We start from the raw sequence: 57,671 nt of genomic DNA, 5'->3' as shown, positions 1-57,671 counted from the left end.
GTCTGGCCGAGCGGATGCGTGTGCCAAGCGGTGCGGGCGCCGGGCTCGAAGGTCACCTGTGCGCCTTGAACCCGCCCGGCATCGAAGGGATTGAAGAGCGGATCGATCCGCACCGTTCCGGTGAACCAGTCAGGTGGTCCCTTGCCGGAAGGCCTCGTGCCAGCGCGAAGAATGTCCATGGTGATCTCCTTTGTGTCCTCAAGTGCGTTCGATGCGAAGCGGGAACTCGCCGCGAATGTGCAGGGCCTGCTCGCCCTCGTCGAAGCGGCCGAGCCTGATCAGCCCGGGATGGCGATAGTCGGCGTAGAACATGGCCAGGTTACCCCAGGACGTGAAATAGCAGAGGTCGTAGGGCTGCTCGTTGGCGAACGGACCACTTCCCTTCTCTGTCAGCTTGCGCGGCAGATAGGCGATCTTCTCGTTATGCGCGTAGTCCTCGATCTTGAGATCGAGCGGCAGCATGGAAAAGAAATCGCGCGCCGACGGATTGTCGTAGAGCGTGGCGGTCATGATGCGGCCGTTGAAAATCATCCTGATCTTCATGTTGGTTGACTCATGGCTGACTGGGGCTTCGCCTTCTTGGCTGGCGGCTGCTCGAGGCAGGGCCGCCACCGCGAGCGCGGCGCCGAGCAATGTCCGGCGGTTAAGCGGCGCACGCTCGATGATCATGGCAAAGATCTCCGGGCCATATGCGATGCGGCAAGGGCGGCGAGCGCCGATCCGCAGAGCAGCACTGCACCTAGAGTGAACGCTCCCCACCAGCCGACCGTATCGAAGAGCGTGCCGCCGATCGCGGCGCCGCCGGTGATGGCGAGCTGGATGACTGCCACCTGCAGCCCGCCGCCGGCCTCTAAGTCGTTCGGCAACGTCCGGCTGAGCCACGTGCCCCAGCCAACGGGCGCGGCCGTGCCGAAGAAGCCCCAGGCAACGAGCAGCAGCGCTGTGGGAACGGGGAGGGCACCAAGGGCGATGAGCGCAGCGGCCAAGGCCGCCATGACCAGCGGGATGACGATGAGGATGCTGAACAGACGCGTGGACAAAAGCCGGCCGACGCACCATGTGCCGAGCACCCCCGCCAGCCCCATCGCCAGCAGGATCGCCGAGAGAGCAGCGATGTCGAGCCGGGTGACGCCCTCGAGGAAGGGCCGCAGATAGGTGAAGAGCGCGAACTGGCCCATGAACAGCATCATGATCGACGCCATGCCGATGGCGACGGGAAGACGGCCGAGGAGCGCCAGTGGATTGCCTGAACGCTTCCCCCGGCGCGGGGGCAGCGCCGGCAGGCTTGTCCACTGCCAGGCCAGCGCCAGAAGCCCAAACGGCACGACGAGGAAGAAAGCGCCGCGCCAGCCGACATAGGCGCCAAGAAAACTGCCCAGCGGCGCGGCGATGGTGGCCGCAATGGCATTGCCGGCGTTCAGCATGGCGAGACCCTTCGGAACCATGTCTTGCGGCACGAAGCGCATGACGATCGCGGTCGACATCGACCAGAACCCGCCGATCGCGATGCCGAGCAGCGCCCGGCCGACCATGAGGAACGCGTAGTTCGGCGCGAAGGTGACAGCCAAACCGGACACGATGAGGAGGAGGGTGAAGCCGGTCACGACCAGTCGGCGGTCGATATGGCGCGTGAGGCCGGCGACCAGCAGGCTGGTCACGACGGCGAAAACGCCCGAAATCGAGATCGCCTGTCCCGCGCGGCCCTCGGTGATGCCGAGATCGGCCGCTAGCGGCGACAGCAGGCTGACCGGCATGAATTCCGACGCGATGAGCACGAAAACACACAGCGCCATCGCCAAAACCGCGCCCCATGCGGCGCGGTCACCGACAAGCCTTGTGTCGTACGTCGTTTCCATAATTAGCATCCTTGCAGGGCGACCGGGCGGATCAGCCGCCAACGCCGTCGCGATGCCAGAAGATATTGCAGAGGAACCCATTCTATTAGACTAAGTAATTCGCATGGACTTATCTGCTCATGATATAAATATCCGACGGGAGGTACCCTATGCAGCGCGATGGCATGAAGGATCTGCTATGGTTCGTGGCGGTCGCGCGGGAACGGAGCTTCACCAAGGCGGCGGCCAAGCTCGGAACCTCGCAGTCGACCCTGAGTTCGACAATCAAGGAGCTTGAAGCTCGTCTCGGCGTCCGCCTGCTGACACGTACGACGCGGAGCGTCGCACCGACCGAGGCCGGCGAGCGACTTTTCCAATCTCTTGTTCCCCGCTTCGAGGAAATCGAAGCGGACCTCGCAAGCCTGGTGGCCTTTCGCGACAAGCCCTCCGGAACGGTCCGTATCACGCTTTCCGACCATGCGCTCCAGACGACCGTCTGGCCGAAGCTGCAGCCCTTGCTCAGCGACTATCCTGACGTGTGCGTCGAACTCTACAGCGACAACGGCATGAAGAACATTGTGGAGGAGCGCTTCGACGCAGGCGTGCGGCTTGGTGAGAGCATCGACAGGGATATGATCGCAGTGCGCATCGGGCCGGATTGGAGGCTCGTGGCCGTGGCTTCGCCGGAGTACTTTTCCCGCCATCCGGTTCCGACCGCACCGCAGGATCTGGTCGATCATGACTGCATTAATATGCGGCAGGCGACGTTCGGCGGATTATATGCCTGGGAATTCGCCAGGGATGGCCGCGACCTTCGTGTGCGCGTGGAAGGCCAGCTCACCTTCAATTCGTCCATTCCCATGATCGAGGCTGCGATAAGCGGTTTCGGGATCGCCTATGTCCCGGAAAACCTCGTCAGCCACCACATCGCCAAGGGATGCCTTAGGCTCGTGCTTGACGACTGGAGTCCGCCATTTGCGGGCTATCACCTCTACTACCCGAGCAGGCGACAGCTCTCGCCTGCGATGGCGGTGATCATTGAGGCGCTCCGCCATCGCATCTGACTCCCAAGACTGTGCCTATGAATCATGAAGCTGACATTGGTAAATGGTAGGTTCTGATCCAAGCCATTTGACTTCTACGCTGCGGGCGGCTGCTTTCGCCTCAAAGCAGACGTGTAGCTCGCTCGCCTCTATGTCTGTGATTGACACAGAAGCAGTCATCGAAAAGGAGCCAAACTCGCCGGCTGAACTGGCCAAGAATTCTCGTGGATAGCCAAGGTTTTTCTCGAGCCTAGGCCAAGTCTTGGTCGTCGATGGTAGGGACACGGTTGTCCAGTTATCCCCCGGCAAGACGCGGCAGCAGGAATATCTCCGCCCCTTCCGGCAGCTCCTTCGACCAGGTGTCGCGATAGATCGTACCGTCGATAGCGACGGCGATGCCGCGATCGATGTAGGGCTCGAGGCCGGGATACTGCTCAGCCAGCTTCCTGAACAGCTCCCGAATATCCTTCGCCTCGATCTTGACCTTGTTCTTGCCTCCGGCGATCGCGCCGAGCGATCCCCAGAGCGTTACTTCAACCATCAGCCTTCCCGTTCCGCCTCGATCGCCGCCAGGATGCGCGGCGGCGACATCGGTATATGCGCCATGCGCACGCCGACCGCGTTCGAGACTGCATTGGCGATCGCCGCCAGCGGCGGCACGATCGAGGTCTCGCCGACGCCGCGCACCCCGTAGGGATGGTTAGGGTTGGGGATCTCGAGGATCTGTGTGTCGATCATCGGCAGGTCCGAGCAGACCGGGATGCGGTAGTCCAGGAAGCCAGGGTTCTGCAGCCGCCCGTCCTTGCCGTAGATGTACTCTTCGTTGAGCGCCCAGCCGATGCCTTGCGCGGCACCCCCCTGGTACTGCCCCTCGACGTAGGTCGGATGCACCGCCTTGCCGGCGTCCTGAACGACGGTGTAGCGCAGCACCCTGGTGAAGCCGGTCTCCGGATCCACCTCGATATCGCAGATATGGGTGGCGAAGGAGACGCCGGCGCCGTCGGCGACGAGCTCGCTGTGGCCGGCGATCGGTCCGCCCGTCTTTCCGGAAGCGGCCGCGATCTCCTTCAGCGACAGCGCAGCAAGGTTGCCGTACTTCTCGCCCCTAGCGATCGCGTGGCCCTTTTCCCAGACCACGTCGTCGACCGGGATGTCCCACGTCTGCGCGGCGCGATCCCGCAGGATCTTGATGGCGTTGCGAGCGGCGGAGATCGTCGCCATCGAAGACGAGAAGGTGCCGCGGCTGCCGTCCGTCATATCGTTGTAGCCGAGGCTGGAGGTATCGGCGACCACCGCCTTGACCTGCTCATAGGGGATACCGAGCTCCTCTGCCGCCACCAGCGAAAGCGAGGCGCGCGAGCCACCCACGTCAACGGTTCCGACGGCAAGCGAGACCGAACCGTCCATGCCGATGTTGAGGTCGGTGCAGGTCTGGCCACCGAAGTTGAACCAGAAGCCGCAGGCCATGCCGCGGCCCTGGTTCTTGCCGAGCGGCGCCTTCATGTGCGGATGGCTCTTCGCCGCCTCCAGCGTTGGGCCGATGCCGATCGGGCCGTATACCGGGCCGTAGGACGATCTGGTGCCTTCCTGCGCCGCGTTCCTGATCCGGAACTCGACCGGGTCCATGCCGATCTCCTTGGCCAGCTCGTCGACCGCGCTTTCCACCGCAAACGCCGCCATCGGTGCCGACGGCGCGCGATAGGCCGCCGTCTTGGGCCGGTTGACCAGCACTTCGTAGCCGACCGTCCTGACGTTCTCGAGCTTGTAGCAGGCAAAGGCGGTCATGGCGCCGATCTCAGCCCACATGCCGGCATAGGGGCCGCAGGAATAGCGCAGCGTGGCCTCGGCCGCCGTGATCGTGCCGTCCTTACGGGCGCCGATCCTGACGTCGATCGAGGTGGCGCTAGTCGGGCCGGAGGCGCGGAACACCTCGTCGCGCGTCATGACCAGCTTGACCGGCCGGCCGGCTTTGCGCGACAGCGCCAGCGCCACCGGCTCGGCCCAGACATGGGTCTTGCCGCCGAAACCACCGCCGATCTCCGACGAGGTGACGCGCAGCTTCGAGGCCTCCATGCCAAGCAGCTGGGCGCAGTGCTGGCGATAGACGAAATGCCCTTGCGTGCAGACCCAAAGATCGGCGGTGCCGTCGGAGCTGAAATTGGCGACGCAGGCATGCGGCTCGATATAACCCTGGTGCGTCTGCTCGGTCTTGAAGGAGCGTTCGACGACGAAATCGGCCTGGCCGAAACCTTCATGGATGTCGCCATGGCCGTACTGGGTGCGCTTGGTGACGTTGGAAGGCTTGACGGGCTTTTGCTCAAGGCCCTCGGTGAAGATGGCGTCGTTGAGCACGGGTGAGGAGTGCTTCATCGCCTCGTCGACGTCGGTGACATGCGGCAGCACCTCGTAGTCGACCTCGATCAGCTTCAGTGCCTGCCTCGCCGTGCGGGCATCGACCGCAGCGACCGCGGCCACAGCATGGCCGTCGTAGAGCGCTTTCTTGCGCGCCATGCAGTTGTCGAGGATGTCGTACATGGCGGCATCGCCGTCGGTGAGGTCGGGCAGGTCGGCCGCGGTGATCACCGCCTTGACGCCGGCGAGCTTCTCCGCCTTCGACGTGTCGATCTTCCTGATCGTGGCATGCGCATGGGGGCTTCTGAGAACGCGCCCGACTAGTTGCCCGGCCATGTTGAAGTCGGCGCCATAGCGTGCGCGGCCCGTCACCTTGTCGACGCCGTCGGGACGGATGGGGCGCGTGCCGACAGAGGTGAAATTGCGTCCGGAGTAACGTGGATCGAAATTCATCGTCATGCTCCCTTCATCACGCTCGCGGCGTCCTGAACGGCACGCACGATCTTGTCATAGCCGGTGCAGCGGCAGAGGTTCCCGGCGAGGCCGAAGCGGATCTCCTCCTCGGTCGGATCGGGGTTCTTGGCCAACAGGTCCTTGGCCGCCATGAGGAAGCCCGGCGTGCAGATGCCGCATTGAAGCGCGGCGTGTTCCAGGAATTTCTGCTGCAGCGGATGCAGCTTGTCGCCATGCGCCATGCCCTCGATGGTTTCGATGCGCCGCCCTTCAGCCTCCGCGCCGAGCACCAGGCACGAGCACACCAGCCGGTCGTCGAGGATGATGCTGCAGGCGCCGCAGTCGCCGGTGCCGCAGCCTTCCTTGGCGCCCGTCAGCCCCAGGCGATCGCGCAGGACATCGAGCAGCGTCTCGTCCGGCTGGCAAAGGTACTCGACATTGTCGCCATTGATTGTCGTTGATACTGCCACACCAGCCATCATTTGCCTCCTGCACGTGCATAGGCGGTCGTGGCGGCCCGCTTGGCCAGCACACCCGCAACTTTCCGTCTGAATTCGATAGTGCCTCGCTTGTCGTCGATCGGACGACAGGCCCCCGAGCAGACCTTGGCGAGCCTCTCCAGCGTGGCTTCGTCCAGCTTGGAGCCGATGAGAACCTCGGCGGCCTCCTCGACCAGAATCACCGTCGGCGCCACGGCGCCCAGCGCCAGGCGGGCGAATTTGACGCGACCTTGCTCATCGAGCATCAGGTTCACGCCGACGCTTACCACGGCGATGTCCATCTCCGTGCGCGGAATGAAACGCAGATAGGCATCGCCCGAACGCGGCAGACGTTTGTCGAGCAGGATTGCCTCGATGATCTCGCCCTTGGTCAGCGACGTCTTGCCCGGCCCAGTCGGTACCGCTTCCACGGCAATCGTGCGCCTGGCTCCCGGGCCGACGACCACCGCCTTGGCGCCAGCGGCTACCAGCGCCGGCACGCTGTCGGCGGCCGGCGAGGCGTTGCACAGATTGCCGACGATGGTGCAGCGTCCCTGCACCTGCTTCGAGCCGATCAGCTTGGCCGCTTCGACGACGCCGGGCCATGCCTTCTTCAGGGCCTTGCTCTCGCCCAGCATGGCGCACGGGACCGCCGCGCCGATGCTGAAGCCCTCGGCTGTTTCCCTGATCTCGCCAAGCCCATCGATCGCCTTGATGTCGACGATCAAGTCGGGTTCGATAAAGCCGCCTTTCATTCTCACCAAGAGGTCGCTGCCTCCGGCAAGGAGGGCGGCCGTGCCGGCTGAGCCGGCCAACAGGCCGGCGGCGTCTTCAATTGAAAGCGGACGTATGTAACGCATCGTCTCCCCTTAGTGGTCATAATCACATCAACTGATATAAACCGTCTCTCCACAATGGCCATCCCATTCGTACATTCGCGGATTGGGCCAGGCGCCGCAATTTTCATTTGCTCGTCCAACTGGACGCGCCGCCAGCCACTAATGCTCGATCGGTCCCTTCGGCATCACCAGCGCCGTGCCGGCTGTCGTCGGCCGCTCGATCATGCGGCGGACGCGGGGTGGCTCGTTGCCGCTGTGCAGGGCCCTTATACGCTCGCCGATGACCGCGTCGGCGTAGGTGGCGCGCCTGTTGTGGCGGATATATTCGACCCAGGTTGGCGTGTGGTAGTGCTCGATCCATATCGAGGGATTTTCGAGATCGCGCGCCAATGTCCAGTTGCGGGCGCCGTCACGCCGGCGGATGCGGCCCCGTTCGGCCATGGTGGCGAGGAATTCCGGCACGTCCTCGTTGCGGATCACGTATTCGATCATGATGGCGATGGGACCACTGCGCGGCTTGAGATCAAGCGCCAGATGCGGCTCCTGGAAGCGGTTAAGCGGATCGAGGTTGAGCACGGCCTGCTGCGGCAGCGGCAGCAGCAGGCCGATGGCGCCTCCCGCCAGCATCGCGACGCTGGCCGCCATCAGGGCGACTTCGGCGCCATGGGCGTCGGCAACCACGCCCCAGACCCAGCTGCCGAGCGCGATACCGCCGAAGGTTGCGGTCTGGTAGACCGAAAGCACGCGGCCGACCACCCAGCGCGGCGTCGACATCTGCACGGTGACATTGAAGTGCGAAAGCGCTGTCACCCAGCAGGCGCCGCCGACCAGCAAGCCGAGTGACGTCTGCCAGGCATTCTCGCTGACGGCGGCATTGAAGGCGCAGAGCGCGAAACCGGCGAATGCCATGCGCACCATGGTTTCGCTGGACAGCAGCTGCCGCAGCCTGACGCTGGTCAGCGCGCCGCCGACGGCGCCGATGCCGAAGGCGCCGAGCATGATGCCGTAGCTCAAGGCGTCGCCCTTGACGACGTCGCGCGCGACCAGGGGAAGCAGTGCCAGGACCGCGCCGGCGCTGAAGCCGAAGGCCGAGCTCCTGACCAGCACCTTGCCGATATTGGGCGACATCGCGACGTAGCGCAGGCCAGCGCCCATTGCGGCGCCCAGCGTCTCGCGCGGCAAGGTCGATGCCGGCAGTTCCGGCCTCCAGCGGGCCAGCACGACGATGAGGCCGACATAGCTCAGCGTGTTGACGGCAAAGGCCGCGGCGGCGCCTGCGGCGGCAACGATGATGCCGCCGATCGCCGGGCCGACGCTGCGCGTCAGGTTGAAGCCCATCGAGTTGAGCGCGATCGCCGCCGGCACCTTGGGACGAGGCACCATGTCGCCGACCGAAGCCTGCCAGGACGGGCTGTTGAGCGCGGTGCCACTGTCGATCAGGAAGGTGAAGGCGAGCAGCGTCCACGGCGTCATCAGGTCGAGATAGGTGAAGACGGTGAGAAGAGCCGAGACGGCGAGCATGAAGATCTGCGCGATCAGCATGATTTTGCGCCGGTTGAAACTGTCGGCGATGGCGCCGGCCAGCAGCGCGAAGAGCATGATCGGCAAAGTGGTCGAGGCCTGGACCAATGCGACCTGGTAGGACGAGGTAGCGATCGTAGTCATCATCCAGGCGGCACCGACGCCCTGGATGAGGCCGCCGAAATTGGAGACGAGGCTGGCGGACCACACCGCCCGGAAGATGCCGTGCCGGAACGGCGCCAGCGCCGAGGCGCTTTCGCTTTCCGGTGTGTCGTCGTTCATCGATGCTTTCCCGGGCTCAAATGCGTTTGTTCTTGCGATGAATCGGCCCCTCAAGCCATGGATTCAAAAAATAGAACATCACAGCGCAAAGGGCGAACGCATTCTCGAGAAAGTCATGGTCCAACAACAAGATAGCGAGCGCGGAGCCCGTCCGCGCGCGCCATAGCGGGCTCACTGCATGCCGTCCCTGACGATCGCCGCCACTTCGATCAAGCCTTCGAAATTGTCGGTGCGGCCCTGGCGGATGTCTTCGGTTTCGCGCAGCAGCCACAAACCGATCGAGATGAGATTGGCGCGCAGCTCCGTGGGCAGGGCGCTGTCGCCAGAGCGGAGATCTTCGACGAAGGCGGTCCAGACGCGACTGGTGAAATGCAGGGCCTCGGCCGCTTCCAGCGAATCGCGGCCAGCCGCCATCGCCGCCAACAGCATGTGGATCGAACGGCTAAGAAGCTGCCGATGCCTGGCCCCGGCAGCGGTCTGCATTTCGGCTCGGGGGAATTGATACATCGTTGCTGCTCTACCGCTCCGTCGGCGTTGTCAGGTCAGGAAACTCAACAGATCGAGTTGCGAGATTTGATCCAGATGCTGGCATCGCCAGCTGCCGAATACGCATCACTTCACCAGGGACACCACCACGCGACGCCGCGCACAAAATCGCACCTGTTGCAGGGAGCGCGAATCCGGCTCCGGAATGGTTCCGGAACATGAGGTTTTGGTGGTCGCCGCGCCCCCCGAGGAACGGCTGATTCGGCTACAATCTAACCGTAGACGAATCCGACATCAAACGCGATTTGACTGAAACGAATTCCATCGGTCGAGGCGCTCCGACGGTACATTTTCGAAGCGCCCGTGTGCTTTGCGGCGGTCGGATCCAACTGCAAGTGTGCCGTATCGGCAGTTCGTCGATTGCGATAGGCTCCTGCTGTCGGGACGGATGGGGCGTCTGTCTCGGTTTGGGGTAACGCCGGTTGCATGCCACTGCGCGACAGAGCGCGGATTCGTGAAACTGGCTTTGGGGAATTGGGGGAAACAATGGGCGATTCAATTCAGGAAATAACGTCCGTCTCGTGGTTCGGGCGGATCAAGCGCGCGGTCGGCGGGATCGTTTTCGGCTTGCTCTTGATCGTGCTGATGGTGATCGGCCTGTTCTGGAACGAGGGTCGCGCCGTGCAGACGGCGCGTTCGCTGGCCGAGGGGTCGGGCGCGGTGATCTCGGTTGGCGCCGATAGCATCGATGCTGGCAATGACGGTAAGCTTGTCCATGTCACCGGGGCGGTGACGGCGAGCAGCGGCCTTGCCGATCCGGACTTTGGCATTTCGGCGCAAGGATTGCGGCTGTCGCGCAGCGCCGAGATGTACCAGTGGAAAGAAGAACAGAAATCCGAGACGACGAAGAAGCTTGGTGGCGGCGAGGAGACGGTGACGACCTACAGCTATTCGAAAGTGTGGGACGACAGCCAGATCAACTCGTCGGAGTTCAAGAAGCCGGACGGCCATGAGAATCCGCCGATGGAGATCCACAGCACGAGGTTCCAGATCCCGGACGGCAAGCTCGGTGCCTTCACGCTCGACCGGCCGGTGCTGGACCTGATCGGCGGCGACAAGGAGTTTTCACTGTCACCGGACCAGTCGGCTACCATCGATGCCGCCTACACCGGCACCAAGCGGGTCAACATCGTCGACGGAAAGATCTATCTCGGCTTCAACACCACGTCGCCGGCGCTGGGCGACTATCGCATTGGCTACGAGTTGGCGCCGCTCGGCCTGGTCAGCGTCGTCGCGCGCCAGGCAGCGGGCGGGTTCGAACCCTACCAGACAAAGGCCGGCGACCAGTTGCTGATGGTCGACATCGGCAATGTGCCGGCGGAAAAGATGTTCGCCGACGCGGTCAGCCAGAACACGCTTATCACCTGGCTGCTGCGCGCCGCCGGCCTGCTGCTGTTGGCCATCGGCTTTGCCCTGCTGCTCAGCCCGATTGGCGTCGTCCTCGACGTTATTCCTTTGCTCGGCAGCGTGGCGCGGATGGGCACCGGCATCATTGCCTTTTTCCTGGCGATCCTGGTCGGCACGACGACGATGGCGATCGCCTGGTTCTGGTACCGGCCGGTGCTGGCGGCAGGCATCCTGGCCGCCGGCGTCATCGCGGCGGCGGCGGTCTATTATCTTGGCCGCTCGCGCAGGCAGGCCGCACCGCTTGCCACGCCGAGCGCCGCTACATGATTGCAGGCACCGGCGGCACTTCTAGCGGTCCTCGAAGCCGGTCAGCACGCCGACGGCGTTGACGCCGATCTCCTCGACGGCGTAGCCGCCTTCCATGACGAACAGCGTCGGCAGGCCGAGCCTGGCGATGCGGCGGCCGATTCTGGGATAGTTTTCCGTTTTCAGCTTGAACTGGCTGATCGGGTCCTTCTCGAAAGTGTCGACGCCGAGTGAAACCACGACGACGTCAGGAGCATAAGCCGAAAGCCTCGTGCAGGCCTCCTCGAGTGAGGCGTTCCACACGTCCCAGCCGGTGCCGAAGGGCATCGGATAATTGTCGTTGAAGCCTTCGCCGTCGCCCTCGCCGCGTTCGTCGGCATGGCCGAGAAAGAACGGATATTCGGTCATCGGATCGCCATGCAGGTTCAGCACCTGCACGTCGCCGCGGCGATAGAATATCTCCTGGGTGCCGTTGCCGTGGTGATAGTCGATGTCGAGGATCGAAACGCGCCCGGCGCCATGGTCGCGAAACCTTTGCGCGACGACGGCGGCGTTGTTGATGAAGCAATAGCCGCCCATGAAGGCCGCCCCTGCATGGTGCCCCGGCGGGCGGCACAGCGCGAAGGCGGAAGGCTCACCGGCCTTGACCAGCGCGGCGGCTGTCAGCGCGACATCATAGGACGACTTGATAGCGTCCCATGTGCCTTTGACAAAAGTCGCGCCGCCGTCGAAGGAGTAGAAGCCGAGCAACGCATCGATGCCTTTCGGGCGCACGTCGCCGCGCAGGCCGCGCGTCGGCCAGGTGAAGGGAATGGCCGAACCGGTGCGGCCCGACGCTTCCCAGAGCGGCCACACGGTCGGCAGGAAATCGATGTAGTCGCTGGCATGAACCTTCTTGGCGGCGGCGAGGTCGTGACTTTCCGGTGACAGGATCGGACCGAGCTTTTCGCTCTCCACCCGCGCCCTGATGAACTCGGCGCGCGAGGGCTTTTCAAAAGCCGGCACGATGGCGCCGGCGATCAGTTCGACATTGCCGGAATGGCCGGCATGGAGAGGCGAAAAAACAGTCTTCATGAAATCTTTCCGTGGTGAGACGCGGCGACCCTAACCGTCCTGCATGGCCCTTCACAAGGCGCTGGGCCAACCAGCCATGGCTTGCTGGCACGGCAGCCGGTCGTCTAGCCTGCCGGCAGCGCAACCAAACCGTGGGAAATCATGAGTTCAAATGCCGACCTGATCGTCACCAATGCCCGCGTGCTGACCATGGATGAAGGCAATCCGACGGCCGAAGCGGTGGCGATAAAGGACGGCAACATCCTGGCGGTTGGCGACCGCCGGACGATCGAGGCGCTGAAAGGGCCGGCCACGAAGGTCATCGATGCGCAAGGCGGGTCGGTGGTTCCGGGCTTTATCGAAGCGCATATGCATCTTTTCGGCGGCGCGGCCGAACTCGACAATCTGCACCTTCAGGGCGTGCATGGCTTCGATGCGCTGAGCGACGCGATCCGCGCCTACGCGGCGGCACGGCCGAACGCCAAATTGCTGCTGGGGGCCGGCGTCGACTACACTATCCTTTCCAAGGAAGAGCCGGTCACCCGCCATCATCTCGATCGCATCATCGCCGACCGGCCGTTCGCGATGTCGGCTTCCGATCACCACACGATGTGGGCCAACACAAAGGCGCTGGAACTGGCTGGCATCCTGCACGGCAAGCAACTCGGTCCCGGCAACGAGATCGTCATGGGAGCGGATGGCCTGGCGGCGGGCGAATTGCGCGAGGGCGAGGCGTTCGGGCCGATCCTCGAGCTTTCCGGGCAGAACCGCGTGCGGCTCGGCCTTGCGACAGGCGGCGAGCCCGAGCCGTGCCCTTCCGCCGCCGAAGTCGCTGCCGATCGCGACCTGATGCATCGCGGGTTGGAATGGTGCGCCCGCCACGGCATCACCTCGATCCAGAACATGGACGGCAATTTTTACCAGCTCCAGCTGCTAGCCGGGCTGGAACAGGAAGGGCGGCTGCTCTGCCGCACCAAGATACCTTTTCATTTCAAGAATTTCATGACGCTCGACGTGCTGGAAAAGGCATCGAGCATGGCCAACTCCTACCAATCGGAATGGCTGTCGTCCGGCATGGTCAAGATGTTTTACGACGGCGTGCTGGAAGGCTGGACCGCGGTCATGGTCGACGACTATGCCGACCGGCCGGGCTGGCGCGGTGAGCCGCTGTTTACGCCCGAGCATTTCGCCGAGGTGGCGCTGGAGGCCGACCGGCGCGGCCTGCAGATCGCCGTGCATTCGATCGGCGACGGCGCGGTGCGCGCGGTTCTCGACGGTTACGAGGCGGCGCAGCGGAAGAACGGCAGGCGCGACAGCCGGCACCGGGTCGAGCACATCGAGGTCACCACTGCCGCCGACGTGCCGCGCTTCGCCGAACTCGGCGTCATCGCCTCGATGCAGCCGCCGCACCCGCCCGGCGCCATGGACTTCCCGCTGGAGCCGACGCTTTCGCGCATCGGCCGCGAAAGATGGCCGCTGAGCTATGCCTGGCGGACACTGAAACAGGCGGGCGCGCATGTCGTCTTCGCTTCCGACTGGCCGGTGTCGCGGGTCGACCCGATCCTGGGCATTCAGGCGGCGGTGCTGCGCAAGCCTTGGGCAGAGGGCGATCCAGACCAGAGCTTCTCGCTGATCGAGGCGCTTGCCGGTTATACGGTCGAAGGTGCCTATGCCGAATTCATGGAACACCGCAAAGGCCGGCTGAAACCAGGCTATCTGGCCGATCTGGTGGTGCTGTCGGCCGATATCGAGGCAACTGAACCGGGTTTGCTACACAAGGTGCATCCGGTCAGCACCATCTGCGGCGGCAAGATCACTTACCAGGGTTGATGATGACGCTGACGATGGCACGGAGCTTGCATTCTGAACCGAGGTCCAGATGCATGGTTGCCAAGCCGACCGGCATATGCTGACAATCGAATGGGAACTGGATCCGCCATCAAGAGCGGACATGAAAATGGGGTAATGCGTGCCGGATCAACCGGGTAAGAGTGCAATCGAGGTCCGCGGCGTCCGCAAGGTGTTCGGTACCGGGGACGCCCAAGTCGCCGCTCTCGACACGGTTTCGGTGTCGATCCGCGAGAACGAGTTCTTCACGCTGCTGGGGCCGTCGGGCTGCGGAAAGACGACGCTGCTGCGGCTGATCGCCGGCTTCGATTTTCCCAGCGAAGGCGAAATCCTGCTGCACGGGCACGACATCGCGCCGCTACCGCCGTTCAAGCGGCCAGTCAACACCGTGTTCCAGTCCTACGCGCTGTTCCCGCACATGACCGTGGCCGAGAATATCGGCTTCGGCCTGGAGATGCTGGGCAAGCCGAAGACCGAAATCAAGGCGCGCGTCGCCGAGATGCTGAAGCTGGTCAAGATGGAGGCGCTGAGTGCCCGCCACACCAGCCAGATCTCCGGCGGCCAGCAGCAGCGCGTGGCACTGGCGCGCGCGCTGGCACCGCAGCCAAAAGTGCTGTTGCTCGACGAGCCGTTGTCGGCACTCGACTACAAGCTGCGCAAGGAAATGCAGATCGAACTGAAACGGCTGCAGCACCAGACCGGCATCACCTTCATCTTCGTCACCCATGACCAGGAAGAAGCGCTGACCATGTCGGACCGCATCGCGGTGATGTCGGCCGGCAAGATCCTGCAGGTCGGCACGCCCTGGGACATCTATGACAAGCCGGCCGAGCGCTTCGTCGCCGACTTCATCGGCGAAACCAATTTCCTCAAGGGCACTGTCGTGTCGAAGAAATCCGGTATCGCGATGGTGAAGATCGCCTCCGAAGCGACGGTGGCGGCGGGATTTCCGGAAAACTTCGACCCTTCCGGCGCGGTGACTGTTGTGGTGCGGCCGGAACACGCCGATCTCGTCGCCGATGCCGCCAAGGGCATGGTCTCGGGAACCCTGGCAAATGTCGTCTATTTCGGCACCGACACCCACTATCACGTGAAGCTCGACGGCGGCGACGATTTCATCGTGCGCCACCAGAACAGCCGCTCGGGCGCCGTCTCATTCGAGCCGGGCGCCAAGGTCGGTGTCGTGTTCGAGGACGATGGCGCGCGCATTTTGAGGGATTGATGGCAGTCACGTTTTCCAAGGCGGCGGTATTCGAAGCGGAGGCGGAGAAAGCCACTGCAAGGCGCCACCGCCTGCTTTCGCTACCGGCTTTGGTAATCATCGGCATCTTCGGCGTGCTGCCGCTTCTCATCATCCTCATCTATTCATTTCTCGCCGCAGCACCCTATGGCGGGGTGCAGTGGAAGTTCTCGACAGACGCCTATCTGAACTTCCTGTTCCAGCGCGATATTTTCGACGACACGCTGCAGTTCACGCCGGATTTCCTGATCATCTATTTGCGCTCGTTTCTGTTTGCCGTGGTGACGACGATCATCTGCCTGCTGCTCGGCTTTCCGACCGCCTATTTCATGGCGACGCGACCGCCGGCGCAGCGCAACTGGTGGGTGCTGCTGATGACCATCCCATTCTGGTCGAACCTTCTGGTGCGCACGCTCGCCATCATGTTCATCATCCGCGACGAAGGCCTCATCAACAACGCGCTGATGGCACTGGGGGTGATCGAGAAGCCGATCACCATGCTCTACACCAACTTCGCCATCCAGCTCGGCCTGCTCTATTCGTTCCTGCCGTTCATGGTGCTGCCGCTCTATTCCAGCCTGGAGAAGCTGGATTTCCGGCTGGTCGAGGCCGCCTACGACCTCTACGCGACACGTCGGCAGGTGCTGTGGCGCGTGATCATCCCGCTGTCGCGGCCCGGCATCATCGCCGGCTGCCTGCTGGTCTTCATTCCGGCCCTCGGCGCTTATGTGACGCCGCTGATCCTGGGCGGCGGCATCCATCTGATGATCGGCGATCTCATCGCCCAGCAGTTCGGTTCCGGGCGCAATTGGCCGCTCGGTTGCGCGCAGGCGCTGATCCTGATGGCCGCGGTGCTGGTGGCGCTCTACTTCTATGTCCGCAACACGTCGGGGAAGATGGCGCATGGCTGACCCCCGCAGTGCCGATATCAAGGACCAGCCGGGGTTCCGCTCGATCGCCATCATCTGCCTCTGCGTGCTCTACGCGCCGATCCTGATCCTGATGATCTTTTCGCTGAATACAGGGTCTCTGGTGACGCGTTGGGAGGGCATCGGGTTCGGCTGGTATGGCAGTGCGCTGTTCAACCAGGAATTCCACAACGCCGCCAAGAACACGCTGATCATCTCTGTCACCGCCACGATCGTTTCGACGATCGCCGCGACGCTGGCGGCAATCGGCATGACCCGGGTGAAGCCGTGGCGCGGGCTGTCGGCCGCCTTCATGGTCATCAACCTGCCGCTGATGGTTCCGGAAATCATCACAGCGGTGGCGACGCTCTCTTTCTTTGCGCTGATCGCGGGCACTTTCGGGCTCAATTTCGGCATCGGAAATCTGATCCTCGCCCACACCGTTTTTTGCATTCCATTCGCCTATATGCCGATCCGGGCGCGGCTCGAGGACATGGACCTGACGCTCGAAGCTGCGGCGGCCGACCTCTATGCCACGCCGTGGCATGCTTTCAGGCGCATAACGCTGCCATTGCTGGTTCCCGGCATCCTGTCAGGTGGGGCGCTCGCCTTTATCGTCTCCTTCGACGATTTCACCATCACGCAGCTGGTCGCCGGCCCCGGGCAGACGACGCTGCCCCTCTACATCTGGAACCAGATCAGGCGGCCAATGACGCCGGAGATAAATGCCATCTCCACCATCCTGCTGCTGGTTTCGATCCTGTTCGTCTCAATCTCGTTCCTGATCGCGCGCCGACGCGCCAAGTAAATTATAGGCCAGTGAATCAATGCGAAGGCAAAGGAGAGTGTGATGTCTAGGAAAATGATGGCTGCCGTGTCGACGGCGGCGCTTTTATGGGCGGTGCCTGCGCTCGCCGACGGTGAGCTGCACATCTACAATTGGGGTGACTACACCAACCCGAAGCTGATCGAAAAATTCGAAAAACAGTACAACGTCAAAGTGACGCTGGACGACTACGATTCGAATGAGACGATGCTGTCGAAGGTACGCGCCGGCAATTCCGGCTATGACATCGTCGTCCCTTCCGACTACACCGTGAAGATCATGATCGATGAGGGCCTGCTCGAAAAGACCGAGCCCAATGCGATGCCGAACGGCAAGAACCTCGACCCGCGCTTCGTCGACATCTACTGGGACAATGGCCGTCACTACACCGTCCCGTGGCAATTCGGCACCACTGCGTTCGAAGTCAACACCGACAAATACAAGGGCGACATCGACACGCTGGCGATCCTGTTCGATCCGCCAGACGAGTTGAAGGGCCAGATCAACATGCTCGACGATGTCAACACTGTGATGCATGCGGCCGAGCGCTATGCCGGCGTGCCGCGCTGCGGCGCCGACAAGGCCAATCTGAAGAAGGTCAACGACATACTGATGGCCGCCAAGCCGTCATGGAAGACCTTCAGCTACGACACCATCACCAAGATCACCTCCGGCGACGTGATCGTTACCGAGGCTTGGAATGGCGCAACCTATCGTGCGCGCCAGAAAATCCCGGCGATCAAATATGCCTATCCCAAGGAAGGCATCGAAGGCTGGATGGACAATGTCGCCGTGTTGAAGGGCGCCAAGAATCTCGAAAACGCCAAGCTGTTCCAGGATTTCGTCATGGCTCCGGAAAACGCGGCGCTGATTTCGGAATTCGCCGGCTACGACAACGGCATTGCCGGCAGTCACAAGTTCCTGCCGCCCGATTTCGCCAGCGCGCCGGAAATCAATCCGCCGGCCGATGCACCGGCGGCGGAATTCGTACCGCCTTGCCCACCGGAAGTGGTCGAGATCTACAACAAGATCTGGACCAATTTGCGCAAGTAGCCTTGCTCTAGGATCAGACTGAAGGGAGGCTTCGGCCTCCCTTCCTTGCGCAAGGGGGTTGGATGAAATCTTACCGCAACAGCGAACCGGCGCCGCCGATCATGCAGGGTTCGCCGCCGCAGATGGTTCCGCCGAAGCTCGACTCGGACCGGCCGCCATGGAACCGATGGGCGTTCCAGCATATCCGCGAAATTCTGCCGACCGTCGAAGTCTGGCGCGGCAACGGCCATCGCCACAGGCTGGACCGGGCCGAGGTCGATTTCGATGCGCTGCCGGTGAGCGACAGCACGGGTAAGGCGACGACGCTGGCCGGGCTGCTCGACGAGACCTACACCGACGGGTTCCTCGTGCTCAAGGACGGCAAGGTCGCCTATGAGCGCTACTTCAACGGCATGACCGAGCGCACGCTGCATCTGTCGCAGTCGATGGCGAAGTCGGTCACCGCATCGGTGTTCGGCATACTGGTCGGACGCGGGCTGATCGATCCGGCTTTGCCGGTGACGACCTATCTGCCGGAGCTGGAGGCGACCGGCTGGGCAGGCGCCAGTGTGCAGCATGCGCTCGACATGACGAGCGGGGTGAGCTTTTCCGAGGAATACACCGATCCCTATTCGGACATCGGCCAGGTCGATGTCGCCACCGGCTGGAAGCCGGTGCCGCCGGACAGCGATCCGGCCTTCCGCTGGCCGTCGCACATGTTCGAGCTGATCCTGGGGCTTAAGGAAAAGAGCCGACCGCACGGCGCTGCCTTCGAATACCGCTCGATCGAGACCGACGTGCTTGCCTTCATCATGGAACGGGTGAGCGGCAAGCGCCTGGCGCAGCTGGTCTCGGAAGAGCTCTGGCAAAAGCTCGGCGCGGATGAAAGTGCCTGCTTCACCGTTGACAGCGCCGGTTATGCAGTTGCCGACGGGGGCTTCAACGCCACGCTGCGCGACTATGGCCGCTTCGGCCAGCTGATCCTCGACAATGGCGGCGGCGTCGTGCCGGCCGACTGGATCGAGGCGACGCGCAATGGCAGGCATGGACCGGACTTCAGTCCCAGCCTGCCGGAAGGCAGCTACCGCAACCAGTTCTGGATCGAGGACCCGCGCTCGCGGGCACTGATGTGCCGGGGCGTGTTCGGGCAGCTGATCCATATCGACTGGAACATGAAAATGGTCGTGGTGAAGCTTTCGAGCTATCCGGATTTTACCAACGTCGCCTATTCGGTGGCGACTTTGAAAGCCGTGCACGCGATCGCCGCGGCGCTCGCCTAGAACGCCAAGACCGAAGGAAGCGCCATGACCGGCAAGACCGCGTTCGAAACGAGATATGGCTTTGCCCGAAACCAGGTGCTGCTCGGCAATTGGCGAGAAAGCCCGTTCAGCCGGTGGTCGTTCCAGAATGCCGGCGAGCTGGTGCCGAGCGCTGCCGTGGCGGCAAAGCCGGGCAGCAGCGAGGCGCCGGCGCAGGATTTCGGCGAGCTACTTGGTGAAAAGGTCGCTCTTGCAGGCGGCGCGGAGACTGTCGCAGCTTTTCTCAAGCGCTCCGATACCGACGCGCTGACGATCATGAAAGGCGGCAAATTCGTCGGCGACTGGTTCGCACCGCATATGGAGTTCGGGGCGCGCCACATCGTCTTTTCGATCAGCAAGTCGCTGACCGCGATTGTTGCCGGGATATTGGCAGGCGAGGGGATTTTCGATCCGCAGGCTCCGGTAAGCCGCTATCTGCCCGAAGCTGCCGGCTCGGCCTATGGCGATGCGAGGGTGCGGCACGTGCTCGACATGGGTGTCAGCCTCGACTTCGAAGAGGCCTATCTCGATCCGGAAAGCGCCTTCGCCCGCTATCGCCGCGCCATGCTGTGGAATCCAGGCGGGGGCACCGAGAGCCTGGCCACTTTCCTCATGACGCTGCAGGGCCTGGCCGAGCCGCATGGCCGGACGTTCCGCTACCGTTCGCCCAATTCCGACCTGCTCGGCATCCTGCTCGAACGTGCGTCGGGCCGGCGCTTCGCCGATCTGATGCGCGAGAAATTATGGGCGCCGCTCGGCGCTGTCAGCGAAGCTTCGGTAACCGTGGACATGGAAGGCACGGCGCGTACGGCCGGCGGCATTTCGGTGACGCCGCGCGACCTCGCCCGGGTCGGCGAGATGATGCGGCAAGGCGGCATGGCCAATGGCTGCCGTATCGTGCCGGAGAGCTGGGTGCGCGACACGACCGAAACTGGCGGTGACGCCGAGGCTTGGCAACGCGGCACGATGGCGTTCCTGTTTCCGCGTGGCCGCTATCGCAACAAATGGTACCAGACGGGCGCGGCAAGCGGCGCCTTCTGCGGCATCGGCATCCACGGCCAGTGGCTGTACGTCAGTCCGAAGGCCGAAATGGTAATCGCAAAGATGTCGTCGCAGCCGGTACCGGTCGACGATCCGCTCGATCTGGATATTCTTTCTTTCTTCGAGGCGCTGAGCCGGATGGTCTGATCCGATCCAGACAGCCGCGCCTTTCCTGTGGACCTCTCGCCGGGTTGAAAATGGCGCGGTTGGCGCATCGGTGCTCTGCGCCTATGGTCGCGTCTCTTTTCGACAAACAGCAGGATCGACATGGCATCCGACATCAAGCGCATCGCAACCATCATAGCCGCCGAGATCGGCGCCCGGCCCGAACAGGCCGCGGCGGCGATCGGCTTGCTCGACGACGGTGCGACCGTGCCGTTCGTTGCCCGCTACCGCAAGGAGGTCACCGGCGGCCTCGACGACACGCAGTTGCGCGACCTCGCCGAGCGGCTCGCCTATCTGCGCGAGCTCGACGCGCGCCGCGACACCATCGTTGGTTCGATCCGCGAGCAGGGCAAGCTAACGGAAGAGCTTGAGGCAAAGATCGCTGCGGCCATCACAAAGGCCGAGCTCGAAGACATCTACCTGCCTTACAAGCCGAAGCGCCGGACCAAGGCCGAGATCGCACGCGAGCGCGGACTGGGACCGCTGGCGGAAACTATCCTGGCCGATCGTGCGGCCGTGCCGGCCGAGCTGGCGCTGGCCTACATCAGCGAAGACGTGGTCGATACCAAGGCAGCGCTCGAAGGTGCACGCGATATCCTGTCCGAACAGTTCGCCGAGAACGCCGACCTGGTCGGCAAGCTGCGTGCCTACATGAAGGAACGCGCCTTCCTGCGCTCGCGCGTCATCGACGGCAAGCAGGAGGCCGGCGCGAAATTCTCCGACTATTTCGACCATGTCGAGCGCTGGGCCAACGTGCCGAGCCATCGCGCGCTGGCCATGCTGCGTGGCCGCAACGAGGAGGTGCTGTCGCTCGATATCGAGGTCGATGCCGACGATGCCTCGCCGGTGAAACCGGTCGAGCGGATGATCGCCGACGCCTACGCCATCGGCCGCCAGTTGCCAGGCGACCGGTGGCTGATGGAGGTCGCCGGCTGGACCTGGCGCATAAAGCTGTCGCTGCACCTGACGCTCGATCTGATGCGGGACTTGCGCGAGCGGGCCGAGGAGGAAGCAATCCATGTCTTCGCCCGCAATCTCAAGGATTTGCTGCTTGCCGCGCCCGCCGGCTCACGGCCGACGATGGGCCTCGATCCGGGCATCCGCACCGGGGTCAAAGTGGCGGTGGTGGACGGCACCGGCAAGGTTCTGGCGACGACGACGGTCTATCCGTTCCCGCCGAAGAACGATGTCCGCGGCACGCAGGCCGAACTGGCCAAGCTCATCCGGCTGCACAAGGTCGAGCTGATTTCGATCGGCAACGGCACTGGCAGCCGCGAGACCGAAAGGCTGGTGGCCGACATGCTGGCTGATATGCCGGCCGGGTCCGGGCCGAAGCCGCTCAAGGTGATCGTCAGCGAGGCCGGCGCCTCGGTCTATTCGGCGTCGGCAACGGCGGCGGCGGAATTTCCCGGCCTCGACGTGTCGCTGCGCGGGGCGGTGTCGATCGCGCGGCGCCTGCAGGATCCGCTCGCCGAACTGGTCAAGATCGAGCCGAAGTCGATAGGCGTCGGCCAGTATCAGCACGATGTCGACCAGTACCGGCTCGGCCGCTCGCTGGAAGCGGTGGTCGAGGATGCGGTCAACGCCGTCGGGGTCGATCTCAACACGGCGTCGGCGCCGCTTCTGGCGCGGGTTTCGGGTCTCGGCACATCGCTGGCCGAAGCGATCGTTGCGCATCGCGATGCCTCCGGCCCGTTCGCCAGCCGCCGCGAACTGTTGAAGGTGGCGCGGCTCGGACCCCGCGCGTTCGAGCAATGCGCCGGCTTCCTGCGCATTCCCAATGGTAGCGAACCGCTCGATGCCTCAGCCGTGCATCCGGAGGCCTATGGCGTGGCGAAAAAGATCGTCGCCGCCTGCGGGCGCGACCTCCGCTCGCTGATGGGCGACAGCGCCGCACTCAAGGCGCTCGATCCGCGCGTCTTCGTCGATGAACGCTTCGGCCTGCCGACGGTGCGCGACATCCTGTCGGAGCTGGAAAAGCCCGGCCGCGATCCGCGCCCCGGCTTCAAGACCGCGACCTTTGCCGACGGCATCGACGACATCAAGGATCTGAAGCCCGGCATGCAGCTTGAAGGCACCGTCACCAATGTCGCGGCCTTCGGCGCCTTTGTCGATATCGGCGTGCACCAGGACGGATTGGTGCACGTCTCGCAACTGGCCGACCGTTTCATCAAGGACGCGCACGAGGTGGTCAAGGCCGGCGACGTGGTCAAGGTGCGTGTCGTCGACGTCGATATTAAGCGCAAGCGCATCGGCCTGTCGATGCGCAAGGACGGCGACGGTGGCGCACCGAAGCCGCGCGACAATGGCAACAGGCCGGTGCCGCGCGCGCCCACGCCCCAACGCCAGCCGGAGCGGCCGGCGCAGCAGGGCGCGTTCGGCGCCGCTTTGGCCGATGCGTTGAAGCGGAAGTAATTTCGCGAGCCGGGCTGTGGCAGGTCATACGGCGGCGCTCGACATTGATGATCCATCACCAATGCTCATGGATCGGCGAAGCTATTTCGTTTGATTTTTTGGGGACGGAAGCCGATAAGCCGCGCGTTTCAAGATTTCTGTTTGATGCATGTCGTTATCCCCAAGCTGCCGAACACCCTCGGGTCAGGCCCGTGGGCAAGCTTTGGGCGACATGCATGAGTTTGGGAGACCGAGAGCCATGGCCGCCGATAAGAATGCATTCGTCTGGGACGATCCTTTCCTGATCGAGGACCAGCTTTCGGAAGACGAGCGCATGGTGCGTGATGGCGCCGCGGCGTTTGCCGCCGACAAGCTCGCTCCGAAGATCGAGGAAGCCTATCTCGAGGAGAAGACCGACGCCGGGATCTTTCGCGAAATGGGCGAGGCCGGTCTGCTCGGCATCACCATCCCCGAGGAATATGGCGGGCTCGGCGCCAACTACGTCACCTACGGGCTGGTGGCGCGCGAGGTCGAACGCGTCGATTCCGGCTATCGCTCGATGATGAGCGTGCAGTCGTCGCTGGTGATGTATCCGATCCATGCCTATGGCTCGGAAGAGCAGCGCAAGAAATACCTGCCGAAGCTGGCGTCGGGCGAATGGATCGGCTGCTTCGGCCTGACCGAGCCGGATGCCGGTTCCGACCCGGGCGGCATGAAGACGCGGGCCGAGAAGACTGCGAGCGGCTACAGGATCTCCGGCTCGAAGATGTGGATTTCCAACGCCCCGATCGCCGACGTGTTCGTCGTCTGGGCAAAATCGGCCGCGCATGACAACGAGATTCGCGGCTTTGTCCTGGAAAAGGGCATGAACGGGCTGTCGGCGCCGAAGATCGGCGGCAAGCTGTCGCTGCGAGCGTCGATCACCGGCGAAGTGGTGATGGAAGGCGTCGAAGTCGGCGGGGACGCGCTGCTGCCCAATGTCTCGGGCTTGAAGGGGCCGTTCGGCTGCCTCAACCGCGCGCGCTACGGCATCTCCTGGGGCGCCATGGGCGCGGCGGAGGATTGCTGGCACCGCGCCCGCCAGTATGGCCTCGACCGCAAGCAGTTCGGCAAGCCGCTGGCCGGCACGCAGCTTTTCCAGAAGAAGCTCGCCGACATGCAGACCGAGATCGCGCTCGGCCTGCAGGGCAGCCTGCGCGTCGGGCGGCTGATGGATGAAGGCAAGATGGCGCCGGAGATGATCTCACTCGTCAAGCGCAACAATTGCGGCAAGGCGCTCGACATCGCCCGCCAGGCCCGCGACATGCATGGCGGCAATGGCATCCAGATCGGCTACCATGTCATGCGCCACGCCCAGAACCTGGAAACGGTCAACACCTATGAGGGCACGCATGATGTGCATGCGCTGATCCTCGGACGGGCGCAGACCGGGTTGCAGGCGTTCTTTTAGCATTGGCAGATGTCCTCCGCTTCCAGGACGCCACTGCTTGGCATCTTCCCTCGCAAAGCGGCAGATCGGCAATTTTCGCCGACGGTGCCACATTTTGTTCTTGCTTTGTGCCGGCAGCTATGCTACTAATTTGGCTATGGTGCTAATTGGCACCGGCGACCCGCCCACCGAGGCGGGTTTTCTTTTCAGCTCTTTTGGACCACGCATCGCGCGTGCTGCCGATCATCGATATCGGCGGGACAGCGCCCGGTGCTGACCCGCCGGCCTTCGGCTCTGCAGCGTTGCAACGTCTGCCGCCACGCTGCGGAATCCCAGGGTCGGCGCTCCGTTTGTGAGGCTGTGAAGGCTGCTTAATTTAGGTGCAGCGCAACATCTCTGCTTGGAGAATGGTCAGCATTCGTGTCAGGGTTCAGCGAACTCCTTTTGAAACGCCGACTTCAGGGGCACCATGGCAATTCTGGCAGCCGTCTATCACCTGACCCACTACAAATACGACCGGCCGGTCGTATTGGGCCCGCAAGTCATAAGGTTGCAGCCTGCGCCGCATTCCCGCACCAAAGTGCTCAGCCATTCGCTGAAGGTCGGGCCGGCAAACCACTTCGTCAATCTGCAGCAGGACCCCTACGGCAATTTCCTTGCCCGCTTCGTCTTCCCCGAGCCGGTAACGGAATTGAAGATCGAGGTCGATCTCGTTGCCGACATGACGGTCTACAATCCGTTCGATTTCTTCGTCGAACCGTCGGCCGAGACGTTTCCGTTCGAATACCCGGAAGAGATCAGGGACGATCTGACCATCTACCGGACGCCGGAACCGGCAGGGCCACTGTTGCAGGCGTTCCTCAAAACCATCGACCGCAGTGCGACCAATACCGTCAATTTTGTCGTCGACCTCAATGCGCGGCTGCAGCGCGAGATCGCCTATATCGTGCGCATGGAAACCGGCATCTTCTCGCCCGAGGAAACGCTGGCCGCCGGCAAGGGATCGTGCCGGGATTCCAGCTGGCTCCTGGTGCAGATACTGAGGAACCTCGGCATCGCCGCGCGTTTCGTCTCCGGCTATCTGATCCAGCTCAAACCCGACCTCGTCGCGCTCGACGGACCGCCCGGTACGGCGACCGATTTCACTGACCTCCATGCCTGGTGCGAGGTGTATCTGCCGGGCGCCGGCTGGATCGGCTTCGACCCGACCTCCGGCCTGCTTACCGGCGAAAGCCATGTGCCGCTCGCGGCAACGCCGCATTTCCGCAATGCCGCGCCGATCTCCGGCATGGCGAGCTTCGCCAATGTCGAATTCGGCTTCGACATGCGGGTCGACCGCATCGCCGAACATCCGCGCATCACCAAGCCGTTCTCCGACGAGAGCTGGCAGGCGCTCGACGCGCTGGGCGTCGAGGTCGATGCAGCACTCCAGGCCGGCGACGTGCGGCTGACCATGGGCGGCGAGCCGACCTTCGTCTCAATCGACGATTTCGAGGCGGCCGAGTGGAACACCGCCGCCGTCGGGCCAACAAAACGCGAAAAGGCCGATGCGCTGATCCGCCGGCTGCGCGAACGCTTCGCGCCGGGCGGCTTCCTGCATTACGGACAGGGCAAATGGTACCCCGGCGAAAGCCTGCCGCGCTGGACGTTCTCGCTTTACTGGCGCACCGACGGCGAGCCGGTGTGGAGCGATCCGTCACTGATCGCACATGAAAAGAGCGAGGCGGATGTCGGACCGAAGCAGGCCGAGAGCCTGCTGACCGCGATTGCCGACGAACTCGGCATCGACAAGACGATGGTCAGCGAAGCCTATGAGGATCCGGCCGAATGGCTGCTCAAGGAAGGCAAGCTGCCGGACAATGTCGATCCCTCCAATTCGAAGCTGGAGGACCCGGAGGAGCGCAGCCGCATGGCGCGGGTGTTCGAACGCGGGCTGACCAAGCCGTCGGGCTACGTGCTGCCCGTCCAGCGCTGGAACAGCCAGGCTTCCGGACCGCGCTGGCGCTCGGAGAAGTGGAAGACGCGGCGCGGCAGGCTGTTCCTGGTGCCCGGCGATTCGCCGGTCGGCTACCGCCTGCCGCTCGGCACGCTGCCTTATGTGCCGCCGGCGCAGTTCCCCTATATCGTACCGGTCGATCCATCGCTGCCGCGCGGACCATTGCCGGCGCGTGAGGCGATCTTGCCCGGTGCTGCTTCTTCGCCCGCTCCGGCCGAACTGGAAGGCGCCGACGAAATGGCGCGACGCCAGCAGGCGGTCTCCTTCACGGCCGTTACCGGCCAGCAAGACCGCGTCGAACAGGAGATTACCGAGATCGGCGGCGCCGTGCGCACAGCGCTTTCGGTCGAGCCGCGCGACGGACGGCTTTGTGTGTTCATGCCGCCGGTCGAGGCGCTGGAGGACTATCTCGAACTGGTCGCGGCGGCGGAGAACGCGGCAAGGGCTATCGGCCTGCCGGTGCATATCGAGGGCTACGGCCCGCCGCACGATCCGCGCCTCAATGTCATCCGTGTCGCACCCGATCCCGGCGTCATCGAGGTCAATATCCACCCCGCCGCGAATTGGCAGGATTGCGTGGCGACGACCACGGCGATCTACGAAGAGGCGCGGCAGACGCGGCTTGGCGCCGACAAATTCATGATCGACGGCCGTCACACCGGCACCGGCGGCGGCAACCACGTCGTCGTCGGCGGTGCCACGCCCAATGACAGTCCGTTCCTGCGCCGCCCCGACCTGTTGAAGAGCCTGGTGCTGCAATGGCAGCGGCATCCGTCGCTATCCTATCTGTTCTCCGGCCTGTTCATCGGCCCGACCAGCCAGGCGCCGCGCTTCGACGAGGCACGACACGATTCGCTCTACGAACTCGAGATCGCGATGGCGCAGGTGCCGCATCCGGACAAGGGCGCGGCACCCCTGCCGTGGCTGGTCGACCGGCTGTTCCGCAACCTCCTGACCGACGTGACGGGCAATACGCATCGCTCCGAAATCTGTATCGACAAGCTGTTTTCGCCGGACGGGCCGACCGGCCGGCTGGGGCTGGTCGAATTCCGCGGCTTCGAGATGCCGCCCAACGCGCGCATGAGCCTGGCGCAGCAATTGCTGGTGCGCGCCATCATCGCCCGGGCCTGGAAGAACCCGCTCGACGGCCGCTTCGTACGCTGGGGCACCTCGCTGCACGACCGTTTCATGCTGCCGCATTATGTCTGGGCGGATTTTCTCGATGTGCTGGACGACCTCAAGCTGAACGGCTTTGCGTTCCGTCCGGAATGGTTCGACGCCCAGCTCGAATTCCGCTTTCCGTTCTGCGGCGAGGTCCAGCATGCCGGCATCAAGCTGGAGCTCAGGCAAGCACTGGAGCCTTGGCATGTGATGGGCGAGCAAGGCGCGATCGGCGGCACGGTGCGCTTTGTCGATTCCTCCGTCGAACGGCTGCAGGTGAAGACCGAGGGGCTCAACCCGGAACGTCACGCCGTCGTCTGCAACGGCCGCCGGGTGCCGATGAAGGTGACCGACAACCGCGAGATCGCGGTGGCCGGCGTTCGCTTCAAGGCCTGGCAGCCGGCGTCGGGCCTGCATCCGGCGCTGCCGGTCAACACGCCGCTGGTCTTCGATATCTATGACCGCTGGTCGGGCCGCGCGGTTGGCGGTTGCGTCTACCATGTGGCACATCCCGGCGGGCGCAGCTACGACACGTTCCCGGTCAACGGCAATGAAGCGGAGGCGCGGCGGCTCGCCCGCTTCGAGCCGCGTGGCCATACTCCGTCCGGCTATGTGCTGCGCAACGAAGAAGCCTCTGAAGATTTCCCGATGACCCTTGACCTTCGGCGGCCGCAAAGACTCTGATCAGCCATGGCGAAGGGGAATCACAAAAAGCTGCGCAGCAAGCCGCAGACCCACAGTCTGCTGGAGCACTATCAACCGATCGACGGCGTCGTCGACGAGATGGTCGATGCGTCGGGCAATCCGCGGCCGGCCTGGCGGCACTTCATCGAGGCACTGGAGGACCTGGGGCCGGAAAAGCTTGCCCAGCGTTTTGCCCGCGCCGACCAGTACCTGCGCGATGCCGGCGTCTACTACCGCGTCTACGACAAGGCCGGCGCCAATGAGCGGGAATGGCCGCTGGCGCATGTGCCGCTGCTGATCGAGGAGGAGGAATGGGCTGACATCAGCGCCGGCCTGGTCCAGCGCGCCGATCTGTTCGAGGAGACCATCGCCGACATTTACGGGCCGAACCGGCTGGTCGAGAAAGGCATTCTGCCGGCTGGATTGATCGCGGCCAGCTCGGAATATTTGCGGCCGGTCGTCGGCACCAGGCCTGCCAGCGGCCATTTCCTGCATTTCTGCGCCTTCGAGCTCGGTCGTGGCCCGGACGGCCGCTGGTGGGTGCTTGGCGACCGCACCCAGGCGCCATCGGGCGCCGGCTTTGCGCTGGAAAACCGCGTCGCCACCACAAGGGCACTGTCCGACATTTACGGCGAGATGCATGTGCACCGCTTGGCCGGTTTCTTCCGCCGTTTTCGCGATGCGCTGATCGGCATGGCCAAGCAAGCCGGCGGCCGTGTCGCCATCCTGACGCCGGGACCGCTGAACGAGACCTATTATGAACATGCCTATATCGCCCGCTATCTCGGCATCATGCTGCTCGAGGGCGAGGACCTGACTGTCTCCGGCGGCAGGCTGATGGTGCGCACAGTTTCGGGGCTGATGCCGGTCAGCGTCTTGTGGCGACGGCTCGACGCTGCCTTTGCCGATCCGCTCGAGTTGCGGTCGGACTCGCAGATCGGCACGCCGGGGCTGGTCGAAGCGGTTCGGCAAGGGGCGGTTTCGGCCGTCAATGCACTGGGTTCCGGCCTGATGGAGACGCGCGCTCTGCTCGCCTTCCTGCCGAAGATTTCGCGCGCCCTGCGCAATGAGGAACTGCTGCTGCCGACCGTCGCGACATGGTGGTGCGGGCAGGATACGGAGCGCGAACATGTGCTCGCCAATATCGATGGCATGGTGATCGGCCCGGCACTGTCGACGCGGCTTGCCTTCGAGGACGACGGCTCGACCAAGCTCGGGTCAGCGCTGTCGGCCGAGGAACGGGCCGAGCTCGTCGCCCGGATCGAACAAGACGGCGGCGACTTTGTCGGCCAGGAAGCGGTGACGCTGTCGACCACTCCTGTCTATGTCAGCGGCTGGCTGGAGCCGCGGCCGGCAAGCCTGCGCGTCTATCTGGCGCGGACGCCGGAAGGCTGGACCGTGATGCCGGGCGGTTTTGCCCGTGTCGGCTTCTCGCTCGACCCGACGGCCATCGCCATGCAGCGCGGCGGCCAGGCGGCGGATGTTTGGGTGGTCAGCGACAGGCCGGTGGAGCGTGAGACGCTGCTGCCGCAGGAGCATGACAGCTTCACCCGAACCTTGCCGGGCAGCCTGCCCAGCCGCGCGGCGGAAAACCTGACATGGCTCGGCCGCTATATCGAGCGATCGGAAGACACGGTGCGCATCCTGCGCGCCTACCACGTGCGGCTGGCCGAGACATCCGATCCCGAGATGCCGCTGCTCGCCGACATCAGGGACTATCTCGCGCCGTTCGGTATCGACGTCGAGACGGCAATCCCGTTGGGGCTCATCGGCACGCTGGACAGCGCCGTGTACAGCGCCGGGCAGATCCGCGACCGCTTCTCGCCCGATGGCTGGCTGGCATTGAAGGACCTGTCGAAGACGATCCATCAATTTGCCGTGACAGTGGCGCCGGGCGACGACGCGACAAGGGCAATGACGGTCATCCTGCGCAAGCTGGCCGGGTTTTCCGGCCTGCTGCACGAGAATATGTACCGTTTCGCCGGCTGGCGTTTCCTGGAAATCGGCCGCAGGCTCGAACGCGGCATCCAGATCGCCCGCACGCTCGCCCGACTGACCAGGGCCGAGGCGCCGGAAGGCGCGCTCGACATGATGCTGGAGATCGGCGACAGCGTTATGACCCACCGCCGGCAATATCCGGTGCAGGCGGGACGGCGTACCGTGGTCGACCTTCTGGCGCTCGATCCGCTCAACCCGCGCTCAATCCTGTTCCAGCTCGAACGGCTGAAGGCCGAAATCGCGCTGCTGCCCTCTGTCGGCGGTGAAGGCCATATGTCGCCGGCGGCCAAGGAAATCCTGCAGCTCAACACGTCGATCGCCATCAGGGAGCCCTCGGACATGACGGCCAAGGCCCTCAGCGATCTCGCCAATGAAATCGGCGGCCTCTACAACAGCCTCTCCAAAGCCTATTTCGGATAGAGACGGCATGCTCTACGACATCAGGCTTCACCTGCGTTACGACTATGATGCGGCGGCCGGCGGCGGCCGCCATCAGGTGCGTGTGCTGCCGCCGACCATCCCTGGCGTACAGCGCGTCATCGCCGCTTCACTGTCTTTTGTGCCGGCGCCCAGCGAACGCTCCGACTTTTCCGACTTTTTCGGCAACAGTGTCACCTCGATCGCCTTTCGTGACGCACATGATGCGCTCGACATCAGGATGAGCGCGCGTGTTTCAGTGTCGCGGCCGGAGCCCGGGCTCGACGTATCGCCCGACCTACGCCGGCTGAGGGAAGAACTCGGCGCGGTGCACTCGCTGGCGCCGGCTTCGCCGCATCACTTTCTGGCCGCCAGCGATCATGCCGGCATCGACCCGGCAATCACTGCCTATGCGAAAGGCAGTGCCAGCAGTTCGACGGTCGGCACGGCCATGGCTCTGTGCAACCGCATTCACCGCGATTTCACCTATGACGGCGAGGCGACCACGGTGCAGACGCGGGCCAGCGACGCCTTCGGCCTGAAGCGCGGCGTCTGCCAGGATTTTTCCCATATCATGATCGCCGGCCTGCGTGGCCTCGGCATTCCTGCAGGCTATGTCAGCGGATTCCTACGCACCATCCCGCCGCGTGGGAAGCCGCGGCTCGAAGGCGCCGACGCCATGCATGCCTGGGTCAAGGTGTGGTGCGGGCGCGATGCCGGCTGGCAGGAATTCGATCCGACCAACGGCATGCGCGCTAGCAACGATCATATCACGGTCGGCTATGGCCGCGACTACTCCGATGTGGCGCCGATCGTCGGCGTGCTGAAAACCACGGGCGGGCAGGTTGGCGAGCAGGCAGTCGACGTCATACCGGTCGTGCTCGAAAAGGCGTGACGGCACCTCCTCGTTGCACGGCGTCGTCGTTAATCTGTCCTGGCAATCAAAAGGCGGTGGAACCCGCAGCCAGCAGGCGGCTTATCTACGGAAATTCCGTGGAGAGGACATGCTGGACAAATCCGGGTCGTCGTCTGGCCGATCGGCTGTTAGGAAAGCTGCACCAAAGAACGGGGTGCCGCGGAACGGAGCGCTGGAGAACGGCGCGCACGCCTCGGCCGTTCGGGCCTCGCTCAACTATGTCGCCGACACCGAGCCCGGTATTCGCCGGCTGCGTTCAGGCAACGGGTTCTCGTACAAAGGGCCCGACGGACGTGCCGTCGACCAGGACGCGCTGGCACGCATCAAGGCGCTCGCCATTCCACCGGCCTGGACGGATGTGTGGATCTCGGCGGATGCCGACGGTCACATTCAGGCAACCGGTCGGGACCAGCGCGGGCGCAAGCAATACCGCTATCATCAGCACTGGGCGGAGGAGCGTGACGGGGTCAAATACTCGAGCCTCATCGCCTTCGCCGAAAGCCTGCCCGAATTGCGACGGCAGATCGATGCCGATCTGCGCCGTCACGGCCTGCCGCTGGAACGCGTCGTTGCGGCCATCGTCTGGCTGCTCGACAACACGATGATCCGCGTCGGCAACGCCGCCTACGCCCGCGATAACAAGAGTTTTGGGCTGACCACGCTGCGCGACCGCCATGTCGACATCAAGGGCTCGAGCCTGCGTTTTGCCTTCATCGGCAAATCCGGCAAGGAATGGAGATTGAAGCTTGTCGATCGCCGGATCGCCAAGATCGTGCGTGGAGCGCAGGACCTGCCGGGCCAGAAACTGTTCCAGTATCTCGACGAGGAAGGAAACAGGCATCCGGTGCGCTCCGACGACGTCAACCGCTATATCAGGGAGAATTCCGGTGTCGAGTTCAGCTCCAAGCATTTCAGAACGTGGGGCGGAACCATCCACGCGGCGTCGCTGTTTGCGCAAACCGAACGCCCGGAAGGCCAGGCACAACAAAAGCGGGCGATGAACGGCGTCATCGACAAGGTTGCCGAGCGGCTCGGCAATACGCGCGCCGTCTGCCGCCGCTGCTACATCCATCCGGAAGTCTTCCGCGCCTGGTCCGAAGGAGGGCTGCTTGGCGAAATGGCGGACGCCAACAGAGGCAAGCGCTCGATCGCCGGGCTCGACGACGAGGAGGCCCTGGTCTTGAGATGGCTGAAGGCGAGGGAATGACGCAGGACCGGGGGCGTATTTTTTTGTCGACGCCATGTCGGGATCGGTCCTAGTGTTTCGTCCTTTGACAGAGAAAAGGACGACCCATGCTCTACGCGATCCTCTGCTATGCCTCTGAAGACGTCGTCTGCTCCTGGAGCAAGGAGCAGGACGATGCCGTCATGGAAAAACTTATCGGCGTACAAGAGAAATATGCCAACGCCGGGCGGCTTGGCCCCGTGGCGCGGCTTTTGCCGACGACGGCGGCGACAACGCTGCGAAAGGTCAAGGGCGAATCGATCGTCATCGACGGCCCGTTTGCCGAAACCAAGGAACAGTTCCTCGGCTTCTACACGCTCGAATGCGCCGACCTCGACGAGGCCGTCGACTTCGCGCGCGAGCTTTCCGAGGTCAACCCGAGCGGCGGCTCCTACGAGATCCGGCCGGTCTCGCTCTTCAATCCCGCCAAGGTTTCCGCATGACCGAACTTGCCTGGATCAGCACGGCAATCAGCACCGCTCGCCCGCAGGCGATGGGAGCATTGCTGCGCTACTTCCGCGACCTCGACGCGGCGGAGGAAGCATTCCAGGACGCCTGCCTGAGGGCCCTGAACAACTGGCCGAAAAATGGCCCGCCGCGCGATCCGGCAGCCTGGCTGATCTTCGTCGGCCGCAACAGCGGCATCGATGCGGTGCGCAAGCGCGCCAAGCAGGCGCCGCTGCCGGAGGAGGACCAGATCTCCGATCTCGACGATGCCGAGAGCGACATCGCCGAGCGGCTGGACGGTGCGCATTACCGCGACGATATTTTGCGGCTGCTGTTCATCTGCTGCCATCCCGATCTGCCGGCCACGCAGCAGATCGCGGTGGCGTTGCGCATCGTCTCCGGCCTGACGGTCAAGCAGATCGCCCGCGCCTTCCTCGTCGGTGAAAGCGCCATGGAGCAGCGTATCACGCGCGCCAAGGCGCGTATCGCCGACGCCGGGGTGCCGTTCGAGACGCCGGGAGCGGTCGAGCGCTCCGAACGGCTCGCCGCCGTCGCCGCCATGGTCTACCTGATCTTCAACGAAGGCTATTCCAGCAACAGCGGCGAGGCGTCGGCGCGTGCGCCGCTTTGCGAAGAGGCGATCCGGCTGGCCCGGCTGCTGCTCAGGCTATTCCAGACCGAGCCGGAGATCATGGGGCTGACGGCGCTGTTGCTGCTGCAGCATGCACGCGCGCCGGCTCGCTTCGACGAGAACGGCGAGATCGTGCTGCTCGAAGACCAGGACCGCAGCCTGTGGAGCCGCAAGATGATCGATGAAGGCCTGGCGCTGGTCGATAAGGCGTTGCGCCATCGCAAGCCCGGTCCCTACCAGGTGCAAGCGGCGATCGCCGCGCTGCATGCACGGGCGGAAAAGCCCGAGGATACGGACTGGAACGAGATCGACCTGCTCTACGGGCTGCTCGAGCAGATGCAGCCGTCGCCGGTGGTGACGCTCAACCGCGCCGTCGCCGTCTCCAAGGTGCGTGGGCCGGAAGCCGCACTCGCCATGATCGAGCCGCTGGAGCAAAGGCTTTCCGGCTATTTCCACTTCTTCGGCCTCAAGGGCGGCCTGCTGATGCAGCTTGGCCGCGGCGACGAGGCGCGTGTCGCTTTCGACCGCGCCATCGCGCTTGCCAATACGGCCGCCGAGGCGGCGCATATCCGCATGCATATCGACCGGCTGATGAAAGAAGGCGCCAAGCAAACGGCGCATTGATCCGACGCCTCCGCCTGGTTCAACGGTCTGACCTTTGCTTAGACCATGCCGGGGTGGCGATTTTTCCCTGAAACGAGTAATGCCACGCCATGACAGTGCCCGATGTGCCGACCGGCACGGAGACGGCGTGCCACAAGGCTTTGACCGACGCCATATGAGCGACGGGATCTGAAAGGGATGAAAATGACGATTGCGAAGGAAACGGCCGGGCTTCTGGCGAAACTGGGCGTTGCCGAGGGCGCGCTTACGGGCGGCGATCTCATCGTGCGCAGCCCGGTGACCGGCGAGCAGATCGCCGCGCTGAAGACCATCTCGCCGGCCGATGCGGCGACGACCATCGACAAGGCGCACAGGGCTTTCCTGGCGTGGCGGCAGGTGCCAGCTCCCAAGCGTGGCGAACTGGTACGGCTGCTCGGCGAGGAATTGCGCACCCACAAGGCCGAGCTTGGCCGGTTGGTATCGATCGAAGTCGGCAAGATTCCATCCGAGGGTCTTGGGGAAGTGCAGGAGATGATCGACATCTGCGATTTCGCCGTCGGTCTCTCCCGGCAATTGTACGGCCTGACCATCGCCACCGAGCGCCCCGGCCACCGCATGATGGAGACCTGGCATCCGCTCGGCGTCGTCGGCGTCATTTCGGCCTTCAATTTCCCGGTGGCGGTCTGGTCGTGGAACGCAGCGCTGGCGCTGGTCTGCGGCGACGCGGTGGTGTGGAAGCCGTCCGAGAAGACACCGCTGACGGCGCTCGCCTGCGAAGCGATCTTCAAGCGCGCGGCAAAGCGTTTCGGCGATGCGCCGGAAGGGCTGGTGCCGGTGCTGATCGGCGATCGCGCCGTCGGCGAGATCCTGGTCGACCATCCGAAGGTGCCGTTGGTCTCCGCCACCGGTTCGACGCGCATGGGCAGGGATGTCGGCCCACGGCTGGCGAAGCGCTTTGCCCGTGCCGTGCTGGAGCTCGGCGGCAACAATGCCGGCATCGTCTGCCCGACGGCCGATCTCGACATGGCGCTGCGCGCGATCGCCTTTGGAGCGATGGGCACGGCCGGCCAGCGCTGCACGACGCTGCGGCGCCTGTTCGTGCATGAGAGCGTCTATGACCAGCTCGTTCCGCGCCTGAAGAAGGCCTATGAAAGCGTCTCGGTCGGCAATCCGCTGGAGACAAGCGCTCTCGTCGGCCCGTTGATCGACAAGGCTGCCTACGACAACATGCAGAAGGCGTTGGAGGAGGCGGCTTCGCATGGCGGTAAGATAACCGGCGGAATGCGGGTCGAGAACGGCCAGCCTGAGGCCCACTATGTGCGTCCGGCGCTGGTCGAAATGCCGAAGCAGGTGTCACCGGTGACCGAAGAGACCTTCGCGCCGATCCTCTATGTGATGAAATATTCGGATTTCGACGCCGTGCTCTATGAGCACAATGCGGTCGGCGCGGGGCTGTCGTCGTCCATCTTCACCCGCGACCTGCAGGAATCCGAGCGCTTCCTCGGCGTCGACGGTTCGGACTGCGGCATTGCCAACGTCAATATCGGCACTTCGGGGGCCGAGATCGGCGGGGCCTTCGGCGGCGAGAAGGAAACCGGCGGCGGCCGCGAGTCGGGCTCGGATGCCTGGAAAGCCTATATGCGGCGCGCTACCAATACGGTGAACTATTCCAAGGCGCTGCCGCTCGCCCAGGGCGTTTCGTTCGACATCGATTGAAATGCCAAACCTTCGTCGCGGCGGCGCCAAAGCCGCCACGACGGCGTTCGGCTCGCCGTTCAGCTGGCTTCGGAAGTTACAACACAATTGTCGAAGGCTGCATCGATGATGGCGAGCTTGACCGCCTGGGCGGTCATGTATTCCTGATAGAACTCGCTCGACACCCACATGACCGAGTGACCCCGCTGGCCCAACCAGCCGATGCTGCCGAGTTCCTCGGCATCGCGCAATTTGCGTGACAGGTGGGTCCGGGAAAGCTTGAGCCAGTTCGCGAAATCTCCGATTGAGACGACACCGGTCGGAATTCGGTCCAGGTCAGCATGATCGGGATCGACGCCAGACATCAGCCAATCCATGACGATGCCGCCATTGTCGAGCCAGGTGAACAAGGAAAAGGTCTGTCTCGGCTCCCGCACGGCATGCGACGAAAGCAGGCCGTCGGCCACCAGCGGCTGCAGTTTGGCGAGCAGGTCCGGTTGTGCGACGAATGCAGCCAGTCGAAATCCATTGTCCAGGCTGTCCAGCGTTTTCAGATGCGCCATGACCCAGCCGGCAACCGTCTCCAGAGTGCCCGCGGTCGGCTCAAAGGGGCGGATGCGCCCGTATTTGATCGGCAGATGCCGGATGAAACCGTAATGCAGCATCTCCTTCAGGAAGGCGTCGGCGGTGTTGCGGCTGGCCACCGAATGCCGGCAGATGTCGTCCATGAACCGTGCAGACGTAAGTCCCTTGCGATGATCGTCCGGCTCTCGATTGAAATACAAGCCAAGGCCGATATGGGCCATCAGCCAACGCTGTTGCGCGGCGAATACGGAGGCCAGCCGCGGGTTCGCTTCATAGGTTTGGAGAAGCGTCCGCGACTGAGCCTGGACATGGCGACGCAGTGCCGGATGGCTGGCAATGTCTTCAGAAACCAGCGCCATCCCCGCCGCGCCCAATCAAATTTGCAACTGGAAATGCCGGTAACAATTTCAGCCTTCGCGGGCCGTGTCCAGAGCCGGCGCATCAGGATACGAGCTGAATCCCGCCGGCTAGTGGCTTAATTCCGCGACTTGATCGCCGAGGCCCCTGATCTCGCGAGGCGCTGATCTCGCTGCAGAAGGCTAGCCTGCTTGAACCCACCAATGATGGCTTCGCCTGTCCAGCCCGTGCTCCCGCCGATGGCGACGCGGAACCAACACAAGTTTTGCTCGTTGAAGAACGCTGATTGGACTGAGACAGTGAGGAACTACAAAATGGAGAATGGCCTTTTCGCCACGCCGCCTGCAGCGTTCCGGAAAACAGAGTCGGTTTGGCTACGGGCGCTCAAGTGGCTGTTACGCCGGGTGCGCAGCGCCTCCGACAGCTCGGGAACCATGTTGAAACCAATCCTTTCCGGACCCGAGAATGATAGCGGGCCCACTACGCCTCGACGCGCTTGAGGCCGAAGCGCGCTGCGATCTTGACGCCAAAAATAACCGCTCACATGTCTCTTTATGGCTGCCGCCGCGGCCGAGAGCCATGACCGCTTTGAAGGCCCGCCACCGCGGCGTGTTCGCCTGATGCAGCAGGCGAGAGCGGCGGTGGCACGCAGCGGCGGGAACCATCGGGCATGCTTGGCTATTAGATACAGGCGGCTGCTGGTCTGCCGGGCCAGGAGCCATTTGCTATGATCATCAATCCCCCACCGGAAAGCGCCATCCCGGCATCCGTTCCGTCGGTCGATCCAAAAGCCGCCCCGACGCCTCGCAATGCCGAAGCGGAGGTCTTTTATATCGAAGCGATCCGCGAGCTTGTCGCGACGGGCATCCCCTTTCTCGTCGCCGGCACCTATGCCGTAAGCGCCTATACCGGGATCATCCGCCCGACCAAGGATCTCGACATTTTCTGCAAGGCCGGCGACTGCCCGCGCATCCTCGCCCATTTCAAGCAGATCGGCTATGCGGTCGTGGTCGAGGACGACCGGTGGCTCGGCAAGGTGTTCAGGGGCACGCATTTTTTCGACGTCATCTTCACCTCGATGAACGGCACAATGCCTGTCGACGACCAGTGGCTGGAGCATGCTCGCCAGGCCGAATTGCTGGGCAGCCACGTGCGGATCATCGGCCCAACCGAGCTTATCTGGTCCAAATGCTTCATCCAGGACCGCGGCCGGCATGATGGCGCCGACGTCGCGCACACCATCCTCAAGGCGCACGACCAGATCGACTGGCAAAGGCTGCTTTCCTACATGGAAGTTCATTGGGAAGTCTTGCTGATGCATCTCTTGAACTTCAGATGGATCTATCCGACGGAGCGAGACCGTGTGCCCGCGTGGCTGCTCGACGAGTTGCTCGACCGGCTGGCCAAGCAGCGCGAATTGCCGCCTTCCCGGATGCGGATCTGCCGCGGGCGCATGCTTTCACGAACCGACTATGAGATCGACGTCAAGCAATGGGGCTTTGCCGACGTCGGCGGTGAAGGAGAATATAGCGATGGCTGACGAGCTCGAATCTGCTTCGGCAAAGGCCGAAAACGGCGGCACACTCAAGGTCGCCGCCATCGGCGATCTGCATGTCGGCAAGGAGGACCAGGCGTCGTACCGCGATCTTTTCGGCGAGATGTCGCGCGAAGCCCAGGTTCTCGTGCTGACCGGCGACCTTACCAATCTCGGCAAGCCTCGGGAGGCCGAAATCCTTGCCGAGGAACTGCGTGCCTGCACGATCCCGGTCGTCGCCGTACTTGGCAACCACGACTATGAGTCAGGCGCCGTCGAGCAGGTCACCGACATTTTGCGTCAGGCGGGCGTTCATCTCCTCGACGGCGAGGCGACGGAGATTCACGAGGTCGGGTTCGTTGGGGTCAAGGGTTTCGTTGGCGGTTTTGGATCGCGCATGCTCGGCTCCTTTGGCGAACCGGCGATCAAGTCGATGGTGGCGGAAAGCGTGAACGAAGCGATGCGGCTTGAAAACGCGATGCGGCAGGTCCGCGCCAAACGCACGCTTGTCGTTCTGCACTACGCGCCTGTCGTCGAGACGGTCGAAGGCGAGCCGCTGGAGATTTTCCCGTTTCTCGGTTCGTCACGCCTGGCCGAGACAATAGACCGGTTCCAGGTCAGCGCAGTGGTGCATGGCCATGCGCATCGTGGCGCCTATGAGGGCCGTACGCCGGGCGGAGCGTCGGTCTATAACGTTGCCATGCATGTCGCCAAGCCGACCGGCCGCCCCTACGCCATGCTCGAAATCTGACAGGCGGCGCCGCTGGCGCAAGCAATCGCCAGACAGGCTGCAGAACGATCACGGCAACTGCCGGCTGAAAGACATCCGCTTCGGCGGAATATCGTTTTCATCCGGATTGGGAATGGGGTCCTCGTCGGGGAGCCTGTCGGGGTCCGGCTCACGCACGGGCTTGGGATCGGGGATGGGAGGCGGTGGTACCGGGGTCGGTGTTGGCTCGGGTGTGGGAATAGTGGCCATCGTGATCATCTCCTCTTGGCGCAGAACAACGCAATGGGTCAGCTGGTTCCCGGCTTCCTCGTTTTTGGAACCACACCGTCGCGCCTGCGGGTCAGCCCATCTCCGGATTCTCGTGTCTGCTGCCCGACTTGCCTGACCGCAGCAGCAGGGCAAGCGGAACGAGCAGGGCGGTTGCCACCGCGCAATAGCGGAAGACATCGACGTAGGCGAGCAGCGTGGCCTGGCGGGCGATCAACTGGCCGAGCCAGCCGATCGCCTGCTGCTTCGCCTCGACCAGCGGCGAACCATGAGCGACGAAATGCTCGGTCGCCTGCCTAAGCACCTGCTGATAGGCGGGCGACGATTGTACGGTGTGGCCGACCAGATTCGATTGATGGATCTGGGAGCTTTGCGCAATGACGGTGTTGGACAGCGAGACGCCGATGCTGCCGCCGATATTGCGTGCAACGTTGATCAGCGCCGATGCCTGGTTGGTCTGTTGCGGGGGCAGGCCGACATAGGCCGCGGTCGAGATGGGAATGAACAGGAACGGCAGCCCTACCATCAGGAAGACACGGGCAAAGGCAAAGAAGCGGAAGCTGGCGTCCGGGGTAAGCGAGGTCATGTGCCAAAGCGCGACTGCGACCACCGACATGCCCACCATGATCAGGTATTTGGGCTGCACGATGCTGCCTACAAATCCGGACACCGGCATCAAGATCAGCATGGCGATGCCGCCCGGCATCATCGAAAGGCCCGACAGCGTCGCGGTGTAGGCAAATGTCGTCTGCTGCAGCTGCGGCACGATCTGGGTGGTGCTGAACAGGATAGCACCGACCGCCATCATAACCAGGAAGGCCGTGCCGAACTGGCGCGTGAACAATAGGCGCATGTCGACGACCGGATCGCTGTGACTGATTTCCCATGGGATAAGCAGCAGAAACGCGATCGCGGAAATCACTGCGAAAGTCGTGATGAAATCCGAGGCGAACCAATCGTAGCGCTGGCCCCGGTCGAGGAAGATCTCCAGGCACCCCAATGCGGTGGCCACCAGGACGAACCCGACCCCGTCGATCTTCAGGCCACCTTTCAGCCGTTCCTTGCGTTCGCGTTCGAGTACGTCCGGTTCGACCAACAGCCATTGCACCAGTGCCAGCGAAAGGATGCCGAACGGCACGTTGATGAAGAAGATCCAGTGCCAGGAGAAATGGTCCGTCAGCCAGCCGCCGATCGTCGGCCCGACCGTTGGTGCGACGATGACGGCAATGCCGTAAAGCGCGAAGGCTTGCGAGCGCTTTTCCGGCGGAAAGGTATCGGCCAGGATCGATTGTTCGCTTGGCGCCATGCCGCCGCCGCCGAGGCCCTGAAGGATCCTGAACAGGATGAGCAGTTCCAGGTTGGGCGCCAGTCCGCACAGCAGCGACGCGACGGTGAAGGTCGCCACGCAAAGCATGTAGTAGCGCTTGCGGCCGATGACGCTTGCCAGCCAGCCGCTGACCGGGATGATCACCGAGTTGGCCACAAGATAGGTGGTAATGACCCAGGTGCTTTCGTCCATTCCGGCCGCCAGGCTGCCGGCGATGTTGCGCAGGGCGACATTGGCGATCGAGGTGTCCAGCACCAGCATGAACGTGGCGATGGAAACGACAATGGCGATGAGCCAGGGATTGTGCGTCCCGGCGGCGGATCGGCTTTCGCCCTGATTTCTGGCTGCTTCGCCGTTCATCGCACCTTGACCGTCGGCACCACCGACAGCCCTGGGCCGAGAAGCACATCCGGCGGCTTGTCGAAGACGATCTTGACCGGCACGCGCTGCACCACCTTGACGTAGTTGCCGGTGGCATTTTCAGCCGGCAGGAGGCTGAAGGCGGTGCCGCTGCCGGCCTGGATGCTGTCGACGCGGCCATGGAAGGACTTGTCCGGGTACGCGTCGATATCGATGTCGACCGGTTGTCCCTGCCGCATCAGGTCGAGCTGCGTCTCCTTGAAATTGGCCCTCACCCAGACCTCGTCGGGAACGAACATCATCAATACCTGGCCGGGTTGGGCGTAGGTGCCGTCAGCGGCCGAAATGCTCGTTGCCCGCCCGGCTGCGGGTGCTGTGATGGTCGTGCGCGACAGCGTCGTGCGTGCTTGCTCCTGGCTGGCTTTGGCCTGTTCGAGCTGCGCCTCGGCGCTCCTGGCTTGTGCCTGCAAGACCGAAACCTGGCTTTTTGCTGAGGCGACATTGGCCTCGGCACTGTCCAGCGCGGCCTGATCCTGACGCAGCGTCGATGCCGCTTGCTGCGCCTGCTGCTGCGTTGCCGTGCCCTTGGCCAGGAGTTCGCGATTGCGTTGATCCTCTGCCTTGGCGAAATCCAGCGCTGCCTTGGCCTGTGCAACCTGCCTCTGGGCAGCGTTCACCTTTGCGTTTTGAGCCTCGATCTGAGCGGTGACATTGACGATTTCGGCTTCGGCCGCGGCGACGCCGGCATCGGCCTGCTTCAGATTTGCCTGATAGTCGCTGTCGTCGATGCGCAGGAGGACATCACCTGCCTGCACGTGCTGATTGTCGCTAACCGCCAGCTCGGTAATGCGGCCGGCGATTTGGGCGCCGATCGTCACCGTGCGGGCGTCGATGAAGGCGTCGTCGGTCGATTCGTACTGGCGAGCGTTCAGCCACCAGATCACGACGCCTGCCGCGACGAGCAACAGCGCAAGCGCAACCGCCGCCGTCGCATAGGGATGGCGCTTGGGAAAGCCGAGCAGACCGGCCTTTCGTTGCGAGGCATCCCCGTCGGGCTTTTCCTGCCGCGGCTCTGCCGATCGCTCACGAGATTCTCGAACCCGGGCCGGTTGCTCCCGAGTTTCATTTACAGGCTCGACGTCTTGTTCGACGCTTTGAGGCTTCGTGTCCAACGGAATGGCTTTCAAGACTGATATTGCAGCAGCCGGGGCGGACGCAAAGCCAAACCGCGAGCTTCCGCAAAAGTTCCTGCCCGGAATGGGTTCGGTTACCGGGGCGACGTCGAACCCACTGAGCGGCGCCGGCGCGTTGGAACCGAGCGCCGCTTCACCGGGCAGGTGATCCGTACGCCTCATGTTGCGGTGATCCGGCCTTGTCAGCGCTCCACGGCGCGATAATTGCTCATATAGGCGTGGGCGAATTCACCTGTCGACAGGAGCCGACCATGAAACATCAAACACTCGACCAACTGCATGCCGTCGCGGAAGTTGAGTCCTTCGCGGCGTATCCGGCGATGAGCCGAAACCAGCGGATTGAACGTTGGGCAGAACTTCTCGAGCAAAACCCGACGCGATGCCTTGGGGCGCTTCCAGGCACCGAATATATGAACAGGGAAGCGCGCGACAGATCGCGTGGCGCTGGGACGCCGCTCACTGTCGCTTTCGAGGATCCGGTTCTGCGTGCCATGGGCTTGAACGACGATACCTATGGTGAGGCAAAGCGCTTCTTCGAACTGAGCGACCGGCAGTTGCACCAAATCGTTTGCCATTGCCACGTTGGCGCCACGATGCAAGCGCGATGGGCCGCTGCCAGGGTGCGCGGGATAGTTCGCGGCAACAGATTTGTTGCCTGGATGAAGGGCTTGATCGTGCATTGACGCGATACGAGGAACGGCGGAACACGCGTTCTTTCCGCGCTGCGGGGAGCGCTTCCGAACTTGGAAGGACTCGTGCCCGTCAGGCCGCGCAGATTGTGAAACTCCTTGACGCTTGGCTGCGCCTTGTCGCGGCCATGCGTCCGTCTTTGATGCGAGAATTTGAGTTGGCCCGCCGCAATTGAGAGCCTTCGTCCGACGGGCGTTCGAGCGCCGTCCAGGCATGTGCGATCTGGCTAGGGACAACAATCCCGCGATCGTGGAAGATCCTTCGACCTGGTGAGCGGCCGATCTCTCCAAACACCCTTCGATCCGCTCTAGCGGTCGATCTCTCCAAATACCCTTCGACCCACTTTAGCGGTCGATCTCTCCAAATACGATGTCGAGCGAGCCGATGATCGCGGCAACATCGGCGATCATATGGCCTCGGGACAGGAAATCCATCGCCTGCAGGTGGGCGAAGGAAGGTGCGCGGATCTTGCATCGGTAGGGAATGTTGCCTCCGTCCGATACGAGGTAGACGCCGAACTCGCCCTTCGGCGCCTCGACGGCGGCATAGACTTCACCGCGCGGCACGCGAATGCCTTCTGTATAAAGTTTGAAGTGGTGGATCGTCGCTTCCATCGAGCGCTTCATCGTGGCACGCGGCGGCGGCGTGATCTTGCGGTTCGGGATCGCGACCGGCCCCTGGCCTTCGGGTGAGCGCAACTTTTCCAGACATTGCCGCATGATCCGGACCGACTGGCGCATTTCCTCCATGCGTACGAGATAGCGGTCGTAGCAGTCGCCATGCTTGCCGACCGGGATATCGAAATCCATCTCCGGATAGCATTCGTATGGCTGCGCCTTGCGCAGATCCCAGGAGGCGCCCGATCCGCGCACCATCACGCCGGAGAAGGCCCAGGCCCAGGCATCGTCAAGGCCGATCACGCCGACATCGACATTGCGCTGCTTGAAAATGCGGTTCTCGGTCAACAGCCCTTCGAGATTGTCGCAGACCTTGAGGAACGGATCGCAGAAATTCCAGATGTCGTCGAGGAGCTCCGGCGGCAGATCCTGATGCACGCCGCCGACCCTGAAATAATTTGCGTGCATGCGGGCGCCGGACGCGCGCTCGTAAAAGACCATCAGCTTCTCGCGCTCGGCGAAACCCCAGAGCGGCGGCGTCAGCGCGCCGATGTCCATGGCTTGCGTGGTGACGTTGAGGAGGTGCGACAGGAGCCGGCCTATTTCGCAGAAAAGCACGCGAATGAGTTGCCCACGCTTCGGAACCGATATTTCAAGGAGCTTCTCGGCGGCGAGACAGAATGCGTGCTCCTGGTTCATCGGCGCGACGTAGTCGAGCCGGTCGAAATAGGGCAGGGCCTGCAGGTAGTTCTTGTACTCGATGAGCTTTTCGGTGCCGCGATGCAGCAGGCCGATGTGGGGATCGGCGCGTTCCACGATCTCGCCGTCGAGTTCGAGCACCAGCCGCAGGACGCCGTGAGCGGAGGGATGTTGTGGCCCGAAATTGATGGTGAAGTTGCGAACTGCAGCCTCGGCCATGACAGTCCTCCGCGATCAGGCGGGTTTCGGTTCCGTGCCGGAGCCGGCTTGTCCGCCTTCAGCCGCTCACGTCGTCGTCTGGATGATCAGCGTCAGCGTGCCGTCGCCGTCGATATTGGCGGCCACGACTTGCGTGGAATTAAGCCCGTTCGCCGCCAGTGCCGATGCCGCCTGCGGCGATGCGTCGATCGAACTTTGCAGGATACGCAAATCCTCGGCGCTGGTCTGGGTGACGACGGCCTCCGCCTGTGCCTTGATGTCAGGAGGCAGATCCTCCATCGCCACGATTGTCACTGCGGTGAAATTCTGGGCGGAGAAGGCTTGGTCAGGTGTAGCCTGGTCGGGAGTGGCCCCTTCGGGCGTGGCTTGCTCTGGCAGGGTTTGCGGGGCCGTCGGCGGGACAGGGGCAAGCTCTGGTCCCACGGATTGCGCATAGACCGGCGAGGCAAGAGCCAGTGCCGAGAGTGTGGCAATTGTCGTCGATAGCCGCATGGCCTTTCCTTCCGTTTTGCTCAGGGACGATCAATTCGGTGACGACACAACCCTCGTGTCGAAATATGGTTCCGTCACGGAGGTTGCAGTCTTGCCGAAGCCGTGATTGTCGCGGAAGCGAGCGCGAAATCCGGCGTTGCCTGTCTCAGGCAGCGGTGTGGCTGCGATGGGGCTGCGGCCAGCGCTGCAATGCTTCACGGCCCTGAGTGGTCAGTTCGTAGATCCCGCGATCGGTGCGCGCGAACCAGCGATACACGTTGTGCAGCAGGATTTTGGGCGCGTTCGGCAGGTTGGGCTTCAAGTCACGCGGCCGCTTTGGGCCGTCCGCGAGTGCTGCGGCGCATGCCAGGGCCTGCTGGCGATAGGCGGTCATGATCGGCGCACGCGAGCCGCCGCCGGCGACAGGATCGCCCTGCCGACGCCGATGTTCGTCGATTAGTTTCGAGCGGCGCCGGGAATCCCTACGCGGAGCCAATGCCGTCGGGCTGAGCAGCACCTGAACCTCGCCGTTCGTCCGCACGCCAAGCAGGCCAAAGCCGAGGCGACGGCAGAGATTGCGATACCTCACATCGCTCTCACGGCCTTTGCCACGGCCCGACATGCATGCTGCGAGCCAGACCTCGTCGCTCACCGCCATACGGTCGACGCCCTGAAGGACCAACTCGAGATTGAACTTCAGCTTTAGCTCGCAGATGACGACGATCGGTGGAGAGTCGGCACTCAGCGCCAGCAGATCGCAGCCGCCGATCTCGCCCTTGACCATGAATCCCAGGCCTTCGAGGAAGGTCTTGACCGGGCTGTAGAGTGAAGTCTCGAGCATGGGCCTTTGTTCGCTGCGAATCATCCCGCCCGATTGGCAGTTCAGCGCGATGATCGCTCATTGCCATTGAACAGGAGGTAAACGACGGCCAAACCCAAGCGATTGCTGCGGCTCGCCGGTGGCGCAGAGCCGTGCCACGGCCGCTTGCCAATTTGGTATGCTGGTATAATATGTACCTGAGGTAGCATGCCCCGCATAGCTGCGCTGTGCTGGACATCCGAGCGCCCGAGACATCGTCCAGGGCATCGTCATTTGAGCGGCGGCTCCCCGCCTTTTCTAATCCGCCAGCCGGCGGCAATGTGCATACAAGTCAATGGGATGACGATCGGCAGGGCCGTCGTTGGAAATCAGGAGTAACGGACAATGACAACGATTGCGCTGTTTGGTGCTGGCGGCAAAATGGGTTACCGCCTGTCGACCAATTTTCGCGGGTCTCCCTATACGGTACGCCATGTCGAGGTCGGCGACGCCGGCCGCGAGCGGCTTAAATCGGGCCTCGGCATCGATGCCGTCAGCGCCGATGAGGCGCTTGATGGCGCTGATGTGGTGATCCTGGCGGTGCCGGACACGCATATCGGCAAGGTCGCGGCGAGCATCGAGAGCAAGCTTCCATCAGGCACGATGGTCGTCGTGCTCGACGCCGCGGCACCTTTCGCCGGGCATTTGCCGCAGCGACCTGACCTGACCTATTTCGTCACCCACCCGTGCCATCCGCCGATCTTCAACGACGAGACCGACATGGCGGCCAAGAAGGACTATTTCGGCGGCGTCAAGGCCAAGCAGCACATGGTCAGCGCCTTGATGCAGGGGCCGGAGGAAGATTTCGCCAAGGGTGAGGCGATCGCCAAGATCATCTGGGCCCCGGTTATGCGCTCGCATCGAGTCACCGTCGATCAGATGGCGCTGCTCGAGCCCGGCCTTTCGGAAACGGTATGCGCTTCGCTGCTCGTCGTCATGAAGGAGGCCGTTGACGAGGTGGTGGCGCGCGGGGTCGACAAACAGGCGGCGCTCGACTTCCTGCTTGGCCATATGAACGTGCTTGGCGCCGTCATCTTCGGCGAGACCAAAGGCGTGTTCTCCGACGCCTGCAACAAGGCGATAGAGTTCGGCAAGCCGGTGCTGATGCGCGATGACTGGAAGCGGGTGTTCGAGCCGGAGGAGATTGCCGCGAGCATTCAGCGCATTACCTGAGGGCGCAACGCGTCGTCCGGGAACATATCACCTGAAATTGTCATTGACTCATCATACCAGTTAGCTTAGCTGTTCGATGGCTCGGACCGTCAAGCTTCGCAGCAAGCTCAGGGCCTGGACGAGTGGAGGATGGCGGGGAGACGATCGATCGAGGTGAAGCCGGCAAAGGGCTTGTGAACCTGACGCGAGCCGCGATCCGCGCTGGCTAACGAATTGAATGCATATAGCCTTGGGATCAAGGCACGGGTTTTCAACGGGAGGAATACATGAAACTGACACGCAGAATGACGCTTGCGGCTTTCGCCGGCATGCTGGCGCTTGGCACGGCCGCACCCGCCTATGCGGCGGATCTGATCGCCATCATCACGCCCTCGCATGACAATCCGTTCTTCAAGGCGGAAGCTGTCGGCGCAGAGGCCAAGGCCAAGGAACTCGGCTACGAGGCGCTGGTGCTCGTCCATGACGACGATGCCAACAAGCAGTCCGAACTTATCGATACGGCGATCGGCCGCGGCGCCAAGGCAATCATCCTCGATAATGCCGGCGCCGACGCCACCGTTGCCGCCGTGCAGAAGGCCAAGGACGCAGGTGTTCCTTCATTCCTGATCGATCGCGAGATCAATGCCACCGGCGTTGCCGTCGCGCAGATCGTCTCCAACAACTATCAGGGCGCCCAGCTCGGCGCGCAGGAATTCGTCAAGCTGATGGGCGAGAAGGGTAATTTCGTCGAGCTCGTCGGCAAGGAATCCGACACCAATGCCGGCATCCGCTCCAAGGGTTACCACGACGTCATCGACGACTATCCGGACCTGAAGATGGTGGCGCAGCAGTCGGCCAATTGGAGCCAGACCGAGGCCTATTCAAAGATGGAATCGATCCTCCAGGCCAATCCCGATATCAAGGGCGTGATCTCCGGCAACGACACGATGGCGATGGGCGCCTATGCGGCACTCGCGGCTGCCGGCCGCAAGGACGTCATCGTCGTCGGCTTCGACGGGTCGAACGACGTGCGCGACTCGATCACCTCCGGCGGCATCAAGGCGACGGTCCTGCAGCCGGCCTTCGCGCAGGCGCAGATGGCGGTCGAGCAGGCCAACGACTTCATCAAGAACAAGAAGTCTCCCGCCGAAGAAAAGCAGCTGATGGACTGCGTCCTGGTCAATGGCGACAATGCCGCCAAGCTCGAGACGTTCGCGCTCACCAACTGAGCCGGCGTAACATCAGGCAGCAAGGGACGAGCCTCCGGTTCGTCCCTTGCTTCCATTTCGCCCTTGCTTCCATTTCTCTGGGTGCTCCTCACCGCCATGCCGAACGAGCCGACATGTTCAACACGCTGACCCGGCCGATCTTTGTCGCGTTGTTCCTCGCAGCAATAGTCAGCCTGACCGCCTGCAAGATCTTGCCGACGCCGTCGGCGGAAAACGGCGGCACTGGCTCCGCGTTCAATCCCGACAAGATGGTCGAGGACATCTGGGCGGCGAAAGTGATACCCTATCTGCAGCAGAAGGCCGGGCCGTTTCCCGAGGTGCATGCCTTGGCCAAGGCCGATCCCGCCGCTGCCGGCGCCAAATACGGCAACCCGAAAAAGCAGGCGAATTCGCCGTGGACCTTCGCCGTTCGGCTCGAGGGCAAGGTCGTTGCAGCCAACACACAGTCACGTGCGGCGACGATGGATGTCGATGCCGACGGCGACGGCAAGGCCGATGCGCGGGTGCAGATCGGCCCCGCCATGCGTGGGACCGCCCTGCGCGACAGCCTCGACTTCATCCAGTTCAACGATTTCACCAATCAGATCGACTTCGCCCAGTTCGGCAAGTCGTTCAACGCCTATGCCGACAAGACCGTACTTTCCAAGCTGCCGCGCGAGGCACTCGAGGGCCGCAGCGTCAAGATCCTCGGCGCCTATACGCCGGGCAGTGGCCAGGACCTGCCGCTGGTGACGCCGGCGGAGGCAGAGATCGGGCCGAAGCCATGAGCGGCGATCAAGATGTCATCCTGAAGCTGGAGGATGTCTCGAAGGTCTATTCCGGCACCGTCGCGGTCAAGCGCGCGAATTTCGAGGTGCGCAAGGGCGCGGTCAACGTGCTGGTCGGCGAAAACGGAGCCGGCAAATCGACGCTGATGAAGATCATCGCGGGCGTCGAGCAGCCGACACTCGGGCGCATTCTGCTGGACGGCGAGGAGGTTTCCTTCTCGTCATCCGGGGATGCGGTGAATCGCGGCATCGGCATGGTGTTCCAGGAGCTGAACCTGTTCGGCAATCTGACTGTCGCCGAAAATATTTTCGCCACCCGCGAGATCACCAACCGCTTCCGCAAGATCGACCGCAAAGAGCAGGAGCGCCGCGCGGCGGAGTTCCTTGAACGCCTGGAAGCCGGCATCCGGCCCGACATGCTGGTCGAGGATCTGCGCATCGGCCAGCAACAACTGGTCGAGATCGCCAAGGCGGTTTCGCTCGATGCGCGCATCCTGATTATGGACGAACCAACCTCGGCGCTCAGCGCGGCGGAAGTCGAGATCCTGTTCAAGGTGATTGCCGACCTCAAGGCGCGCGGCGTGGCAATCGTCTACATCTCGCATCGGCTCGAGGAACTGATCCGCATCGGCGACACCATCACCGTGCTGCGCGATGGGCGCATCACCGGCCAGGCGGAGATGAAAGACGTCGATACCCAGTGGATCGTGCGGCAGATGATCGGCTCCGACGCCAAGGACTTCGCCAAGGCCGACGGCCATGTTCCGGGCGAAGAGATATTCCGTGCCGAGGACATTTGCCTGCCGCGTGTCACCGGCGGGCTCGCGGTCGACCACGTCTCGCTGTCGCTGCGCGCCGGTGAAATCCTCGGCATCTACGGGCTGATGGGAGCCGGACGCAGCGAGCTGTTCGACTGCATCATGGGCCGTCACGGCCATTCGACCGGAACGATATTCATTGCCGGCAAAAAAGTGCACGAGCGGGACACGACGCGACGCATCCGCCGCGGCCTGGCGCTGATCCCCGAAGACCGCCAGCGCGAAGGGCTGGTGTCGACCCTCTCCGTCGCCAGCAATCTGACGCTGGCCAGCCTGTCGCGTTTCGTGCGCCTGTTCCACATTCGTGGTGCCGCCGAACGACAGGCGGTGGCCCAGACCGTGCGCGAATTGGCGATCAAGGTCGCCGATCCGGCGCAGGAAGTCTCGTCGCTATCGGGCGGCAACCAGCAGAAGGTGGTGATCGGCAAGGCGCTGCTCACCGGACCGAAGGTGCTGCTGATGGACGAGCCGAGCCGCGGCATCGACGTCGGCGCCAAGGCCGACGTGTTCCGCACCATGCGCAAGCTGTCGCGCGACGGCCTGGGGATCCTGTTTGCCACCTCGGATCTCGATGAGGTGATGGCGTTGTCAGACCGCATCGCGGTGATGAGCAATGGAAAATTGACTGGTATGTTCGACCGCGCCGAGGCGACAGAGGCCGCAATCGTCGCTGCCTCGGCGCTCGGCCACGGACCGGTCCCGCACGGAGAGCAAGGCGCATGACTGACATTCCAGCCAAGGCGGCGGTCACCTCCCTTTCGAGCGGCTCGGTCCTGCTGACGCTGATGAAGGCGAGGACGTTCATCGCGCTGATCGCCGTGCTGTTGTTCTTCTCGATAGCTGCCCCCAATTTCCTCTCGGCCGCCAATCTTATCCTGATGTCGAAGCACGTGGCGCTGAACGCATTCCTCGCAATGGGCATGACCTTTGTCATCATCACCGGCGGCATCGACCTGTCGGTCGGCTCGATCGTCGGCCTGTGCGGCATGGTGGCCGGCTATCTCGTGCTCAACGGCATCGACCTGCAGGTCGGCTATACCATCTATTTCAACGTCTTCGAGATCGCGCTGATCACGCTTGCCGTCGGCATATTGATCGGCGCCGTCAACGGCTTGCTGATCACCAGGCTTAACGTTGCGCCGTTCATCGCCACGCTCGGCGTGCTCTATGTCGCGCGCGGCCTGGCGCTGCTGTCGTCCGACGGGCGCACCTTCCCCAATCTCGTCGGCAAGCCGGAGCTTGGCACCACCGGATTCGGCTTTCTCGGCGCCGGCCGGTTGCTCGGCCTGCCCGTCGCGCTGTGGATTTTGCTCGTTGTTGCATTAGGGGCCGCCTATCTCGCCAAGTACACCCCGCTCGGCCGCCACATTTTCGCCGTTGGCGGCAACGAGCGGGCGGCGCGGATTTCGGGCGTCCGCGTCAACATGGTGAAGATGTTCGTCTACATGTTCTCCGGTTTCTGCGCGGCGATCGTCGGGCTGATCATCTCGTCCGAACTGATGGCCTCGCATCCGGCGACCGGAGAGAGCTTCGAACTCAACGCCATTGCCGCGGCAGTGCTCGGCGGCACCTCGATGTCGGGCGGACGCGGCACCATTGGCGGCACCATTGTCGGCGCCTTCGTCATCGGCATTCTTTCGGACGGGCTGGTGATGATGGGGGTGAGCTCGTTCTGGCAGATGGTGATCAAGGGCCTCGTCATCATCGTCGCCGTCGTCGTCGACCAGGCACAGCGCCGGCTGCAGAGCCGGGTGACGCTGATGCAGATGGCAAAGGCCGGCTGACATGACGGAACTGCGGGGAGCGCTGATCGGCTGCGGCTTCTTCGCCGTCAACCAGATGCATGCCTGGCGCGACATAGAGGGTGCCTCGATCGCTGCCATCTGCGACCGCGATCCGGACCGGTTGAGGATCGTCGGCGACCAGTTCGGGGTCGCGCGGCGCTATACCGACGCGGCAGCACTGTTTGCCGGCGAAAGGTTGGATTTCGTCGACATCGCCACCACCGCGCCGAGCCACCGTCCCCTCGTCGAGATGGCGGCGCAGCACGGCGTGCCGGTAATCTGCCAAAAACCGTTCGCGCCGACGCTTGCCGACGCCAAGGCGATAGTGAAGGCATGCGCCGTCGCCGGTGTGCCGCTGATGGTGCACGAAAATTTTCGTTGGCAGTCGCCGATCCAGGCGGTGCGTGCCGTGCTCGACAGCGGCGACATCGGCACACCCTTCTTCGGACGGATCTCGTTTCGATCGGCTTACGACGTGTTTTCCGGCCAGCCCTATTTGGCGACGGGAAAGCGCTTCATTATCGAAGACCTCGGCATCCACATCCTCGACATCGCCCGCTTTCTGCTGGGCGACGTCTCGACGGTCACTGCGCGAACGGCGCGCGTCAACCCTGCCATTGCCGGCGAGGATGTTGCGACGATGCTCATGGACCACACGAGCGGCGCCACTTCGGTGGTCGACTGCAGCTACGCGAGCAAGCTCGCCACCGAGCCTTTCCCCGAGACGCTGATCGAGATCGACGGCAGCGACGGCACGATCCGGCTGGCGCAGGGCTACCGCCTCACCATCACCGGCAGGAGCGGGACAGTCATCAGCGACGTCTCGCCACCGCTGCTGCCCTGGGCATCGCGGCCGTGGCACAACATCCAGGAAAGCGTCGTCGCAATCCAGCGGCATTGGGTCGATTGCTTGACCAACGGAACCGAGCCCGCGACCTCGGGTGCGGACAACCTCAAGACCTTAGCGCTGGTCGAGGCGGCCTATGCCGGCGCCGCAAGCCGCGAGCCGGTGCAACTCGACGCCTTGCTGAAATGACAGCCGACGCCTTCCTCCTTTACGGCACGCCTGCGGTTGAAGTCGAACCGGTCAGGCTGCGCGCCGGTGCGCTGACGGCGGACTTCGTCAACGGCAATCTGCGCACCATTCGGCATGGCGGCACCGAAGTTCTGCGCGCCATCGCCTACATCGTCAGGGATCGCGACTGGGGCACTCACGAGCCGGCGCTCACCAACCTTGCCATCGAGCAGGATGCCGAGGCATTTTCCGTTAGCTATTCGGCAAGTTGCCAGGCACCCAACGGCAGCCGACTTAGCTTCCGTGCGACCATCAAGGGCTCCGCCGATGGCCAACTGGTCTTCGACGTGAGCGCTCGTCCCGACAGCGATTTCGAAACCAATCGCTGTGGCTTCTGCATCCTGCATCCGATTGCCGGCGTGGCCGGCAGCCCGGTCACGGTCGAGCATACCGATGGCAGCGTGGTGGCGACGCGGCTTCCAGAGCTGATCGATCCCTGGCAGCCGTTCAAGGACCTGCGGGCGATCACCCACCAGGTCCGGCCGGGCGTCACCGCCGAATGCCGGATGGAAGGCGATGCCTTCGAGATGGAGGACCAGCGCAACTGGTCGGATGCCTCCTACAAGACCTATGTCCGCCCGCTTGCGCTGCCATGGCCATACGTGCTGCCTGCCGGCGAGACCTTCCGCCAGACCATCAGCTTGCGGGTAGCGGGTCGCGGGAAAGTGCCGCCCGCCGCGGCAACCGCCGAACCGATTCGTGTCACGCTCGGCCAAGCCGGACCGGTGCTGCCGGATGTCGGCATTATCATCTACCCGGATGAGGTCGAGGCCGCGCTGAGCAAGCTGTCGGTGCTGTCCGAGCTTGGCCCGCAGCAATTGATGTTCCACTTTGACCCGACGCGCGGCCACGGGCTCGACGCCTTGCGGTCCTACGCCAGGCTGGCCGCCGCCTATCCGGCTCGGACAACGCTCGAATGTGTCATTGCCGGCGACGGCGATCTCGACACGGAGCTTTCAGGCGTCGCCGACAGGGTGCGCAAGGCCGGGCTCAAGCTCTCGGCCATTGCCGTTTCGCCCTCGGTCGACCGGCAGTCGACGCCGCCGGGCAGCGCATGGCCGCAGTGCCCGCCGCTCGAAGATGTCTATGCCGCGGCGCGGCGTGCCTTTCCCGACACCCGCCTCGGCGGCGGCATGTTCAGCTATTTCACCGAACTCAACCGCAAGCGTGTGCCGGCCGACCCGCTCGATTTCGTCACGCATTGCACTTGCCCGATCGTGCATGCCGCTGACGATCTCAGCGTCATGCAATCGCTGGAGGTGCTGCCTTTCATCACCGCGTCTGCACGGGCGATCTTCGGAACAAAACCTTATCGGATCGGGCCGTCGACCATTGCCATGCGCCAGAACCCTTATGGCGGCGCGACCAAGCCCAATCCCGACAGTCAGCGCATTGCCATGGCCGACCGCGACCCGCGCCATGCCGGACTGTTCGGGGCCGCATGGACGATCGGCTATGCCGCACGCCTCGCCCCTGCCGGGCTCGAAATGCTCACGCTCTGCAGCTTCACCGGGCCATTCGGCGTGCTGGCCTCGTCGGGTGAACCGGTCGAAGAAGGTACACGCCGGCCGATTTTCCACGCGGTGAAAGGACTTTGCGAACTGGCCGGCCATGCGCATATGGCGGCAACAACGACCGATGAGACGCAGGTGCTCGGACTGGCCGGCCGCGCCCAGACAGGCAAGATCATCGTCTGGCTGGCGAACCTTACCCCTGACGACGTTCCAGTCGATGTTTCCGGGCTCGGCTCCGATCAGGGTTTTCTGAAGATCTGGGATGGACGAACGTCACGCCAGATTCAGCGCGACGCGTCGGGCCGAGACCGTCTTGTGATGACGCCTTACGCAATCGTCCGGATCGGCTGAAGTCATATGCCGGGGTTCATGAATCGCCGCAATTCCGCAACGGTTGCCCGTAGCCGCACACTTCCGCTGCCGGCTTGTCACCGGATTTGCTTTCGAAACTCGCCTGGTGCCATTCCAGTCGTCCTGGAAAAAAGACGGCTGAACGAGGCGACGTCCTGATATCCCACCCGATAGCAAATTTCTGAAACGCTCAGTTTCGTTTCCTCAAGCATGGATTTTGCCAACTCCAGCCGCCTTTCCTGGATCCATTTTCCCGGCGTTGTCTGGAGTTCGTCGAAAAATCTGCGAGACAGGGTTCGCGAAGACATGCCCAATTCGGTTGCCAGAAATTTCAGATCGATTTTCGCCATCTTGTCTTTCGAGAGCTCGCGCAGCTTGTTCTCGAATGGGCTGGCCCCGTTCGAAATTTCGTCGAGAGAAAATTCGTAGGGACTCTGAAATGTGCGCGGCGGAGGAAGAACCAGAAGTTTTCGAATGATCCGCTCCTCCTTCGAGAAGCCCAGATCGATCAGCAAAGCCCTGGCGAGTTCGAGTCCGGAAAACCCGCCTCCGCATGTGTAAAGGCGGTCCTGGCGAATGAGCAGGCGGGAAGCGTCCCATCGCACTTGCGGAAACCGGCGGCTTGCCTCGTTCTTCAGCCACCAGGATATCGTTGCGCGCTTGCCGTCCAACAATCCTGAATTGGCGAGCAGATAACATGCGCCGCAATGGGCTGCGATGATTGCCTCCTGCTGCTGCGCGAGCGCGATCAGCGGTTTTGAATGCTCACTCTCCTCGTCGAGCGAGCGCAGAAGCTCCGGAATCTCGACACCTGGCATCGCAATGAGAATCAGGACATCCATTTTTCGCGATGGTTGAACCTTTGTCGGGAAGGAAATTCCGGTGCTTGATGTCGACGGCGTGCCCCTTGAAACGAACTCACATGAAAGAACCTGTGAACGGCAGACGTCATTCACAAGCTGAAACATTTCGACCAGAGTCGAGACAACGGCCGAATAGAAATTCGACGGCAGCCAGATCACAACGTGGAGGCTCCTGACAGCCATTGCGGTACTCCCGGTGTCGTTCTCGTCGGATGGCAAGTCTAGCATAGTCTTTGTCAAAATTGCCAATTCTAGAAAAAGAGCGGCGCCATCCAGGATGGCCGTATACGGGCTCGCTGACGAAAGCGGCCGCGGAAATCCATGGCTGGAAAGATGCAAATGCTGAAATCGCTGAATGAAAACAATGCGGCACATACATCGGATTCAAACGGCTACAGCAAACTGCGCCGGTCCCGACTCAGGCTGACCTGTGGTCAGTCAGTAGGCCGAGAACACAGTCCCGACCGCGACGCCGGTAGAGACCTGCGCTTGATTTTCAGTTGCCGGAATTCATCACGTAGAACGCACGCGAGCGTTCGAGGTGCTTGATCATCGCCTTCTCGGCGCCATCCGCATCCTTGGCTTCGATGCGCTCGATGATCTCTTCGTGCTCGGTCAGCGTGAACTTTTCCTTGCCGGTCCAGATCAGCATTTCGGTGTGGTATTCCTTTAGCCAGCCAAGCATTGCCTCGCTGACGGCGACGTAGATCGGGTTGCCGGATATTGCCGCGATCTGGGTGTGGAATTTCATGTCGGCGGATATGAAGGCTTCCGAGTCGCCGCGAAAGCTGCGCTGCTCGATGACCGTTGCGCGCAGCCGCTGCACGTCCTCGGCGGTGGCCTTTTCAGCAGCTTCCTTGACCATGCCGCGCTCGAAGAAGATGCGCGCGTTCTTGAGGTGCTCGAGCGTATCCTTCGACGATGACAGGATGATCTTCGCCGCGCCATCGACCTGCTTGATGATCGACTTGGCGGTCAGCTGCAGCACCTTGGCCCGCTCACCATGCGAGATCGCTACCAGCCCCATATTGCTCAGCGCCTGCATCGCCTCGCGGATCGCCGGCCTGCCGACCTCGAAGCGCTCCATCAGTTCGCGCTCCGACGGCATGTCGTCGCCCGGCTGCAATTCGCCGCTGGTGATCAGGCGCTTCAGTCTCAAGAATACTTCGTCGGAAAGCTTGCGCCGGACGATCGGCTCCGAACGGTTCATCGTCGCGAATCACTCCTATGACCGGCCTCTATCTAGCATTTCCGCCACGAATTCCGGAACGCCTGTAGCCCGCCCGCCTTTACCTGCCAAGCCGGATAAGGCTTGCAATGCTTATGTACTCATTATACCAGATTTCGAGGGCCAAGGAACCTTTTTCGAACCACCCCGGCAGGCCGCGCGAATATGATTGTTCTCACCTATCGCATCGAAACACGCGGCAATATCGAGGCGCTGGCGGCCAAGATCGCAAGCGACCAGTCGACCGGAACCTTCGTCGCGCTAGCCGGCGAGACCGAAGAGCTCAAGGCTAGGGTCGCGGCGCGCGTCCTGGCGATACGGCATCTGCCGGATGCGGATCGGCCGTCTCTTCCCGAAACCGGTCCCGAAGCCGGCAATGGCCCGGTCAAGCGCGCCGACGTCGACATCGCCTTTCCGCTGGAGGCCATCGGCACCGACCTGTCAGCGCTGATGACCATTGCCATCGGCGGCACGTTTTCGATCAAGGGCCTGTCCGGCATTCGTGTGATCGACATGAAGCTACCCGAGGAGTACCGGGGCGCGCATCCCGGCCCGCAATTCGGCGTCACGGGCAGCCGCAGGCTCACCGCTGTCGCGGACCGTCCGATCATCGGGACCATCGTCAAGCCGGCGCTGGGACTCCGCCCGCACGAGACGGCCGCGATGGTGCAAGAGCTGATTGCCGCCGGCGTCGATTTCATCAAGGACGACGAGAAGCTGATGAGCCCGGCCTATTCACCGCTGTCAGAGCGGGTGAGGGCAATCATGCCGCTGATCCTCGACCACGAGCAGAAGACCGGCAAGAAGGTCATGTATGCCTTTGGCATCTCACATGCCGATCCCGACGAGATGATGCGAAACCACGACCTGGTGGCAAAGGCCGGCGGCAATTGTGCTGTGGTCAACATCAATTCGATCGGTTTTGGCGGCATGGCTTACCTCCGAAAGCGCTCCAGCCTGGTGCTCCATGCC

At 63.2% G+C, this 57,671-nt stretch carries 48 protein-coding genes (2 of these 48 running past the window's edge); 29 read left to right on the top strand and 19 right to left on the bottom strand.

Annotated elements, in window-relative coordinates; all coding sequences use genetic code 11:
- The 3 genes in view from NKI22_RS08200 to NKI22_RS08190 are tightly spaced (at most 19 nt apart) and all read right to left on the bottom strand, a layout consistent with a single transcriptional unit that may run on beyond the window.
- Window positions 1-179 carry the start of a (R)-mandelonitrile lyase gene (locus NKI22_RS08200; RefSeq protein WP_352481974.1) on the bottom strand. Its footprint begins 217 nt before the window's first position, so 179 of the gene's 396 nt are visible here — the first part of the coding sequence; it begins with the start codon at window positions 177-179; its stop codon lies off the left edge, out of view.
- A gap of 19 nt (window positions 180-198) precedes the next feature.
- Window positions 199-669 (bottom strand): cyclophilin-like fold protein, encoded by a 471-nt coding sequence (locus tag NKI22_RS08195; RefSeq protein WP_023720225.1) that lies wholly within the window; start codon window positions 667-669, stop codon window positions 199-201.
- Window positions 666-1,856 (bottom strand): MFS transporter, encoded by a 1,191-nt coding sequence (locus NKI22_RS08190; RefSeq protein ID WP_352938145.1) that lies wholly within the window; start codon window positions 1,854-1,856, stop codon window positions 666-668. The genes NKI22_RS08195 and NKI22_RS08190 overlap by 4 nt, the downstream gene beginning before the upstream one ends.
- 149 nt (window positions 1,857-2,005) lie before the next feature.
- On the opposite strand from NKI22_RS08190, the gene NKI22_RS08185 reads away from it, so the two are divergent.
- Window positions 2,006-2,899 (top strand): LysR family transcriptional regulator, encoded by an 894-nt coding sequence (locus tag NKI22_RS08185; RefSeq protein WP_023720226.1) that lies wholly within the window; start codon window positions 2,006-2,008, stop codon window positions 2,897-2,899.
- 274 nt (window positions 2,900-3,173) lie between these two features.
- On the opposite strand, the gene NKI22_RS08180 is transcribed toward NKI22_RS08185, so the two are convergent.
- The 6 genes from NKI22_RS08180 to flaF all read right to left on the bottom strand — a co-directional run bounded on the left by NKI22_RS08180 (window position 3,174) and on the right by flaF (window position 9,311).
- Window positions 3,174-3,419, bottom strand: a complete 246-nt coding sequence (locus NKI22_RS08180; RefSeq protein WP_352787873.1) for a MoaD/ThiS family protein — start codon at window positions 3,417-3,419, stop codon at window positions 3,174-3,176.
- Complete coding sequence (locus tag NKI22_RS08175) at window positions 3,419-5,683, bottom strand: xanthine dehydrogenase family protein molybdopterin-binding subunit (RefSeq protein WP_352494729.1); 2,265 nt, start codon at window positions 5,681-5,683, stop codon at window positions 3,419-3,421. Before NKI22_RS08175 ends, NKI22_RS08180 begins: the two co-directional genes overlap by 1 nt.
- A gap of 2 nt (window positions 5,684-5,685) precedes the next feature.
- Complete coding sequence (locus NKI22_RS08170; protein WP_023720228.1) at window positions 5,686-6,162, bottom strand: (2Fe-2S)-binding protein; 477 nt, start codon at window positions 6,160-6,162, stop codon at window positions 5,686-5,688.
- Window positions 6,162-7,022 (bottom strand): FAD binding domain-containing protein, encoded by an 861-nt coding sequence (locus tag NKI22_RS08165; protein ID WP_352958358.1) that lies wholly within the window; start codon window positions 7,020-7,022, stop codon window positions 6,162-6,164. The genes NKI22_RS08170 and NKI22_RS08165 overlap by 1 nt, the downstream gene beginning before the upstream one ends.
- Window positions 7,023-7,160: 138 nt before the next feature.
- Window positions 7,161-8,804: an MFS transporter gene (locus NKI22_RS08160; RefSeq protein WP_023720230.1), complete on the bottom strand. Its 1,644-nt coding sequence runs from the start codon at window positions 8,802-8,804 to the stop codon at window positions 7,161-7,163.
- A 171-nt stretch (window positions 8,805-8,975) separates the two neighbouring features.
- On the bottom strand, window positions 8,976-9,311 hold the full coding sequence (gene flaF, locus NKI22_RS08155; protein WP_352481979.1) for a flagellar biosynthesis regulator FlaF: 336 nt from the start codon (window positions 9,309-9,311) through the stop codon (window positions 8,976-8,978).
- 525 nt (window positions 9,312-9,836) lie between these two features.
- Here flaF and NKI22_RS08150 point away from each other — a divergent pair.
- Window positions 9,837-11,024 (top strand): TMEM43 family protein, encoded by a 1,188-nt coding sequence (locus tag NKI22_RS08150; protein ID WP_352815607.1) that lies wholly within the window; start codon window positions 9,837-9,839, stop codon window positions 11,022-11,024.
- Window positions 11,025-11,045: 21 nt separating this feature from the next.
- Here the strand turns inward: NKI22_RS08150 and NKI22_RS08145 are convergent, their stop codons facing one another.
- Window positions 11,046-12,077, bottom strand: coding sequence for a histone deacetylase family protein (locus NKI22_RS08145; RefSeq protein WP_352481981.1), 1,032 nt, complete (start codon window positions 12,075-12,077; stop codon window positions 11,046-11,048).
- 141 nt (window positions 12,078-12,218) lie between these two features.
- Here NKI22_RS08145 and NKI22_RS08140 point away from each other — a divergent pair, with 141 nt between their 5' ends.
- The 16 genes from NKI22_RS08140 to amaB all read left to right on the top strand — a co-directional run bounded on the left by NKI22_RS08140 (window position 12,219) and on the right by amaB (window position 36,031).
- Complete coding sequence (locus NKI22_RS08140) at window positions 12,219-13,886, top strand: amidohydrolase (protein ID WP_352815608.1); 1,668 nt, start codon at window positions 12,219-12,221, stop codon at window positions 13,884-13,886.
- 139 nt (window positions 13,887-14,025) lie between these two features.
- Window positions 14,026-15,126, top strand: coding sequence for an ABC transporter ATP-binding protein (locus tag NKI22_RS08135; protein ID WP_352815610.1), 1,101 nt, complete (start codon window positions 14,026-14,028; stop codon window positions 15,124-15,126).
- Window positions 15,126-16,055 carry an ABC transporter permease gene (locus NKI22_RS08130; protein WP_352590641.1) on the top strand — a complete coding sequence of 310 codons (930 nt, stop codon included), beginning with the start codon at window positions 15,126-15,128 and terminating at the stop codon, window positions 16,053-16,055. The genes NKI22_RS08135 and NKI22_RS08130 overlap by 1 nt, the downstream gene beginning before the upstream one ends.
- Window positions 16,048-16,860 (top strand): ABC transporter permease, encoded by an 813-nt coding sequence (locus NKI22_RS08125; RefSeq protein WP_352590644.1) that lies wholly within the window; start codon window positions 16,048-16,050, stop codon window positions 16,858-16,860. The genes NKI22_RS08130 and NKI22_RS08125 overlap by 8 nt, the downstream gene beginning before the upstream one ends.
- A gap of 42 nt (window positions 16,861-16,902) precedes the next feature.
- A complete protein-coding gene (locus NKI22_RS08120; RefSeq protein ID WP_352590647.1) occupies window positions 16,903-17,931 on the top strand; it encodes an extracellular solute-binding protein in 1,029 nt (342 codons plus the stop codon).
- 62 nt (window positions 17,932-17,993) lie between these two features.
- Complete coding sequence (locus tag NKI22_RS08115) at window positions 17,994-19,190, top strand: serine hydrolase domain-containing protein (RefSeq protein ID WP_352815612.1); 1,197 nt, start codon at window positions 17,994-17,996, stop codon at window positions 19,188-19,190.
- A gap of 24 nt (window positions 19,191-19,214) precedes the next feature.
- Entirely contained in the window at window positions 19,215-20,396 is a 1,182-nt protein-coding gene (locus NKI22_RS08110) for a serine hydrolase domain-containing protein (RefSeq protein WP_352787860.1), read from the top strand.
- Between the two features lie 120 nt (window positions 20,397-20,516).
- Entirely contained in the window at window positions 20,517-22,829 is a 2,313-nt protein-coding gene (locus tag NKI22_RS08105) for a Tex family protein (RefSeq protein WP_352787858.1), read from the top strand.
- Between the two features lie 238 nt (window positions 22,830-23,067).
- Entirely contained in the window at window positions 23,068-24,258 is a 1,191-nt protein-coding gene (locus NKI22_RS08100) for an acyl-CoA dehydrogenase (RefSeq protein ID WP_352958355.1), read from the top strand.
- A 448-nt stretch (window positions 24,259-24,706) separates the two neighbouring features.
- Window positions 24,707-28,078 (top strand): transglutaminase family protein, encoded by a 3,372-nt coding sequence (locus tag NKI22_RS08095; RefSeq protein WP_352815615.1) that lies wholly within the window; start codon window positions 24,707-24,709, stop codon window positions 28,076-28,078.
- Window positions 28,079-28,084: 6 nt separating this feature from the next.
- Window positions 28,085-30,496, top strand: a complete 2,412-nt coding sequence (locus tag NKI22_RS08090; protein ID WP_352815617.1) for a circularly permuted type 2 ATP-grasp protein — start codon at window positions 28,085-28,087, stop codon at window positions 30,494-30,496.
- 7 nt (window positions 30,497-30,503) lie between these two features.
- Complete coding sequence (locus NKI22_RS08085; protein WP_023720247.1) at window positions 30,504-31,388, top strand: transglutaminase family protein; 885 nt, start codon at window positions 30,504-30,506, stop codon at window positions 31,386-31,388.
- 109 nt (window positions 31,389-31,497) lie between these two features.
- Window positions 31,498-32,616 carry a DNA topoisomerase IB gene (locus NKI22_RS08080; RefSeq protein WP_352815618.1) on the top strand — a complete coding sequence of 373 codons (1,119 nt, stop codon included), beginning with the start codon at window positions 31,498-31,500 and terminating at the stop codon, window positions 32,614-32,616.
- A gap of 86 nt (window positions 32,617-32,702) precedes the next feature.
- Window positions 32,703-33,077 carry a YciI family protein gene (locus NKI22_RS08075; RefSeq protein WP_023720249.1) on the top strand — a complete coding sequence of 125 codons (375 nt, stop codon included), beginning with the start codon at window positions 32,703-32,705 and terminating at the stop codon, window positions 33,075-33,077.
- A complete protein-coding gene (locus tag NKI22_RS08070; protein WP_352590661.1) occupies window positions 33,074-34,336 on the top strand; it encodes an RNA polymerase sigma factor in 1,263 nt (420 codons plus the stop codon). Before NKI22_RS08075 ends, NKI22_RS08070 begins: the two co-directional genes overlap by 4 nt.
- A 183-nt stretch (window positions 34,337-34,519) precedes the next feature.
- A complete protein-coding gene (amaB, locus tag NKI22_RS08065; protein ID WP_352815638.1) occupies window positions 34,520-36,031 on the top strand; it encodes an L-piperidine-6-carboxylate dehydrogenase in 1,512 nt (503 codons plus the stop codon).
- Between the two features lie 59 nt (window positions 36,032-36,090).
- On the opposite strand, the gene NKI22_RS08060 is transcribed toward amaB, so the two are convergent.
- The gene (locus NKI22_RS08060; RefSeq protein ID WP_352590664.1) at window positions 36,091-36,954 is read right to left on the bottom strand and encodes a hypothetical protein; all 864 of its coding nucleotides are present in this window, start codon (window positions 36,952-36,954) and stop codon (window positions 36,091-36,093) included.
- Window positions 36,955-37,679: 725 nt separating this feature from the next.
- Here NKI22_RS08060 and NKI22_RS08055 point away from each other — a divergent pair.
- Both NKI22_RS08055 and NKI22_RS08050 read left to right on the top strand, forming a co-directional pair.
- Window positions 37,680-38,492, top strand: coding sequence for a nucleotidyltransferase family protein (locus NKI22_RS08055; protein WP_023720252.1), 813 nt, complete (start codon window positions 37,680-37,682; stop codon window positions 38,490-38,492).
- Window positions 38,485-39,237, top strand: a complete 753-nt coding sequence (locus NKI22_RS08050; RefSeq protein ID WP_254817011.1) for a metallophosphoesterase family protein — start codon at window positions 38,485-38,487, stop codon at window positions 39,235-39,237. The genes NKI22_RS08055 and NKI22_RS08050 overlap by 8 nt, the downstream gene beginning before the upstream one ends.
- Before the next feature lie 48 nt (window positions 39,238-39,285).
- Here the strand turns inward: NKI22_RS08050 and NKI22_RS08045 are convergent, their stop codons facing one another.
- The 3 genes from NKI22_RS08045 to NKI22_RS08035 all read right to left on the bottom strand — a co-directional run bounded on the left by NKI22_RS08045 (window position 39,286) and on the right by NKI22_RS08035 (window position 42,342).
- A complete protein-coding gene (locus NKI22_RS08045; protein WP_084642803.1) occupies window positions 39,286-39,465 on the bottom strand; it encodes a hypothetical protein in 180 nt (59 codons plus the stop codon).
- 91 nt (window positions 39,466-39,556) lie between these two features.
- Window positions 39,557-41,170 (bottom strand): DHA2 family efflux MFS transporter permease subunit, encoded by a 1,614-nt coding sequence (locus NKI22_RS08040; RefSeq protein WP_352481992.1) that lies wholly within the window; start codon window positions 41,168-41,170, stop codon window positions 39,557-39,559.
- Complete coding sequence (locus tag NKI22_RS08035) at window positions 41,167-42,342, bottom strand: HlyD family secretion protein (RefSeq protein ID WP_352481994.1); 1,176 nt, start codon at window positions 42,340-42,342, stop codon at window positions 41,167-41,169. The genes NKI22_RS08040 and NKI22_RS08035 overlap by 4 nt, the downstream gene beginning before the upstream one ends.
- Before the next feature lie 272 nt (window positions 42,343-42,614).
- Here NKI22_RS08035 and NKI22_RS08030 point away from each other — a divergent pair, with 272 nt between their 5' ends.
- A complete protein-coding gene (locus NKI22_RS08030; protein ID WP_023720256.1) occupies window positions 42,615-43,046 on the top strand; it encodes a hypothetical protein in 432 nt (143 codons plus the stop codon).
- Window positions 43,047-43,397: 351 nt separating this feature from the next.
- Here NKI22_RS08030 and NKI22_RS08025 read toward each other — a convergent pair whose 3' ends face one another.
- The 3 genes from NKI22_RS08025 to NKI22_RS08015 all read right to left on the bottom strand — a co-directional run bounded on the left by NKI22_RS08025 (window position 43,398) and on the right by NKI22_RS08015 (window position 45,900).
- Window positions 43,398-44,588 (bottom strand): NADH-quinone oxidoreductase subunit D, encoded by a 1,191-nt coding sequence (locus NKI22_RS08025; RefSeq protein ID WP_023720257.1) that lies wholly within the window; start codon window positions 44,586-44,588, stop codon window positions 43,398-43,400.
- A gap of 66 nt (window positions 44,589-44,654) precedes the next feature.
- Entirely contained in the window at window positions 44,655-45,080 is a 426-nt protein-coding gene (locus NKI22_RS08020; RefSeq protein WP_023720258.1) for a hypothetical protein, read from the bottom strand.
- A 145-nt stretch (window positions 45,081-45,225) separates the two neighbouring features.
- Window positions 45,226-45,900, bottom strand: coding sequence for a DUF2161 domain-containing phosphodiesterase (locus tag NKI22_RS08015; RefSeq protein ID WP_023720260.1), 675 nt, complete (start codon window positions 45,898-45,900; stop codon window positions 45,226-45,228).
- Window positions 45,901-46,263: 363 nt separating this feature from the next.
- Between NKI22_RS08015 and NKI22_RS08010 the strand changes: the two genes are divergently transcribed.
- From NKI22_RS08010 to apnL, 7 genes are all read left to right on the top strand, one after another.
- Complete coding sequence (locus NKI22_RS08010) at window positions 46,264-47,091, top strand: phosphogluconate dehydrogenase C-terminal domain-containing protein (protein WP_023720261.1); 828 nt, start codon at window positions 46,264-46,266, stop codon at window positions 47,089-47,091.
- A gap of 266 nt (window positions 47,092-47,357) precedes the next feature.
- Window positions 47,358-48,299, top strand: coding sequence for a D-ribose ABC transporter substrate-binding protein (locus tag NKI22_RS08005; protein WP_023675475.1), 942 nt, complete (start codon window positions 47,358-47,360; stop codon window positions 48,297-48,299).
- A 113-nt stretch (window positions 48,300-48,412) separates the two neighbouring features.
- Window positions 48,413-49,066, top strand: a complete 654-nt coding sequence (locus NKI22_RS08000; protein ID WP_023720262.1) for a DUF2291 family protein — start codon at window positions 48,413-48,415, stop codon at window positions 49,064-49,066.
- Window positions 49,063-50,607 (top strand): sugar ABC transporter ATP-binding protein, encoded by a 1,545-nt coding sequence (locus tag NKI22_RS07995; RefSeq protein WP_023720263.1) that lies wholly within the window; start codon window positions 49,063-49,065, stop codon window positions 50,605-50,607. Before NKI22_RS08000 ends, NKI22_RS07995 begins: the two co-directional genes overlap by 4 nt.
- Window positions 50,604-51,668, top strand: coding sequence for an ABC transporter permease (locus tag NKI22_RS07990; RefSeq protein WP_023720264.1), 1,065 nt, complete (start codon window positions 50,604-50,606; stop codon window positions 51,666-51,668). The genes NKI22_RS07995 and NKI22_RS07990 overlap by 4 nt, the downstream gene beginning before the upstream one ends.
- 1 nt (window position 51,669) lies before the next feature.
- On the top strand, window positions 51,670-52,704 hold the full coding sequence (locus NKI22_RS07985) for a Gfo/Idh/MocA family protein (RefSeq protein WP_352815622.1): 1,035 nt from the start codon (window positions 51,670-51,672) through the stop codon (window positions 52,702-52,704).
- Window positions 52,701-54,608, top strand: a complete 1,908-nt coding sequence (gene apnL, locus NKI22_RS07980; RefSeq protein WP_352815624.1) for a D-apionate lactonase — start codon at window positions 52,701-52,703, stop codon at window positions 54,606-54,608. Before NKI22_RS07985 ends, apnL begins: the two co-directional genes overlap by 4 nt.
- 77 nt (window positions 54,609-54,685) lie before the next feature.
- Here the strand turns inward: apnL and NKI22_RS07975 are convergent, their stop codons facing one another.
- Window positions 54,686-55,654 carry a GlxA family transcriptional regulator gene (locus NKI22_RS07975; protein WP_352815626.1) on the bottom strand — a complete coding sequence of 323 codons (969 nt, stop codon included), beginning with the start codon at window positions 55,652-55,654 and terminating at the stop codon, window positions 54,686-54,688.
- Between the two features lie 313 nt (window positions 55,655-55,967).
- On the bottom strand, window positions 55,968-56,681 hold the full coding sequence (locus tag NKI22_RS07970) for a transcriptional regulator NanR (protein ID WP_352815627.1): 714 nt from the start codon (window positions 56,679-56,681) through the stop codon (window positions 55,968-55,970).
- 183 nt (window positions 56,682-56,864) lie between these two features.
- Here NKI22_RS07970 and oiaX point away from each other — a divergent pair, with 183 nt between their 5' ends.
- Window positions 56,865-57,671: the 5' portion of a 3-oxo-isoapionate-4-phosphate decarboxylase OiaX gene (gene oiaX, locus NKI22_RS07965; protein WP_352815629.1), read on the top strand. The gene runs 456 nt beyond the window's last position; 807 of the gene's 1,263 nt are visible here — the first part of the coding sequence; the start codon lies at window positions 56,865-56,867; the stop codon falls past the right edge of the window.

The organism is Mesorhizobium sp. M0778 (assembly GCF_040320105.1).
In the GTDB taxonomy this organism is placed as follows: domain Bacteria; phylum Pseudomonadota; class Alphaproteobacteria; order Rhizobiales; family Rhizobiaceae; genus Mesorhizobium.
This window is presented reverse-complemented; position numbering and strand designations above follow the sequence as displayed.

What these genes read in the sequence shown, in the direction of transcription:
- NKI22_RS08170 (WP_023720228.1), bottom strand. Translation starts at nt 6,162, where the DNA reads ATGGCTGGTGTGGCAGTATCAACGACAATCAATGGCGACAATGTCGAG.
- NKI22_RS08055 (WP_023720252.1), top strand. Translation starts at nt 37,680, where the DNA reads ATGATCATCAATCCCCCACCGGAAAGCGCCATCCCGGCATCCGTTCCG.
- NKI22_RS08005 (WP_023675475.1), top strand. Translation starts at nt 47,358, where the DNA reads ATGAAACTGACACGCAGAATGACGCTTGCGGCTTTCGCCGGCATGCTG.
- NKI22_RS08120 (WP_352590647.1), top strand. Translation starts at nt 16,903, where the DNA reads ATGTCTAGGAAAATGATGGCTGCCGTGTCGACGGCGGCGCTTTTATGG.
- NKI22_RS08110 (WP_352787860.1), top strand. Translation starts at nt 19,215, where the DNA reads ATGACCGGCAAGACCGCGTTCGAAACGAGATATGGCTTTGCCCGAAAC.
- NKI22_RS08020 (WP_023720258.1), bottom strand. Translation starts at nt 45,080, where the DNA reads ATGCGGCTATCGACGACAATTGCCACACTCTCGGCACTGGCTCTTGCC.
- NKI22_RS08085 (WP_023720247.1), top strand. Translation starts at nt 30,504, where the DNA reads ATGCTCTACGACATCAGGCTTCACCTGCGTTACGACTATGATGCGGCG.
- NKI22_RS08100 (WP_352958355.1), top strand. Translation starts at nt 23,068, where the DNA reads ATGGCCGCCGATAAGAATGCATTCGTCTGGGACGATCCTTTCCTGATC.
- NKI22_RS07985 (WP_352815622.1), top strand. Translation starts at nt 51,670, where the DNA reads ATGACGGAACTGCGGGGAGCGCTGATCGGCTGCGGCTTCTTCGCCGTC.
- NKI22_RS08180 (WP_352787873.1), bottom strand. Translation starts at nt 3,419, where the DNA reads ATGGTTGAAGTAACGCTCTGGGGATCGCTCGGCGCGATCGCCGGAGGC.
- NKI22_RS07975 (WP_352815626.1), bottom strand. Translation starts at nt 55,654, where the DNA reads ATGGCTGTCAGGAGCCTCCACGTTGTGATCTGGCTGCCGTCGAATTTC.
- NKI22_RS08015 (WP_023720260.1), bottom strand. Translation starts at nt 45,900, where the DNA reads ATGCTCGAGACTTCACTCTACAGCCCGGTCAAGACCTTCCTCGAAGGC.
- NKI22_RS08040 (WP_352481992.1), bottom strand. Translation starts at nt 41,170, where the DNA reads ATGAACGGCGAAGCAGCCAGAAATCAGGGCGAAAGCCGATCCGCCGCC.
- NKI22_RS07995 (WP_023720263.1), top strand. Translation starts at nt 49,063, where the DNA reads ATGAGCGGCGATCAAGATGTCATCCTGAAGCTGGAGGATGTCTCGAAG.
- apnL (WP_352815624.1), top strand. Translation starts at nt 52,701, where the DNA reads ATGACAGCCGACGCCTTCCTCCTTTACGGCACGCCTGCGGTTGAAGTC.
- NKI22_RS08160 (WP_023720230.1), bottom strand. Translation starts at nt 8,804, where the DNA reads ATGAACGACGACACACCGGAAAGCGAAAGCGCCTCGGCGCTGGCGCCG.
- NKI22_RS08140 (WP_352815608.1), top strand. Translation starts at nt 12,219, where the DNA reads ATGAGTTCAAATGCCGACCTGATCGTCACCAATGCCCGCGTGCTGACC.
- NKI22_RS08050 (WP_254817011.1), top strand. Translation starts at nt 38,485, where the DNA reads ATGGCTGACGAGCTCGAATCTGCTTCGGCAAAGGCCGAAAACGGCGGC.
- NKI22_RS08030 (WP_023720256.1), top strand. Translation starts at nt 42,615, where the DNA reads ATGAAACATCAAACACTCGACCAACTGCATGCCGTCGCGGAAGTTGAG.
- NKI22_RS08195 (WP_023720225.1), bottom strand. Translation starts at nt 669, where the DNA reads ATGATCATCGAGCGTGCGCCGCTTAACCGCCGGACATTGCTCGGCGCC.
- NKI22_RS08105 (WP_352787858.1), top strand. Translation starts at nt 20,517, where the DNA reads ATGGCATCCGACATCAAGCGCATCGCAACCATCATAGCCGCCGAGATC.
- NKI22_RS08150 (WP_352815607.1), top strand. Translation starts at nt 9,837, where the DNA reads ATGGGCGATTCAATTCAGGAAATAACGTCCGTCTCGTGGTTCGGGCGG.
- NKI22_RS08080 (WP_352815618.1), top strand. Translation starts at nt 31,498, where the DNA reads ATGCTGGACAAATCCGGGTCGTCGTCTGGCCGATCGGCTGTTAGGAAA.
- NKI22_RS08025 (WP_023720257.1), bottom strand. Translation starts at nt 44,588, where the DNA reads ATGGCCGAGGCTGCAGTTCGCAACTTCACCATCAATTTCGGGCCACAA.
- NKI22_RS08165 (WP_352958358.1), bottom strand. Translation starts at nt 7,022, where the DNA reads ATGCGTTACATACGTCCGCTTTCAATTGAAGACGCCGCCGGCCTGTTG.
- NKI22_RS08070 (WP_352590661.1), top strand. Translation starts at nt 33,074, where the DNA reads ATGACCGAACTTGCCTGGATCAGCACGGCAATCAGCACCGCTCGCCCG.
- NKI22_RS08185 (WP_023720226.1), top strand. Translation starts at nt 2,006, where the DNA reads ATGCAGCGCGATGGCATGAAGGATCTGCTATGGTTCGTGGCGGTCGCG.
- NKI22_RS08175 (WP_352494729.1), bottom strand. Translation starts at nt 5,683, where the DNA reads ATGAATTTCGATCCACGTTACTCCGGACGCAATTTCACCTCTGTCGGC.
- NKI22_RS08115 (WP_352815612.1), top strand. Translation starts at nt 17,994, where the DNA reads ATGAAATCTTACCGCAACAGCGAACCGGCGCCGCCGATCATGCAGGGT.
- NKI22_RS08060 (WP_352590664.1), bottom strand. Translation starts at nt 36,954, where the DNA reads ATGGCGCTGGTTTCTGAAGACATTGCCAGCCATCCGGCACTGCGTCGC.
- NKI22_RS07970 (WP_352815627.1), bottom strand. Translation starts at nt 56,681, where the DNA reads ATGAACCGTTCGGAGCCGATCGTCCGGCGCAAGCTTTCCGACGAAGTA.
- NKI22_RS08190 (WP_352938145.1), bottom strand. Translation starts at nt 1,856, where the DNA reads ATGGAAACGACGTACGACACAAGGCTTGTCGGTGACCGCGCCGCATGG.
- NKI22_RS08000 (WP_023720262.1), top strand. Translation starts at nt 48,413, where the DNA reads ATGTTCAACACGCTGACCCGGCCGATCTTTGTCGCGTTGTTCCTCGCA.
- NKI22_RS08145 (WP_352481981.1), bottom strand. Translation starts at nt 12,077, where the DNA reads ATGAAGACTGTTTTTTCGCCTCTCCATGCCGGCCATTCCGGCAATGTC.
- NKI22_RS08045 (WP_084642803.1), bottom strand. Translation starts at nt 39,465, where the DNA reads ATGGCCACTATTCCCACACCCGAGCCAACACCGACCCCGGTACCACCG.
- NKI22_RS08075 (WP_023720249.1), top strand. Translation starts at nt 32,703, where the DNA reads ATGCTCTACGCGATCCTCTGCTATGCCTCTGAAGACGTCGTCTGCTCC.
- NKI22_RS08125 (WP_352590644.1), top strand. Translation starts at nt 16,048, where the DNA reads ATGGCTGACCCCCGCAGTGCCGATATCAAGGACCAGCCGGGGTTCCGC.
- NKI22_RS08090 (WP_352815617.1), top strand. Translation starts at nt 28,085, where the DNA reads ATGGCGAAGGGGAATCACAAAAAGCTGCGCAGCAAGCCGCAGACCCAC.
- NKI22_RS07990 (WP_023720264.1), top strand. Translation starts at nt 50,604, where the DNA reads ATGACTGACATTCCAGCCAAGGCGGCGGTCACCTCCCTTTCGAGCGGC.
- NKI22_RS08095 (WP_352815615.1), top strand. Translation starts at nt 24,707, where the DNA reads ATGGCAATTCTGGCAGCCGTCTATCACCTGACCCACTACAAATACGAC.
- NKI22_RS08010 (WP_023720261.1), top strand. Translation starts at nt 46,264, where the DNA reads ATGACAACGATTGCGCTGTTTGGTGCTGGCGGCAAAATGGGTTACCGC.
- NKI22_RS08130 (WP_352590641.1), top strand. Translation starts at nt 15,126, where the DNA reads ATGGCAGTCACGTTTTCCAAGGCGGCGGTATTCGAAGCGGAGGCGGAG.
- flaF (WP_352481979.1), bottom strand. Translation starts at nt 9,311, where the DNA reads ATGTATCAATTCCCCCGAGCCGAAATGCAGACCGCTGCCGGGGCCAGG.
- amaB (WP_352815638.1), top strand. Translation starts at nt 34,520, where the DNA reads ATGACGATTGCGAAGGAAACGGCCGGGCTTCTGGCGAAACTGGGCGTT.